This is a genomic window from Deinococcus sp. NW-56, from assembly GCF_002953415.1.
Lineage (GTDB): Bacteria > Deinococcota > Deinococci > Deinococcales > Deinococcaceae > Deinococcus.
In genome coordinates, this window is sequence record NZ_CP026516.1 from 2530675 (window position 1) to 2583626 (window position 52952).

A 52952-nucleotide genomic window follows, 5' to 3' on the forward strand; every position below is an offset into this window, starting at 1 on the left:
TTGGGCAGCGCTGGGGGGTAGGTCAGGCCCCAGCTCACGCCGCCCGGCAGCACCGTCAGCGTGACCCGGTGCCGGGTGGTGTAGCAGGCGAGCGCGAGGGCGGGCCGCCCGCTCGCGGTCATGGCGCCGGGGATGACGTGCACGGCAGCGAGGGACACGGCCCCCGGAATCAGGGCGCGGGGCGAGCGGCGGCCCGGTGTGGCCTGGGCGGTCATGCCTCACCCCCAGCGCTGCCCCAGTAGCCCAGCGCCTCGCGCACCGCGTCCAGCATGGCGGCGGGCACGCGGTAGCCCTCACGGGTGCGCGGTTCGGTGGCCCCGTGAATGCCGGTGAAGTAGAGCACCGCGTCAGCGGCGGGGTCAGCGCCCAGAATGAGCAGGGCGTCCGGGCCGGGGGGCAGGGTCACGGCCTCCCGCACCTCGCCGCCCGGCTCGCGCACGGTGAAAGAGCGGCGGCGGTCCGGCTTGCCGGGCGAGCTGGGGGCCTTCCCTGCGCCGTTGAGCTGTGCCCCGATGATGACCGGCAGCGCTGCCGGATTCACGGTCACGCGGTCGGGCGGGCTGGGGGTGACGGTGGGCGGGCGGTGCGTCCGCAGGGCGCGGGCGAGGGCAGAGCGCAGGCGGGAGCGCCGGTATTCGTGGGCCATGTCTGACCCGGTGAGTTCCTCGACGGTTTCCGAGAGTTCCTGCACACTCACGCCCACCCGCGCCCAGTGGTGCGCCCAGGCCCCCAGGGCAGGCAGGGCGAGGGCCGCGAGGCTGTCCCCCGCCGCGTGCCGCAGAAGATCAGCGCGGGTGCACGTGGGGCAGTGGGGGGCGTACTCGCCGGGGTGGGCGAGGGCGGGCAGCGGGCCGCCGCACCCCCGGCACAGCGCCCAGTGTTCCGGCAGCTCGCGGTCAGGAACCGGGGCGCCCTTCATGCCTCGCCCCCGGTCAGGGCGTGGGCGTCCGACGCGGCAGCGCCCAGGGCGGCGAGGTGCTGGGCGAGGGTGGCCGCGTGCTGGGGGCGGCCCTCGCGGGTGTGGGCAGCCTGGGCGAGCGCGAGCACCGCGTGCGCCGCGTCGAGCATCCGGGCGGCCTCGCGGGTGAGCGCCTGGGCGTCCGGGTCAGGGGTGGGGGTGTGTCCATGCATGGTGTGACCTCTGGGAAGGGTAGGCAGCGCTGGGGGTCAGGCGGTGAGGGCGGCGGGCACAGGGGAGCCCCTGAGCACCTGGGCGCACCGGCTGACGCGCCCGGCGTGCTGGGCGAGCTGCTGAGGGGTCAGGGTGGCGAGGTGGGCGAGCCGGTAGCGCGGCCCCTCTTTGACGGGTGCCCAGGGCAGGGCCTCGCCCAGGGCGGCGCGGGTGATGAGCTGGGCGGCCTCGCCCTCGCTGAGGGGGGCGCCGTGCGCGAGGCGGTAGGCCCTCACGCGCGGCCCCCGGTGCGGCCCAGGCGGGCGAGCAGGGCGGCGAGGGCGAGGAACCCGGCGAGCGGCCCCAGCACGGCGGCGGGGTAGGCGGCAGCGCTGGGGGTGCCCGCGAGGTACAGGCAGCCCAGGTAAGCGAGGGTCAGGGCGAGCGGGGCGGCGTAGCGCATGGGGGCACCTCTGAGGGGGGCGCGGCGGCCCCCCGTGGGCACTCAGGCGGCGAGGGTGCGGGCCTGGGGGTAGAGGCGGCAGAGGTGCGCCCAGACGGTGCGGGCCTCGCACTCGCTGAGCTGGGCGAGGCTGGGCACGGGCGCCCACTCTCCCAGGGCAGCGGCGGCGAGCGCGTAGTGCTGGGCGCTGGGCAGCCCCAGGCGGCCCATGAAGCGGTGAAGGCGAGCGGCGCGGGCTTTCCCGATGGGGGCCGGGGTGCTGGGCAGGTACGCCTCAGCGGTCAGGGTCACGGTATCGGCCCGGTTCAGAATGGCGACGGCCTGGGCGGTGGGGACGTGCTCGCCGTCGAGCTGGGCGGTCAGGTGGCCCGCCGCGTCACGGGTCAGGGTGACGGTGTGGGATTCGGTGCCCCAGTGCTCACCGTAGGCGGTCACGTGGCGCACGGTGGCCCAGGTGCGGGTTTTGGCGCGGGGGCTGCTAGTGTTCATGGTGCTCCTTCACTGCTAGGGGGAGTCAGAGGCGCGGGGGACTGTAGGAGGTATCCCGCGCTTTCTGCTACCTGTATTGTAGCTTATGGTGCTACAATGTCAAGCATGACACGTAACATAACGCCCGGTGCTAAGGTTGTAAGCATGAATGACGCCGTGAGGGCCGCGATAAACGCGCGGCTGAGGGAAAAAAATATGAGCCGGTCAGACCTTGCGCGGGCCGTGGGGAGAGTGCCTCAGGAAGTCACCCGCGCTCTGAACGGCACCAAAGGCGGCGGCACCGTGCCCCCCCTCTGGGCCGCCATGCTCGACGCCCTGGGCCTGACCCTGACGGCGGTGCCCGTCGAGCACTTGGGCGGCGGGCCGGTCACGCTGCCCAGTGACCCCCAGGCCCTAGAGCGGGAAGTCATGCGCCGGGTACAGGCGGCAGTGCGCGAGGCGCTGGGCAGCGGGGGCGAGGCGGGCAGCGCTGGGGGGGAGTAGCGGTGCCCGATATGGCGATGTGCGAGCATCCCGCCTGCCCCTCGCGGGAGCGGTGCTACCGGCACGCGGCGAGCGGGACGCGGCCCGGCGAGCACTGGCAGACCTACGCGGATTTTCAGCCGGTGGGCGAGCGGTGCGCCCGCTTCCTTCGGGCAGACCCTCGCCCCGGCCCCGCGCCCCCTGAACGCCTGGAACCCTGACCCCCTGCCCCCAGCGGCGGGGGTTTTTTGATGCGCCCTGTTACGCCCGGTACTGTTCCAGTGGGGCGGTAGTGCTACCCTAGCGGCACTATGCGAGCCGTTCAATTCACGCTGAAAACCTACCTAGAGGCGCATGGGCTGACCGCGTACCGGCTCGCTGAGCAGGCGCGGGGGCGGGTCAGCCGGGGCACGGTGTACGCCCTGGCGCGGGGCAGCGCTGGGCGGGTTGATCTGGGCACCCTGGGGGCGGTCATGACGGCCCTGGAGGAACTGACCGGGCGCGAGGTGTCCCCGGCTGATCTGCTGACGGCCTACACGGTGCCGGAGCCTGACCGCGAGGCCCAGGAATGGGAAGCGGCAGAGCTGACCCCCGCGCTGGCCCCTTATGACTGGGGCACGGGCGGCGAGCCGGAGGGCGAGCCGGTGCGGTACGTGCCCGGCGTGGGGTTCGTGGCAGGCAGGGCGTGAGCGCGGGGATTCAGATAGGCGACGTGTTGCGCGTACAGTTCCCCGCCCAGCGCCCAGCCGGGCATGAGCAGACCGGCAACCGGCCCGCCGTGGTGGTGGGGATTCCTGACCGGGTGGGGGCGCCCCGCTTCCCCTCGCTGATCGTGGTGCCCTTCACCACCCATGAGGGCGATTACGCGAGCGGCGCCCCGGAGCTGTACCCCGTGTTCCGGGCCGGGACGGGGGGCCTCACGGCGGATAGCGTGGCCCTGGTAGATCACCTGCGCTCGCTGGGCGTCTCGCGCATTCTCGACCGGCTGGGCCGCCTGACCCCGGATGAATACGCCCCCGTCAGGGCCGCCCTCCGGCAAGCATTCGACCTCTGACCCTTTGCCTGGGGCAGCGCTGGGGGGTGAGCAAACTTCACACCCCTGGGGCGCCCCCACCCCGCGCCCTAACCCTGCCTTGGCCCGTGCCCCCTGCCCCAGCGGTAGGGGGTTTTCCGATTTGAAACCGGGAAACTCCCCCAGCGCTGCCCCCTGCCCTCAGCGGGGGTTTATCACTAAGCGCTCACCGGGCGGGGCGGGGGTCTTCGCCGTGCTGGGCGGCTCGCCCGATTTGGCGAGCGTGGCACCCGCACTAGCTACGGGGCCTCTCCGAAAATCCGAAAAACCCCAGGCGGGCCGCGCTGGGGATGACTTCCGTTTCAAACGGAAGTGGCCGGGGGGGCATGTTCGACCCGCCCCGGAAATGGTCGGGAGAGCAGGCGAAAAAATACGAAGGTTTGCGGGGGTGCGCGGGGGTGTTTTGCCGTGCTGGCCGGAGGTTCAAACTTTCACCCCCGGCCCCACCTGGGCGAGCTGGGGCCGCGTCACCGGCTGACGTGGGGGGATGGTACGTGGGCGGCTCGCCCCGGTGCCGTGCGCCGCGTGCTGATCGTCTGGGCTGCCCGCGAGCGGGTTAAGTGTTGCGTCACAGGAAAACCGGCCCCAGTGCGCGTTTAGAACGGCGGGTGTGGGGGCATCTTGGCGCAAAGATGGCCCCCGGCGTGAGGTTGTCGGGAATGCGACAACCTGGGCGGGAAGGAGCGCGGGTGGGCCGTTTCCCCCGTGCTGGGCGGCGTTTCGCTTCCTTTATCCAATCAGCATTAGGTAAAGCAAACCCCGGCAGAGTGCGCCCAGCACGGCGTTTTCCCGGTCCTTTATCCAAGAGGTATTAGGTAAAGCAACCGGGCTGCCCCACTCTCAACCCCCACGCCTGAGCCTGGGCCGCGCTGGGGGAGTAGGCCGGAGGTTTCAGGGGGAAGCGGGCCGGAGTAGCCCAGCACCTAACCTCTACTGTTTTTCGCCGTGCTAGTCGAGTAGCAGAGTAGCGCCGAGGTTCTAGGGGTTTTGGAGCGCCCTAGAGCGTGTATGCCTGCTACTCCTACCGGGTAGAGCCTGGAAACGCCCTCTAGAACGGCGTCTATAAGTAGATAGATAGAGTAAAAAATGCTTTATAGGATTTACCCCCCTACAACCCCCTAGAACTACTCCCCTACTCCTACCCACCCGCCCCCCCAGCGCTGCCCGATACGCGGCGGAAGGCCCAGGGCGGGCGCGTTACGCTGGGGTATGTCACAGGGGGCAGAGGGGAAGCGGGCCAAACGTGCCCAGGGCGAGGGCAGCTATGAGCGGCTCCCAGACGGTCGGGTGAGGTGGCGTACCACGGCCACCACCCCAGCCGGTGAGCGGCGCACCCGGAGCGGCACGGCCAAGAACATGACCGCCGCGCGGGAAGCGGTGCGGGCGGCGCGGGCAGAGATCGAGCGCGAGCACCTCCCGGCCTCGCGGGGGCTGACCCTGGGCGAGCTGGTGAGCGAGTACGTCACCGCGCGGCGGGGCAAGATCAAAGCCGAGAGCACCGCGCGGGACTACACCTACACGGCAGAGAAATACATCCTGCCTAGCCTGGGGCAGCTCAAGGCGGGCAAGGTCAGCGCTCAGCGGCTCCGGGCCTATTACAGCGAGCTGGAAGTGTCCGGGCTGGGGTACCGGACCCGCGAGAAAATACACGGCCTGCTGAGGGCCGCCTACACCTGGGGCAGCGCTGAGGGGCTGGTGACGGTCAACCCCACGGCGCACGCCCGCCCCCAGCGGCCCGCCGTGGAAGGTGCGCCCCGGTTGAAAGCCTTCACCCCAGAGCAGGCGGCCCGGTTCTACCTCGCGGCCCGCGCTGACCGCTGGGGCTGGCCCCTGGCCTTTGCCCTGGCAACCGGACTGCGGCCCGGCGAGGTGCTGGGGCTGCGCTGGGATGACGTGACCTTTACCCCGGAGGGGGCGGCGGTGGTGCGCGTCGAGCGCACGCGCTCAGTCAGCGGGGGCAAGATTTACGAAAGCACGCCGAAAACCGAACGGGGCCGCCGCTCGCTGACCGTCTCCGGGGATGCCGTCGAGCTGCTGAGGCTGAGTCAGGCCCAGGCAGAGAAGGAACGCGGGGCGCGGCTGAGGGACCGGGGCCGCGAGTATCAGCCCACCGGGTACGTGTTCGTCACGCGGGCGGGCACCCCCTACCGGCTCGACAATCTGCGGCGGCCTATGGGCCGGATTTGTCAGGCGGCAGAGGTGCCGGTGCTCACCCCCCACAAACTGCGGCACACCTACGCCTCTGTCATGGCGGCGGGCGGGGTCAGCGTCGAGGTGCTGAGTAAGCGCCTGGGGCACAAAGACCCGAACGTGACGCGCGGCATTTACCGGCACGTGTATGACGGCGAGGGCGAGGGGCTGACCTTTGACCCGCTGACCCCACCGGCCCAGCCGGAACCCCGCGAGCGGCAGCGGGTGAAGGTGCGGGCACGGCTCGCCCAGGGCGAGGGCGGCAGCGCTGGGGAGCCGGAGAGCGGCCCCACGCCTGTGACTCCCAGCGCGGCCAAACGCGCCAAAGCCTGAGCGCTGCCGGTTTGCAAGAGGTTTGCAAAGGGGGCCGCCGTGCCCCTTCAGTAGGTCAGGTCAAAATCAAAAAACCCGCGCTAGGCGGGCTTTCTCTCTGGAGCCAGAGGTCGGATTTGAACCGACGACCTACTGATTACGAATCAGTTGCTCTACCCCTGAGCTACACTGGCGCGGCAAAAATGCTGCACGCACAAGGGTAGAGGATGGTCGGTCCCTTGTCAAACGCCACTTACCCCAGCGCCTTGACCTCGGTCCGGAGGGCCTCCAGCCGTGTCCGCAGTTCGGCGGCGCGGGTGCGGGCGGCCTCCAGCCGGGTCTGCTCTTGCGCGGTGAAGCGGGTGTAGGGGCTGATCGCGTCGCGCAGCCGGGCGTCGGCCCGCTCCTGCTCGCGCTCGTACTCGCGGCGAATGATCTGCCCCAGGGCCTCGCGCAGGCCCTCCACCTTCTGCCGGAGCTGGCGGTGGGCCTGCAGGCGCTTGTTGGGCAGCACGAACAGGCCCAGGCTCCCCAGCGTCAGCCCGGCGAGGATGCCCCCGGTAAAGTCCAGTGCCGACGCCCCCACGAGCGCCCCGATTCCCGCGCCGAGGCCGATGCCCCCCGCGAGCCCGCCCACCGCCCCCTTGAGGGCGTCCTCCGCGTCACGGGAAAGCTGGCGGGCGAGTTCCTGCTCGGTGGTCGTTTCGAGGTGCTGGCGGGCGCTCCCGGCGATGCCCTCCAGCAGCGCTCCCCGGTCGTAGGAAAAGCGGGTGCGGGCCACCTCGCCCTGGGGCTGACGGCGGATCAGGAAGGCCTGCACGTCCTCCCAGAAGTGCAGGTTGGCCTCCACGAAGCGGTCGATCATGGTGCCGAACTGCCGGTCGATGGCCTCGGGGAGGTCGGCCACGGCCTCGCGGCGGAAGCTCTCCTCCAGTTCGCGGCTGTTCACCAGGCCGCGCAGGTTGGAGAATCTCAGCTTGTCGTCAATGAAGCGGTCGGCCCGCACCTCGAACTCGCCCAGCAATCGGCCCAGGCGGTTGAGCTGCCCGTCGAGTTCGCCCAGCATGGTCTCCCGGTGGCGTTCGCGCTGCGCTTCGAGGTCGCGCAGGATCGCGAGGTCCTCGGTGAGGGTCTTGCGGGCGGCCTCGGCGCGGGCCTCCTCGCCGCCGAGAATTTCGGCAGCGGTGCCCAGCGGGCTTTGCAGCTTCAGGCGGGTGCGCTCGGTCTCCGAGAGGCGCGAGCGCAGGGCGTCCCGCAGCGCCCGGAACCCCTCGTCGCCGCCGCGCTGCTCGGCCCGCGCACTGATCAGAAAGACGGGCGGCGTGAGGCCCAGCACCCCCCGCGCCCCCGCTTCCACGAACTGCCGCACCTGTTCGCGCTGCTCGGGCGTTTCCAGCAGGTCCGCCTTGTTCACCACGAGCACCACGCTGCGGCCCCAGCGGGCGGCGAGGCTCAGGAACTGCCGCTCGGACTCGGTGAAGGGCCGGTCGGCGGAGGTCAGGAACAGCACGAGGTCGGCGCGGGGCAGAAAGCCCTCAGTGAGCGCCTGGTGCTGGCGGATGATCGCGTTCGTGCCCGGCGTGTCCACCAGCGCCACCCCCTCCAGGCTGGGCAGCGGGTAGGTCAGGCGGCTCACGAAGGGGTCGCGGGTGGGTTCCATCTCACCGGGGCGGTCGCCGTGGACCAGCACGTAGATGCGGTCGGTGGTGGGCGTGACGCCCTCGGGGAGCACCGCCGCGCCCAGCAGCGCGTTGACGAAGCTGCTCTTGCCCGCGTTGAACTCGCCCACGACGACCAGCAGGAAGCTTTCGTCCAGCGCCCTGGCCGCGCCCCGCGCGTACTCCACGGCCTCCGGGGGGGCACCCTGCGTCTCCAGAAAGGCCTGGAGGTCGGCGAGGAGTGCCCGCTCGCGGGAGAGGAGGTCCTGCACGGCAGCGGTCACGAGCATGGCGTCAGGGTACCCGCCGCCGCCGGGCGCGGGTCTTGCGAAATCCTGTAGGTCATGGCCCCCGCGTGAAGCTCCCTTCACCCCCCTCGGGCGCGGTCCTCCTCTGGGGTGGGCAAACTGGGGACAGTTTCCACAGGAGGTAGCCCCCATGACCGGACCCTACGACCGCCCGCCCATGCCCGCCACCGAACCCACCGACACCCCCGCGCCCCTGCCCGAGCGGATGCCCGGCGGCGACGACACCGGCCCGATCATGGACCCGCCCATGAACCCGGACCTGCCGGGCATGCCCGAGCCGGACCCGACGAGTAACCCGGACACGCCGGGCCTGCCCAGCCCGACACCGATGCCCGCGATGTGAAGCGAACAGCCGGAGCCGCCGACCTGAGCAGGTCGGCGGCGTTCTGCTGCGGTTCAGGAGGGCCACAACGTATGTCCCTGCTCGCGCAACCAGCGCCGCCACCGCGCGTGCTCGGGCATCAGGCGGGCCACATGACCCCAGTAGCGGGGCGAGTGATTGAGTTCCAGCAGATGCCCGGCCTCGTGCAGGACGACGTAGCGGGCGACCTCACGGGGAGCGCGGCTGAGCGCCCAGTGCAGTCGGATATCGCCGCGCGAGGTGCAACTGCCCCAGCGGGTGCGGGCACCGCTCAGGGCTACCCGCCCCAGCCGGTCCCTGGCCCCCAGCGCCTCCGCATATTCCTCAACCCAGGCGCGGAAGAGGGGGAGGGCAGCGGCGCGACTCCACCCTTCCAGGCTCGCGGCGAGGTCCGGGCCGGGCGGGAGGTGCACTTCATTGCCCACCCGCTGCGCCTGACGCACACCGGGCACCAGCCGCAGGGTCAGCGTCTCGCCCAGGAAGGGGTAAGGGGAACCGTCGTACCACTGGGCCGCTGGAGTTTGCCGCGCCGCAAAGGTCCGCAGATGCCGCTCGGCCCACTCGCGGCGGGACTCCACGAAGGCGGCGAGCGTGCCCTCCGGCGTGCGGGTGGGGGCGTGCAGCACGACCTCGCCGGGGCGGACCTGAAGGGCCAGCGTGCGGCGGCGGGGGCTGCGGCGCAGTTGCACCGGAACGCCCCCAACCGTCCACAGGGGGGCAGGTCGGGGGCGCGGCATGGCCTCTGTTATAGCTGGTTGTAGTCCCGGTTGAAGGTGTCGCACTGGTTGGGGTCGCCGCTCTTGAAGCCGGTCATGAACCAGTTCACCCGCTGCTGGCTGCTGCCGTGGGTAAAGGAGTCGGGCACCACGTAGCCCCGGCTCTGGCGTTGCAGGGTGTCGTCGCCGATGGCCGCCGCCGTGTTCACGGCCTCGCGCACGTCCTCCTGGGTCAGGTTGGCGAGGCTGGAGACCTGATTGCCCCAGACCCCGGCGAAGCAGTCGGCCTGGAGTTCCAGGCGCACCCCGTAGCTGTTGGCCTCGGCCTCGGTGCGGGCGCCCTGCTGTGCCCGCGTGACCTGATCGGCGATGCCGAGTTCGTTCTGGACGTGGTGCCCGACCTCGTGGGCGATCACGTAGGAGTACGCGAAGTCGCCGCCGCCGCCAAGCTGACGGTCCATCTGCGCGAAAAAGGCGGTGTCGATGTAGATCTTGTTGTCCAGCGGGCAGTAGAAGGGACCGGTCGCGCTCGTCCCCTGGCCGCAGGCGGTGGGCACCGAGCCCCGGAAGGACACCAGGATGGGCTTGGTATAGGTGCGCCCCGCCTGCTGGAAGATGCCGCTCCAGACCTCGTTGGTGCTGCCCAGGATGCGGTCGAGGAACTCGTATTCCTCGGTTTCGCCCGCCGTGCCTGCCTCGGACGGCGTCTGGGGTTGCGTCTGCGTCTGCGTCGGAACCGTCTGGCCGCCCGTGATGACGCTGGGGTCCACCCCGAAGAACATGGCGATCAGGGCGATGATCAGGCCACCGATGCCGCCGCCCACCGCGAGCCCACCGCCCGGCAGGCCCCCGCCGCCACCCGTTTGTACTCCGCCGCCGCTGCGGGGAAGGTTTCTCCAGTCCATGTCCAGCCTCCTTCGATCGGCCCGCAGCCCCAGCGCGGCCCTGAATGGGGAACGGCTCGGCTCCTGCGTGGCTCAGGGGGCATTGTAGGAGTCCCCCCGTGAGCGGGTCTTGACCAAGCCATAGGAAAAGGGGCGGAGGGCTCCCAGTCCCTCCACCCCCTCCCCTGCCCCGCACTCAGTCGGCGGCGGGCACGGCCCCCAGCCCCACGGGCGTGGGCGGAGCCACCCGGCGACGCTCGAACTGGTAGAAGACGGCGGGCACCACGAAGAAGGTCAGCAGCGTGGACGTGATCACCCCGCCCAGAATCACGATGCCCAGGCCCCGGCGGAACTCGGCGCCGTCGCCCTGCCCCAGCACCAGGGGAATGCTGATCACCAGCACCGTCAGGGTGGTCATGATGATGGGCCGAAAGCGCAACTCGGCGGCTTCGATCAGTGCTTCCCGCAGCGGCAGCGAGCGCATCCGCTCGGTCACGAATTCGAGATACAGGATCGAGTTCTTGGTGGACAGGCCCAGCAGAATCACCATGCCCAGCACCGTGATCACGTCGAGGTCCACCCCGAACAGACTGAGGGTCCACAGCGCTCCCACGATGGCGAGCGGCACGGGCAGCAGCAGGTAAATGGGGTAGCGGAACGAGTTGAACTGCGACCCCAGCACGAGGTAGGTCAGCAGCACGGCAAGGATGAGCACGACCGGGCCGTAGAACACCAGGTCCTCGGTCAGGCCCGCCGTCCCGAAGGAGGACGCGTTGCCCAGCGTCACCCCGTCGGTGAGGATTCCGGCCGCCGCCGCCCGGTCGATCAGCGTCTGCTGGTAGGCGAAGGCGTTGGGACCGCCGGGCACGAGGTCGATGTCGAGGCTGGCCGTGTACGCCTTGTTCAACCGGCTGAGGGTGGCCGGGGCCTGCCGGGTCTGGAAAGTGCCCAAGGCGGCGAGCGGCACGTTGGCCCCCAGCGCGGGCGCGAAGACCGTCTGGTCGAGCAGGCTCTCGCCGCCCTGCACCTGCGCGGGGTCGAGGCGCACCACGATGTCCACACTGCGGTCGCCGTCGCGCAGGCGGCCCGCCACGCTGCCGTCGTTGTAGGTCCGCAGCGCCTGCGCCACGTCCGAGACGGTCAGGCCGGTGCCCGCCAGTCGCGCAGGGTCCGGCACGAAGGTCCGCTCCTGCCGGGTGGCCGAGAGGCTGCTTTCCAGCGAGGCGATGTTGGGGTCGGCCGCGAGCAGCCGCAGGAGGTCGCGGTTGCGCCCGGCCAGCAGCGCCTGATTGGGCGCGGTCAGGGCAAGGCTGAGGTCCGAGCCGCCCCCCGGCACGCCCTGCTGTGAGGCCACCCGCACCTCCGCGCCCGGCACCCCGGCGGCGATGGCCGAGAAGTCGCGGGCGTAGTCGGCGGCGAGGGCCTCGATGCCGGGGCGTTCCTCGCGCGGGGCGAGGGTCACGGTCAGGCTGGCGGTGTTGGCGTTCGTGCCGCCCAGCACGCCGCCCGCGCCCACGCTGGTCTGCACCAGCCGGACCTCGGGGCGGGCCAGCAGGTTTTCCTCCAGCCGGGCGGTCAGCGCGTTCGTGCGCGAGAGTTCGGTGCCGGGGGGCAGCTCCACCTCGGCGGTCAGGATGCCGCTGTCGCTCTGGGGAATAAAGGCGAAGCCGATATTCCGCATCGCCAGCGGCACGCTGAGCAGGAAGGCTCCCGCCAGCAGCATGACCACCCAGGGCCGCCGCAGCACCCCGCTCACGCTGCGGGCATAGGCGCGGGCGGTCGCGGTCACGCCCCGGTTGGTCCAGCCGTGCAGGGTGCCCGTCAGCGCCTCAAGGAGGGCCAGCAGGACCGTCAGCAGGTAGCGGACCAGGGTCAGCAGTACGGGGGCGAGCAGGATGGACAGCGCGGCGACGGCGGGCAGTTCCAGATCGGTCAGGCGGTCGAGGCCCACCCACAGCGCGGCCCCCGCCAGGGCGAGCAGCAGCAGACCGGAGAAGGTCCGCACCCCCGCCAGCGCCTCCCGGAAAAAGCGCGGCAGCCGTCCCAGCACGCCGGGCACCTGCCGCCAGCCGATCGGCTGCGGGTCACGGGTGTAGGCCATGCGGACGGTGAGAAAGAGCAGGCTCTCGAGCCAGCTCAGCGTGATCGCCGCCGCCAGCCCCAGCCCGAACTGGCTGAAGAACTGGCCCAGGATGCCCGGCATAAAGGACAGCGGGATCAGCACCGCGAGCAGCGAGAAGGAGGCCGCCGTGACCGCCGAGAAGACCTCCGAGCCGCCCACCAGCACGCTGCGCAGCAGGCCATAGCCCATATCCCGGTAGCGCTGCACGTTCTCGGCCACCACGATGGAGTCGTCCACCACGATGCCGATGGCGACGATGATCGCCAGCAGCGAGACGATGTTGAAGGAAAACCCGAACAGGCTGTAGAGCAGCGGCGCGGCGCTGATGGAGATCGGGATGGCGAGGATGACCGCGAAGACCGTGTTCAGCCGCCCCAGGAACAGCAGCACGATCACACCCACCGCGCCGATGGCGATCAGGAACTCCTTGAAGGTGTCCTCCACCGTCGCGCGGGTGGCGGTCGTGGTATCGCTGGCGAGGGTGAGCTGATAGCCGTCGGGCAGGGGCTGTTCCGCCAGGGCCTCGGTCACCTCGTCCGCGACGGCCACGCTGTTCGTGCCGCTGGCCTTGCGGACGCTGAGGAGGACGGCGGGCTGCCCGTTGACGCGGGCGTAGCTGGTCGGCCGGGCGGAGGTGTCGCGCACGGTCGCCACGTCCGCGACCCGCAGGCCGGAGGCAGGGTCCACGACGATGCGTTCGACCTCCGCGAGGCTGGTCGGCGTGTTGCGGGTGGAAAAGCCCACCGTGGTGCCGTCCTGGGTCACGCTGCCCGCCGGGAGGTCGAGCGCCGAGGCCTGAATCGCCCCCGCCACCCGCCCCGGCGTGAGGCGGTAGGTCTGGAGCCGGGTGGGGTCCAGCAGCACCTGCACCTGCCGCGCCGGGCCGCCCGACACCGCCACGTCGGCCACGCCGGGCACGCGCTCCAGCCGCGGCACCAGCGTGTCCTCGGCGTAGGCGGCCACGTCGGGGGCGCGGGCCGAGCCGCCCAGCAGGGCCAGGGTCAGGATGGGGGTGGCGTTGGGGTCGAACTTCTGCACGACCGGCGCGTCGGCCCCGCTCGGCAGCGTGCCGCGAATGGCCGCCACCGCCTGCGAGACGCTGTTGGCCGCCGAGTCGATATTCGTGTCGTCGGAAAAGGTAATGACGACCGCCGACTGGTTGCTCACCGAGGTCGTGTTGATGTCCACGACGCCGCCCAGGGTGCTCACGGCGGCCTCGACGCGCTGGCTGACCTCGCGGTCCACCTGATCGGGCGTCGCGCCGGGGTAGGCGGTCGAGACGGCCAGCACCGGCACCTCGAAACTGGGCAGCAGTTCCACCCCCAGCCGGGTCGTCGCCAGCAGCCCGAACAGCACCACCATCACGAAGATGCCGATGGAAAAGACGTAGTTGCGCACGCTGAAGCGCACGGCGGGGTGAACGGGCGGCTCGGGGGTCCCGTCGGGCAGGGTGCCGCGCGGCAGGTCGAACTCGGGGGGATCGTGGGTGCTCATGGGAACTCCGGGAGGGGGAAGTCAGGCCGGGAGACGGAGGAGCGGACGCGGCCAGCTCGCCTCATGACCCTCCTCCGGCCACGCGCACCCGCGCCCCGTCCTGAAGGCTGCCCGGCACCGGGGTGACCACCCTGGCCCCGGCGTCCAGCCCGCGCACGGCGACCCGGCCACGGGATTCGGCGTCCACCCGGACGGGCACGCGCTGCGCGACGCCGTCCTCCACGACGTAAACCGCACTCTCGCCGCCCTCCACGCTCAGGGCCGACGACGGCACGAGGACGCCGCCGCCCACGGTGGCCCGGTAACGCACCTGCGCCGCGCCACCCACTGGCAGGTCGGCCCCGCCTTCCACCCGCGCGGTCACGGGCACGAGGCGGTCGCCCCCCGCCACCCCGCTGACCTCGTTCACGACGGCCACGTAGGTCTGCCCGCCCGCGTCGAGGTTGAGCCGGGTGCCGGGCGAGAGCGCCGCCGCGTCCGCCGGGGTCACGTTGAAGCGGGCGCGGACATTGCCCGCCTCCACGAGTCGGAAGACCGGGCTGCCCTGCCCCACCGCCTCGCCCACCTCGGCCGCGACCGACACCACGACCCCCGCGAAGGGGGCACGGACGACCGTGCGGGCCAGCGCGGTTTCGGCCTGGGTGACCCCGGCGCGGGCGCTCTGGACGCTCAGTTCGAGGGCCTCCGGGCTGCCCGCCCCCGCCCGGCCGTTCTGCGCCAGGGCGTTGCGGGCCTGCGCGAGGGCACTCTCGGCCTGCGCCTGCCCGGCCTGGGCCGCGAGGAGGGCGGACTCGGTGATCTGGTCATCGTCGTAGCGGTCCTGGGCGTCCTGCGCTTCCTGGCGGGCGCGGCGCAGGCCCAGTTCGGCGGCACGGACCCCCGCCTCCAGCGCGGGCCGGGCCGCCTCCACCGCGTCCCGCGCCTGCCGCAAGCTAAGTTCGGCCTGCTGCAGCCCCAGCCGCGCCGAGGTCAGCGCCTGCTGCGCCGCCGTGTCGTCGAGCTGCACCACCCCCTGCCCGCTCGCCACCCGCTCGCCCTCCGAGACCAGCACGCGGACCACCGTGCCGCCCGCCTGCGCCGCCACGTTGCTGTCGCGGCCCGCCTCCAGCGTCGCGGCCACCGTGCGGGGCACCGTCAGCTCGCCTTCCTCGGCCCGCACGGTCCGCACGGCGAGCGCGGTCGTCTTGGGCGGCGGGGTGGAGAGGCGGGTGGCCGTCTCCTCCCCTCCTCCCCCCTCAGGCGAGCAGGCCGTCAGCGCGAGCAGGAGGGTCAGGGGCAACAGGGCGCGGTTCACGCGAACCACCGGGGAAACGAGAGGACGGGGGGCGGGGGATGGGGCATAGGGGAAACCTCCGAAACGGGCATGGGGCGATGAGCATATCAGGGCGCGAGGCCGGGCCACAGCAGGTCGAGCAGCGCGGAGACGAAGCGGTCGGGATCAGTTGGAGCAAGAGGAGAGGAGAAGCAGGGCGAATCGCCCTCCCCCTCTGCCCCGGCGAGCAGCTCGCGGTGGACATGCTGGGTTAACGCCCCCAGCAGCGCGAGGGCAGCGACCTCGGGGTCCTGAGAGCGCACGCGACCCAGGCCCATCTCCGCGCGGAGGTAGGCGGCCAGGGCGCCCAGGTCCCGGCGCAGCGGGTCCCCGATCCGCCGCAGCAGCGGGTTGTGGTCGGGGGCGTGCCCCTGCGAGAGCATCAGCGTGAGGCGGGGCAGCACCCGCGCCGCGTCCTCCAGAACGCGCCGGGCGACGTGTTCCAGATGCCCGCGCACCTCGCCCATGCCCACCCGGCCGGGCAGGTCGTCGCGCCAGGGGGCCACGTCGCGCAGGCCTACCGCCGCCTCGAAAAGGTCGGCCTTCGTCGCGTAGCGGGTAAACAGCGTGCCTTCCGCGACGCCCGCCCGCCGCGCGATCTCGGCGGTGGTCGCCCCCACGCCGCGCTCCAGGAAGACGGCGCGGGCCGCTTCCACGATCTGTTCGTCCGAGACACTCCGGGGCCGGGCCATGTAATTGAGTATGGACTCAGGAATGGCCGGGAGCCGGTACGTTTGCCTACAGTGGGGACGCCGCTCTCCCTGGGGGCTACTGCACTGCCCGCGCCGGACAGGTCACGCGCACGCGGACTTCCTCGCCCTCCGGCCAGACCTCCTGGCCCGACGTGTGGACGAGCAATTCCTGGCCTCCCAGCCGCACCGCGTAGGTCACGTCGTGGCCCTTGTACTCGCGGGCCACGATGGTGACCGGAGTGCCGTCCTCGCCGGGCCGCGCGAAGGCGAGATGCTCCGGGCGCACGCTCACGAGGACCGGCCCCTGCGCGGGTTCTTCCAGCGGCAGGTCGCCCAGGGCGGTGCGGGCGCTCCGGCCGCTCGCCGTGCCCGACAGCAGGTTGCTGCGCCCCAGGAAGTTGGCGACAAACGCGGTGCGCGGGTGGGCATAGACCTCGTGCGGGGGGCCGATCTGCTCGACCTTGCCCGCCCGCATCACGACGAGGCGGTCGGAGAAGGCCAGCGCTTCCTCCTGGTCGTGGGTCACCAGGATCGCGGTGGTCCCGCTCTGGCGCAGGATCGCGCGGACCTCCTGCCGGGTGGAGTGGCGCAGTTGCGCGTCAAGATTGGAAAAAGGCTCGTCCAGCAGCAGCAGCGCGGGCCGGGGCGCCAGCGCACGGGCCAGCGCCACCCGCTGCTGCTGCCCGCCCGAGAGCTGGTGCGGGTAGCGGCCCTCGAAGACGGTCAGGCCCACGAGCGCGAGCGTTTCACGGGCGCGGGCCAGCCGCCCGGCGCGGGGCAACCCGGACAGGCCGAACAGCACATTCCCCAATACGGTGAGGTGCGGAAAGAGGGCGTAGTCCTGAAACACCAGCCCCACGCCGCGCCGCTCCGGGGGCACGGGCGGGGCGGTCATCTCGCGCCCCGCGATGCGGATGCTCCCGCTGTCCGGCGTTTCCAGCCCCGCGATCAGCCGCAGGGTGGTCGTCTTGCCGCAGCCCGACGGCCCCAGCAGCGTGATCAGCTCGCCGGGCGCCACCCGCAGGTCCAGCGCCTCCAGCACGGGGGGCAGCCCCGGCGCGTAGCTCTTGGTCAGGGCCGCGATCTCCAGCAGCGGCGCGGTGGGGTCGGCCAGGGTCGCGGCAGCAGCGGCAGGAGCCGGGGGCGTCAGGGTCGCGCCCGCTCCCCGGCGGGTCAGCAGGGCACGAAAGCCGGAAGGGGCGTGGGTCATGTCCTCTCTCTCCTCAGGATCAACACGGTGAGCAGCGCCCCGCTGAGGGCCAGCACCAGCGCGTAGGGGGCCGCCGCCGCGTACTGCGCTTCTTCGGTGTACGTCCAGACGTTGCGGGCCAGGGTGTCAAAGCCGGTCGGGGCCAGCAGCAGGGTCAGCGGCAGTTCCTTGAGGACGCTCAGGAACACGAAGGCCGCGCTCGCCAGCAATCCGGGCCGCATCAGGGGCAGGGTGACCTGCCAGAGGGTCCGGGCGGGCCGGGCGCCCAGCACCCGCGCGGCCTCCTCCAGCCGGGGCGTCGCCTTCGCCAGCGAGGTACGGATGGGGCCGATCGCCTCCGCGACGAAGTGCAGGGTGTAGGCCAGGATCAGCAGGGCGAAGGTCTGGTACAGCCCCGGCGCCGATCTGAGGACGAAGAAGACGAGCGCGAGCGCAAAGGCCAGCGGCGGCGTCGCGTAACCCAGGTAAGCCACCCGCTCGGTGACGCGGGCTGCCCGCCCCGCGTAACGGTTGCCGATGTAGGCCAGCGGGAAGGCGAGGACCGTGGTGGTGATCGCCGCCACCCCCGCCGCCGTGAGCGCCGAGCGGGTCGCGTCCCACAGCCCGGCGAGCGCGTAGGGGTTCTGCTCCAGCCGCAGCCAGTAGCCCACCGTCCCCAGCGGCACGACGAGCGCGGCCCCCGCCAGCAGCCCCACGAACACCCAGGCGGGCAGCGTCCAGCCGCGCAGGGGCACGCGGGCGGGTTGCCGCGCTCCTCCCGGCGACACCCGCGAGAGAAACACCCCGCGCATCAGCCGTGCTTCGAGCCACAGGGTCAGCCCGGTCACGACGAGCAGCATCAGCGCCAGCCACGCCGAGTACACCCGGTCGTAGGCCGCCGTGTACTGCTGGTAAATGGCCGCGCTGAAGGTGGGGTAGCGCATCAGGCTGGTCACCCCGAAGTCGCCCAGCACGTGCAGGGTGACGAGCAGCCCGCCCGACAGCCACGCCGGGCGCAGGTGCGGCAGCGTGACTTCGCGGAAGGTCTGCCCCGGCGTGCGGCCCAGCAGTCGGGCGGCATCCTCCAGCGCGGGGTCCTGTGCCCGCAGCGCGGCGTGCAGGTTCAGGAACAGGTACGGGAAGGTAAAGAGGGTCAGCACCCCCAGCGCCCCCCAGAACCCGCTCGGCCCCGGCCGGTTCAGGCCCGTCGCCGCCCAGATGGTGCCCCCCGGCCCGCTCGCGGCAATGAGCGCGTACGCCCCCACGTATCCCGGAATCGCCAGCGGCAGCACCCCCAGCAGCGTCAAGGCCCAGCGCGGCCGGAAGGTCGTTCGGGCGGCCAGGTATGCGAGCGGCAGCGCCACCGCCGTTCCCGCCGCCAGCACCCCCAGCGCCAGCCCCAGCGTGTTCCGCAGCAGTTCGAGGTTACGGACCCGGAACACGATCTCGCGCAATTCCTGCGCCTCGGCCCCGAAGGCCCGCAGCACGAGGTACGCGAGCGGCAGCAGCACCCCCAGCGCCGTCAGCAGGGCGGGCAGGGCCAGGGTGGGGGGCAGTCGGCGGCGCAGGGTCATAGAGAAGGCAGGCCGCAGGGGCCAACCGCGCCAATTTATCAGAGTAAGTTGGTCGGGATTGGGGGGCAGGCGTCCCGCCCCGAAAAAGGACACCCCCGGCCCCGGCTGGGGGTTGTGCTATCCACCCTTCACCCCGGCCCTCCGCTCCCGCCGCCCGACCAACTCGGCCGCCGCCAGCGCAGGCAGCAGGCTCAGCAGCACTCCACCGACAAAGCCGGAAAAAGGGGCACTCTCTGCTCAGGCGGCAGCCAGAAGGCGGCATTCACGCTGAGGGTCCCCAGCCAGAGCACCACCACCGCCAGCAATCCCACGCCCCACGAGACCCAGAAGGCCTCGCGCGGCCAGTGCCTGCGCCGGGGCAGGGCACACAGCAGGCCCACCAGCAGGCCCAGGATCAGGAAGATGTTGGAGAAGCCGATGGTGAGCGGGTCAACAGGCTCCGAGGACTCCAGGTTCCACGTCAGCACCGTCCACAGCGCGGTCACCACCCACGCAGGCCAGCCCAGCACCCCCAGCACCCGCGCCGGGGCAGGCCACAGCCGCAGCAGGCCCAGCACCACCCCGCAGGTCAGCAGGGCACCCAGCACGCCTCCCAGCAGGTTCATGTCCGTATCTCACCACAAGCGGAGGAGGCCCCACCCGCAGGCGAGACCTCCCCTCTTGCTGGCGGCGGCTCTTACAGCAGACCCGCCTCCCGCAGCAGCCGCTGCGCCTTCTCGATGTTCTTGGGCAGCACGGCGGGGTCCACGCGCGGGCTGCGCTTGGTCACGTCGCTGAAGCTCAGCATGGTGGTGGGCTGGATGATGTTGCCGATTACCGGGTACTCGAAGTTCACGCTCAGGAAGAAGGTCTGCGCGTCCTTGCCCGTCAGCGTCTGGAGGAAGCGGGTGGCGGCCGCGCGGTTCTTGCTGGTCTTCAGGATGGCCGCGCCCGTCGCGTTGCCCAGGTTGCCGATGTCGCCGTTCTTGAAGAAGTAGGTCTCGACCGGGTAGTTCAGGCGGTTGACCCGCTGGATGTAGTAGTGGTTGGTGAGCGCGACGTCGATCTCGCCCGCCCGCATCGCCTCCAGCATCCCCACGTTGCTGGTCTTGTAGTCCTTGGGGGCAAGCGCCTTCATGCCCGCGATCCACTGCCGGGTGGTCGCCTCGCCGTGCTTGGCGATCATGCCCGCCAGGAAGTCCTGGAAGGAGGGGTAGCTCACCGTCCAGCCGATGCGCCCCTTCAGGGAGGTCATCTTGGGCAGGTCCAGCACGCTGTCGGGGAGCTGCTCCGCCTTGATCTTGTTCGGGTTGTAGGCCAGCACCCGGAAGCGCACGGTGGTCGGCAGCCAGGTCCGGTCGTCGGGCACGTAGTCGGGCGCCACGCCGCGCACCATCGCGGAGGTCAGCTTCAGGAACTTGCCGTCCTCGGCGAGTTCGCCCAGCGCCCCCACCGAGTTGCCCCAGAACACGTCGGCGGGGCTGCGGCTCCCCTCCTCGCGCAGGGCGGCCACGAGCTGGCTGTCGGTGCCGTAGCGGACATTTACCTTGATGCCCGTCGAGCGCTCGAACTGCTGCACGATGGGGTCCACGAAGGTCTTGGCGCGGCCCGAGTACACGGTGATCTGGGACTGGGCCAGCGAGGAACCGGAGAGCAGCAGGGCCGCCGAGGCGAGCAGGAAACGCTTCATGGGGCGAATCCTAAGTAAGTTGCTCGGAATTGTCAACACGGGCAGGTTATGGCCCCGGTGGTCTACCGCCGTTCCAACGCCAGCTCGATCAGCCGGGTCACGAGTTCGCTGTAGCTCAGGCCCGCCGCCTCGAACAGCTTGGGGTACATGGAGGTCGTGGTGAAGCCGGGCATGGTGTTCACCTCATTCAGGAACAGCTCGCCCGTCTCCTCCACGTAGAAGAAGTCGACCCGCGCCAGCCCCGCGCCGTCGAGCGCCCGGAAAGCCGTCAGGGCGAGGCTGCGGACCCGCTCGGCTACCTCGGCAGGCAGCGGCGCGGGAATATGCATCTCGGCGCGCCCCTCGGTGTATTTCGTCTCGTAGTCGTAGAAATCGGCGTCGAAGCGCAGTTCTCCCACCGGGCTGGCAATGGGCGCGTCGTTGCCCAGAATCCCGACCTCCACCTCGCGCGGCTTGTGGGGCGTCATCGCTTCCAGAATCACGCGGCGGTCGAGGGAAAAGGCGAGGTCGAGGGCCGCCTGCAAGTCCTCGGGGCGGCTCACCTTGCTGATGCCCACGCTGGAGCCGAGGTTGGCGGGCTTCACGAAGAGAGGAAAGCCCAGTTCAGCGGCGCGGGCCTCGACCTCTGCCGGGCGGGTCTGCCACTCGCGGCGCACGGCCAGCCGCCAGTCCACCTGCGGAATGTCCACCGACGCGAGCACCTGCTTGGTCATCACCTTGTCCATGCTGACCGCCGACCCCAGCACGCCCGACCCCACGAAGGGAATCCCGGCGAGGGTCAGCAGGCCCTGGATGGTGCCGTCTTCTCCCATCGGGCCGTGCAGCAGGGGAAAGACGGCGTCGTAGCCCTCGGCGCTCGCGGCGCGGTGCAGGACGAGGTCGCCGCCGGGAACCGCCTGTCCGGTTTCCAGGGCGCGGGCGGTGTCGGTCGGCGGCAGCCATCGCCCCTGCGGGCTGATGACCACCGGGGTCACGTCGAACTGGTCGCGCGGCAGGGCCGAGAGGACACTGCGGGCGCTCATCAGGCTGACCTCGTGTTCGCCGGACTGACCGCCCGCCAGCAGCAGGATGCGTTTCTTCATCGCGGGGCAGTATGGCACCCGCATGGCCTGGGCCGGGGGAGGCGCCCCAAGACCCCTTGAAACCTCTCACATGCCCTGCTCAGGCTGCGCTATGATTGGCTCCGTCTGACATCCACAGGTTTCCCGGCCCGGCCACACCGACCGGACTGCGGCACGACAAACCGCTTTGCCCCAGGAGGCACCATGAAGAAAATCGCTCTGCTCAGCTCGCTGCTCTTCGCTGCTGCGGTCGCCAGCACCGCCCAGGCTGCCGTCGCCAAGGACACACTGGTCGTCCAGTGGGCCAACGACGTGCCCACGCTGGACCCCGCCGCGACCTACGACACCGCCTCGGGCTCGATTGTCGAGAACCTCTACGAGACGCTGGTGACCTACAAGGGTGCGAGCATCCGTGAACTCGAGCCCCTGCTGGCGACCAAGTGGGCCATCAGCAACGGCGGCAAGACCTACACCTTCGACCTGCGCAAGAACGTCAAGTTCCACTCCGGCAACACCATGACCTGCGCGGACGCCGAGTACACCTTCGAGCGCAACCTGGTCACCAACGCCGCCGAGTCGGGCAACTGGTTCTTCGCCGAGAGCCTGCTGGGCACCGGCGCCAACGCGGGCGACGACAAGAGCATCACCTGGGCCAGAATCGACCGCGCCGTGGAGTGCAACCGCGCCGGGCAGCTCGTCTTTACCCTGCCCAAGGTGGACCCCGCGTTCCTCTCCAAGATGGCCTACGCGGGCCAGAGCGTCGTGGACCGCCAGCACGCCATCAAGGTGGGCGAGTGGAAGGGCACCGAGGCCGACTGGAAGAACTGGATCGGCAAGGACCTGCAGGGCAGCAACCTGAACAAGCAGCCCAGCGGCACGGGGGCGTACCGCCTGGTGCGCCGTGACGCCAACGCGATTCTCGCGCAGGCTTTTGACGGCTACTGGGGCAAGAAGCCCGCGATCAAGAACGTGATCGTCCAGAAGGTTCCCGAACTCGCCGCCCGTCAGCAGGCCTTCCTGCGCGGCGACGCCGACCTGATCGAGACCGGTGGCCGCGCCAACATCGAAGAGCAGCTCAAGGGCAAGCCCGGCGTGGTCGTGGTGGACAACCTGCCCAACACCGTGGCCTCGGCGTTCTTCATGAACCAGAACATCAAGGACCCCAGCCGCCTGGGCAGCGGCAAGCTCGACGGGCGCGGCATCCCGGCGAACTTCTTCAGCGACGTGAACGTCCGCCGCGCCTTCGCGAACTCGTTCAACTACGCCCAGTACATCCGGGACGTGCAAAACGGCAAGGGCAAGCAGCGCACCATGCTGCTCCCCGACTCCTTCCCCGGCTACGACGCCAAGGTCAAGACCTACAAGTACGACCCCAAGCAGGCCGAGGCGTACTTCAAGCGGGCCTGGGGCGGCAACGTCTGGAAGAACGGCTTCACGCTGAACGCCTCGTACCGCGCGGGCAACGTGGCCTCGCAGACGGCCATGGAGATCCTGAAGAAGAACGTCGAGGCGCTGAACCCCAAGTTCCGCGTGAACATTCAGCCCAAGGAGTGGTCGGCCATGCTGAACGACTCCAAGGCCGGGAAGGAGCCCATGATCATCATCGGCTGGGCGCCCGACTACGCTGACCCCGACAACTTCATGTACACCTTCTACTCCAGCAACGGGTACTACTACCCCCGCGCCAACTGGAAGGACGCGCAGGTCGACAAGTGGCTGGAGCAGGCCCGCAACACCACCAACGCGGCCACCCGCAACCGGCTGTACTCGCTCGTCGGGCAGCGGGCCTATGAGCAGTCGCCCTTCATCCTGATTCCGGCGGGCATCGGGGTGATCGCCCACCGCGACAACCTCGTGGGCGTGAGCGCCCGCGCGTACAACCCCATGACCAGCTTCAGCGACACCGGGACCTTCTGGAAGGACCTCAGCAAGAAGTAAGCGGCAAAAGCCACGCGGGACGGGGAAGGTCTACCAGGGCCTTCCCCGTCCCCCTTTGCCCTGCCCCTTTGTGTGGGGGCGCCGCGCGTGTATGGTGGAGTGCTGACGCTTTTTCCCGCTCACCTGCTTTCATCACACCACCCTGATCAGGGGCGAGAATCAGCGCCGACTCCCGGACCACCGGAGATTCCCACCTTCCTAGAGGTTGTCATGCTCAATTTCATCGTCCGCCGCCTCATTCAGATTCCGCTGGTCATGCTAGCCCTGTCGGTCCTGATCGTGGCCCTCACGATGCTGCTCACGCCCGCGCAGCGCGCGGCGGGGTACATCCGCAGCGACCAGCAGGCCGCGCAGCTCGAGCGCATCATCCGCGACCGGGGACTTGACCAGCCTTTCCCGGTGCAGTACGGCAAGTGGCTGCAAAGCACCCTGCAAGGCGACCTGGGCTTTTCCAAGTCCAGCGGCCAGCCGGTGCTGGACACCATCATCGAGCGGCTGCCCAACACCATCGAGCTGACGCTGGTGACCGCCATTCCCATCATCCTGATCGGGGTGTGGCTGGGCACCCTCAGTGCGCTGAACAAGGACCGCTTTATTGACCAGGTGCTGCGGGTGTTCGCGGTGCTGGGCTACAGCCTCCCGACCTTCGTGCTGGGGATCGTGCTGCTGGCGGTGCTGTACGGCTACCTGGGCTGGCTGCCGGGTGCGGGGCAACTGGAGGTCGTCAACCAGTTCGCCGTCGGGGACATCCGGCGTTACACCGGGATGCTGGGGCTTGACGCCTTGCTCAACGGGCGCTTCGACATCGCCCTCGACGTGCTGCGGCACATGATCATGCCTGCGCTGACGCTGATCATCGTTTCGGGGGCCACCATCCTCAAGGTGATGCGCAACAACATGCTCGAAGCGCTGACGAGCGACTACGTGCGCACCGCCCGCGCCAAGGGTCTGCCCGAACGCACGGTGAACCTCAAGCACGCCCGGCGCAACGCGCTGCTCTCGATCATCACGCTGGGGGGCTTCCTGATCATCGGATTGCTGAGCGGCTCGATCATCACCGAGACGATCTTCGCCTATCCCGGTATCGGGCAGTGGGTCGCGCAGTCGGCACTGCAACTCGATGTGCCCTCGGTGCTGGGGTTCGCCCTGCTGTCAGCCATCATCGTGGTGGTGGTCAGCACCCTGACCGACATCCTGTACGGGGTGGTTGACCCCCGCGTGAGGTTTGACTGATGACGACCGTACCTGCTGCCCCCGCCCCGGCCCAGAAGCGCAGCGCCGTGCGCGACTTCCTGTCGTCGCGCCCCATCATGAAATTGCGGCGCAACAAGCTCGCCATGGTGGGCCTGCTGGTCGCCACCCTCTTCCTGTTGATGGGCTTTTTCGCCCCCATCATCGCCCGGCCCTCCGCCGACTCCAACTGCGTGCGCGACCTGGGGGCCAGCAGCCCGCAGGAGATCGCCAATCCGCTGAGCGGCGTCTTCTGGAAAGCCCACTTCGCCGCGCCCGACACCTGCTACTCCATCGAGCGCGAGAGCTTCTCGCCCACGCCCACCCCGCCCAGCGAGGAAGCCCGCTTCGGGACCAGTCAGGGCTACGACATCTTCTACGGCCTGATCTGGGGCACCCGCACGATGTTCAAGCTGTCCTTCATCATCGTGGGCATCACCCTGATCGTGGGCGTGATCATCGGCGCGATCAGCGGCTTTTACGGCGGCTGGATCGACAACCTGATTCAGCGCTTTATCGACGTGCTGTTCGCCCTGCCGGGGCTGGTGCTCACGATCATCCTGATCACCTTCCTGAAGGCGAGCAATCCCGGCATCGACCCCTCGCTGCCCATCATCCTGGCCTACACCGTGACCGGCTGGGCGAGCTATGCCCGCATCGTGCGCGGCGACGTGCTGCGGACGCGGCAACTGGAGTTCGTGGACGCGGCCCGCAGCCTCGGCGCCCGCGACTGGCGCCTGATCCTGCGGCACATCATTCCCAACAGCCTCGCCAGCGTGCTGACCCTCGCCGTGCTGGACCTGGGCACCATCCCGCTCTCCATCGCCGCGCTCTCGTTCCTGGGCCTGGGCTTCCCGGCCGGGTACGCCGAGTGGGGCCAGCTCGTGGACTTTGCCCGCGCGTGGCTGCAGCCGCAGTACTGGTACGTGATGGTGTACCCGGCGGCCTTCATCATCCTGTTCAGCCTCGCCTTTAACCTCTTCGGCGACGCCCTGCGCGACGCCTACGACCCCAAGACGCGCTGAGCTTCCGCCCCCCTGCCCGCCCCTGGCCTTCCCGCCAGGGGCGGTTTGCTGTTATCTGGCCCGCGCCCAGACGGTCAGGTCACCGTCGTCCTCGTCCCAGGCGGTGCCGACGGGCACGAAGCCCAGCTTCTCCAGCACGCGGGCGCTCGCGGGGTTGGTCACGGCCGTGTGCGCGGTCACCCGCCGGACCTCGGGGCGGGCGAGCAGGGCCGTCACCAGGGCGCCGACGGCCTCGGTCGCGTAGCCCTGGCCCCAGGCGTCGGGGTTGAGGCCGTAACCGATCTCCACGTCGCCCGCCTCATTCGGCACGCCGCCGCCCTTGGCCCCCATCTGGCCGATGGCGGTGCCCGTCGCCCGCTCGACCAGGGTGGCGCTCCAGCGTTCGCGCTCGGGGTCAAAGGCCGCCAGCCGCGCGGGCAGCAGGGGCAACAGGTCGCCGGGCCACGCCGGAGGGTAGGTCACGGTGAGGGGGCCATCCGGGGTGGGCAGGGTCGCCGTGAAGGGAGCCTGCGCGAGCCGCCCCGCGATGACCTCGCGGGTAAGGGGGACGAGGACGAGGCGGGGCGTGCAGGCGTACATGGCCGCAGGGTAGAGCCGGCCTGCCGGGGGCGGCGTCGGCCAGATGGCGGGTCAGGTCCGGCGGGTGCCCGCCGCCTTCACCCAGCCCGGCACCCGGCTCCACGCGGCGGCGTAGCCCAGCCCGGCCAGCGCCCAGAACGCGACGACCGCGAGGGGCTGCGCGAACAGGGTGCAGCCCAGCAGGAAGGGGACGGCGGGGGCACCGCCCGATTGCAGGGCGGCGGTCAGGACGGCGCGGGCGGGCGGCTGACCGGGGTCACGGGCCGCCGAGTGCGCCAGCCGCAGCACCAGCGCGGCGAGGAGTGCCCCCAGCCCGGCGAGCGCGGCGACCCACGGGGGGGGCAGCAGCGTGGGGCCGCTCAGGGCGTACAGCACGCCCAGCGGCAGCCCCGGCACTGCCAGCACCGCGAAGCCTGCCGCCTGCGCCCGCCGCGCGGCCCGCACGAGGTCGGCGGGCTGGCCGCTCCCCACCTCACGGACGAAGGCGTCAAGCATCGGTCGCCTGGGGGGTCAGGGCTTCGACGGTCGCGGGCACCCCGCCCACCTCCACCCGGTCCCCCGGCGCGAGTTCCCGCCTCAGCCGCGCGAGGCTCAGGCCCCCCGCGTGGGCGCCCGATTGCCCGACGACCTTGCCGCCCTGGGTGACCTCCGCCCGCTCGGGGAGGCCCTCGCCGCGCAGCCGCGCCAGGGCGTAACGGGCCTGCCCCCGCGCCTCCAGCCGGGCCATGATCTCCTGCCCCACGTAGCAGCCCTTGCGGTAGCTGATGGCCGGGAGGGGGCCGCCCACGTCCAGCCCAATCTCCGGAATCAGGGTGCCTACGAAGCCGTCGGCGTCCACGTCGGGAATCCCGGCGCGGATTCGGGCGGCGTGCAGCTCGGGGAGGGCGACCTCGGCGCCCGCCAGCGCCCCCAGCACTGCCTCCTCCTGCCGGGCGAGGAAGTGCAGGTCCACCCCCGGCGCCCCGGTGCGGTTCACGCGCCCGCCCAGCACGGCGGCCCCCGCCAGCCCGAATTCCTGCGCGTCGCCGCCCGCCGGGTCCCAGCCGGGCAGCTCGGCCTCGCGCCAGACGTGGACGGTGCGGAGGTCCTCCGAGAGATCGGCCAGCTCCACCTGATCGAAGATGATGTAGCGCCGCAGCCGCGCTTCCAGCGCCGGGGCCTGCCCTGCCCCAAGGTGGAGGTACACGTCGCTGGGGCGCTTGTACACGCGGGCGAAGAACTCGATCTGCCCGCGCACGTTCAGGAAGCAGGCGGCGACCAGGCCGGGGGTGGGTGCCCCCCGCAGGTCGCCCGTCATCTGCCCCTGCGCGAAGTCCACCCGGTCTGACCCGGTCAGGCGCAGGGCGCTGGAGGGAAGGCGGGTCCACATGGGGTCAGGCTACGGGAAAAGGGAACGGGGATGTGGGGTGGGGGGCAGGGTTCGGTCGGAGCGGTCAGTCGCTCGCCACCGCCAGCTCGCGCCCGGCCCGCAGCGCCCGCTGCGCCTCGCGGGTGAGGTTCCAGCGGGTCAGGTCGGAGACGCCCTCGCGGACGATCGCCCCCGCGTGGGGCAGGGCGGCGCGGCGCGACTGCAGGTTGCGGCTCACGATGGCGGTGAGGTCGTCGAGGTTGTAGAGGTGCGCTCCCGCCACCCCGCCGATCTCGGGGTCGAGGATGCGCGGCACGCTGATGTCGATCAGGAACATGGGCCGCTCGGGGCGCCCTTCCAGCGCCGCCGCCACCCCTTCCGGGTGCAGGACGTAGTGGGGCGCGGCGCTCGACGCGATCACCACGTCGGCCAGGGGCAGGGCCTCGTGCAGCAGTTCGGCGGCGCAGGCGCGGCCCCCCACCCGCTCGGCGAGCGCCCGCGCCCGCTCGGCGGTGCGGTTGACCACGATCACGTCCTCCACGCCCGCCGCCCGCAGGTGAGTCAGGGTCAGCTCGGCGGTCTCGCCCGCGCCCAGAATCAGGGCGGTGCGCCCCGCGAGGCCCCCCAGCGCCGACTGCGCGAGTTCGACGGCGGCGCTCGACACGCTGACCACCCGGTCCGCGAGGGCCGTCTCGGTGCGGACCCGCTTGCCCGCCGCGAGGGCGCCCTGCGCGACCTTGTTCAGGACCGTGCCCGCGAAGCCCAGGTCCCGCGACGCCTGCCACGCCCGCTTGACCTGCCCCTGAATCTGCGTTTCGCCGATCACGAGGCTGTCGAGGCCCGCCGCCACCCGGTAGAGGTGCGTGGCCGCCGCCTCGCCCCGGTGGACGTAGAGGTGCTCGCCCAGGTCCCCGCCCCAGGCGTCCCCGAAGACGGCGCGGGGGTCGCCGCGCAGCCCCGCGAGGTAAACCTCGGTGCGGTTGCAGGTTGCGAGCAGCATGACCTCGGCGGCCGAGCGCGAGAGGTGCGCGAGCACGGCGGCCTCGTCCCCGGCGCGGACGGCGGCCCGCTCGCGGACCTCGACCGGGGCGGTTTGGTGGTTCAGGCCCACCACCACGAAGTCGAGCGCGGCGGGCGGCGGCACGTGCGCTCCGGCGAGCAGGGCGCGGCCCGTGGGACAGGCCAGCGTCATGCGCCCACCTGGCCCGGTTCCAGGCCCACGGCGGCGCGGATGTCGGCCCGCAGGGCGGCGAGGGCGGCCTCACGCTCGGTGCCGGGCAGGGTCAGCGCGGCCTCCCGGCGCTCGGCCCAGGCGTCCACCTGCTCGGGAGCCGGGAGCAGGCCAGCGATGCGCTCGGCGAGGGCCTGCGCGAGCAGCGGCAGCTCGCGCCCGGTGGTGAAGGCCACCTCCACCCCGCCCCGGCGGGTCACGGCGGGAAAGCGCAGGGTGCCCCGCGCGGCGTCCCCGGCGTGGTTGACCAGGGCGCCCGTGGCCTGGGCCTCGGCGGTCACGGCGCCGTTGACCTCGGGGCTGCTCGTGGCGGCCACGACCACCCGCGCCCCCGCCACGTCTCCGGGGCGGTAGGGGCGGGGGTCGTGCCCCACGGGAAGCGCGGCGAAGTCGGGGTGCAGCTCGGGGGCCACCACCCGCACCCGCAGTCCGGCGTTCAGCAGGGTGCGGGCGCGGCGCAGCGCCACAGGTCCACCCCCCACCACCACGGCAGACTCACCGCTCAGATTCAGGAAGGCGGCCAGCGTCACGCGCGGCAGCATAGCGTGACCCGGCCGGGGCGGGCGTCCCCGACCGAACGGTCAGAAACCTCGCCGGGAACGGGATTTTTGGCCCGGCGGGGGTCCGGTTAGAGGCAGCCCTGACCGCGCAAGGCTTCCGGCCCGGCGGGGTCCGCGAAGAGGGTCAGGAAGGCCGAGACGACCCCAGGGTCGAACTGCTGGCCCGCCTCGGCGCGGATGAGTGCCAGGGCACCGGGCACGCTCAGGGGCGCCCGGTAGGGCCGCTGGTGGGTGAGGGCGTCAAACACGTCGATCACCGAGAAGAGGCGGGCCAGGCGCGGGATCGCCTCGCCCACCAGCCCATCGGGATACCCGGTGCCATCCCAGCGTTCGTGGTGCGAGCGCACGACCTCCAGCACCTCGCGCGGCATCTCGGGAATGCGGCGCACCAGGGCCTCGCCGGTCAGGACGTGGCGCTGCATCTGGGTGCGTTCCCCGGGGGTTAGAGGCCCCGGCTTGAGCAGAATCTCGTCGGAAACGCTGAGCTTGCCGATGTCATGCAGGTAGGCGCCCTGCCGCAGGTGGCCCTGAGCCGCCTCATCCAGACCCAGCGCCCGGCCCAGCCGCCCGGCCAGCGCGACCGTGCGCCCGGTGTGGCCCTGGGTCTCGTAGTCGCGGGCCTCCAGCGCCAGCCCCAGCGCGAGCAGCGCTCCCTCGCGGGTGGCGGCGGCGCGGGCCGTCTCATAGGTCCGCTGGAGGGCCACGGTGCCCGCATTGGCAAAGGTGACGAGCAACTCCTCGTCGCGGGTGCTGAAGGGCGGGTCCTCGCGGCCCACCGTCAGGACCCCCAGCAGCCGCCCCGAGGCGGACCGCAGCGGCGCGTACAGCAGATGCTGCGGCGGCACCCCCGTGCGGAGCACCGCCCAGGGGGGCAGGTGGTGACGGTGGAGATGCAGCACCGGGTCCTGACTCAGCGCGGCCCGCCACGACGCCCCCTGGCCGCGCGGCAGGGTCCGGCCGAGGTCGTTGGCATGTTGCCCTGCCTGAGCGGTCACCCGCAGCAGGTCCGTCTCGGGCAGGTAGCGCAGGAAGAGCGCGTAGCGGGTGCCCAGCAGCCGCACGCTCTCCCGGGTCAGGATGGTTTCCACCTCGGAGCACGAGTGCGCCACGAGCAGGGCCTGACTCAGGTCCAGCAGGATGCCCAGGGCTGCCCGGTCGTCCACGCTCACGCTGCCCCCCAGGGAGGCCGGGTCGGCGCGGCGCGGTGCATGGGCGTAGGGTGACACATGCTCGCCTCTGCTGCCGCCCCCTGTTCGGGGAGTCTGGACCGGGTTCAAGGGGGTGGCCTCAGCGGCCGCCGAACACTGCGCCCTCCGCCGCGTCCGCAAGCGCCTCCAGCGACGCCTCCCGCGCCACCGTCACGCGGGTAAAACCGGCCTCCCGCGCCGCGTCCGCCGTCTGCGGCCCCATCGCCACCACCCGGAACTCCGTGCCCGCCAGGGCCGCGAGGTGCCGCGCCGCGCTGCCCGAGGCCAGGGTGACCACATCGGCCCCGCGCAGCCGCGCCAATGCCTCCGGCCCCGGCTGGGCGGGTTCGGTGCGGTACAGCTCGGCGCGTTCGTAGCGCACGCCCCGCGCCTCCAGTGCCCGCTGAAGCTCAGCTTCCGCGAGCTGGGAGGTGAGGTGCAGGGCAACCTCGCCGGGTTGGGTTGGCAGTTCGGCCCCCAGGTGCCGCGCTCCGGGCGTGCCCGGCACGAAATCGGCAGGGCGGCCCCGTGCCGCCAGCGAGCGGGCCGTGCTGGGGCCGACCGCCGCCAGCCGCACCCCGGCGAGGTGCCCGGCCTCCAGCCCCAGCCGTTCCAGATGCTCGGAGAGGGCCGTGACCGCCTGGTTGCTGGTCAGGAGCAGCCAGCCCACCCCCGACAGGTCGCGCAGCCGGGCGTGCAGGACGGCCTCGTCCGAGGTCGGCGCGAAGCGGATCAGGGGCACCTCCAGCACGTCGGCTCCCCGTGCCCGCAGCACGTCCGAGAGGCTGCTGGCGCCCTCCCGCGTCCGGGTCACGGCCACGGTGCGCCCGGCGAGGGGGCCGCCGGGAGCGGTCACTGCGCCCCCTCCTCCCCCGCCGCCTGCAAGGTGCGGAAGAGGTCGGACTGCTCGAACCAGCGCAGCGACTCGCGCAGCCGCACGACCTCGCCCACCACGGTCACGGCGGGGGCCTCCAGCCCGGCCTCGCGCACGGCCTGGGCGATGGTCGCCAGCGTGCCCGTCGCCACCCGCTGCCGCCCGGTGGTGCCCCACTGCACGGTGGCGGCGGGGGTACCGGGGTCGCGCCCCGCCGCGATCAGGTCGGCGCTGATTCCACCGAGGTTCCGCACGCCCATCAGCAGCACCAGCGTGTCCACCCCGGAGAGGCGCTCGTAGTGGGCGCCCCCCTCCTGCGTGTTGCCGGTCAGCACGGCGAAGCTCCGGGCCAGCTCGCGGTGGGTGACCGGAATCCCGGCGTAGGCGGGCGCAGCGATGGCACTCGTCACGCCGGGAATTACCTCGAAGGGCACCCCGGCGGCCACGCAGGCCTCGGCCTCCTCGCCGCCGCGCCCGAAGACGAACACGTCGCCGCCCTTGAGCCGGGCGACCCGCTTTCCGCCGCCTTCCTGCGCCTTGGCCACGATCAGTGCGTTGATCTGCTCCTGCGAGATGTACTCGGAAAAGCCCTTCTTGCCCACGTAGATCGTCTCGGCGTCCGGGCAGTGGCGCAGCAGCTCGGGGTTGGCGAGGTAGTCGAACAGCACCACGTCGGCCGCCCGCAAGGCTTCGGCCCCCCGCAGCGTGAGCAGCCCCGGATCGCCCGGCCCGGCCCCGATCAGCGAGACGAAGGCGCGGGAGGTCGGGGCGGCAGAAGCGTCGGTCATGGCAGACAGGCTAGCGGGCCGGGGGCGGGACAGATGGGGTGGGGAGGCTCAGGCGTGGTCGGCGGTGCCCTTGTCCAGCCCCACGGGCGCGTCGGGGAGGTCCTCGGGCGTCGGCACCGTGTACGAGTGCGCGAGGTGGGTCATCTCCAGCGACTCGTGGCCCCGGTTCACGATCTGCCCGCCCGCGTAGGCCGCCACGCTCAGCAGCGTGAGTTCCCAGTTGCGCCGCTGCCCCGCGTGGGCGCCGAAGATGTAGGCGAGGCGGTCGAAGTGCGAGTTGGTCCGCAGCAGCGACTCGATCTGGAGGATGACGTGCCCCGGCTCCTCCTGCGGGTAGACCCGGAAGTCGGAGGTGCCCGCGTCGGGGTGCAGCCGCAGGGTGCGGACGCGGAAGCCCAGGGGGTCGATATGTTCCACGACCACCCGGCCCCGGCGCACCAGCATCATCTGAATCTGGAGGCGGGTCCCCACCTCGACGGGCGGAATGGGGCCGTCCAGCCCCCGGAAATACGCCAGCCACTTGGGGGCGTGGTCGGGCAGGTGCTCACGCCAGTGCCGGGCGATGTCCTCCGGGTCACGGGCCGCGCCCTCCAGTTCCACCCAGTAGCGGCGGCGGGTCAGCGGTCCCCCGCCGTCCTCCGGCCCCGAGGGGCGCAGGGGGTCGGGCGGTCCCTTGAGGGCGTAGGCGGCAGCGACGAGGGCAGGCAGGGCGAGCAGGCGGGTCAATCGGGACCGGGCAACTTTGGACATGGGGAAACCTCCGGGGACAGCCTCCGGCGGGGAGCCGGGGAACGCGGGCAGGGTAGCCGCTGCGCCGCCGCCGGGGGCACGGCCGGAGTTCATGCAGCCAAAAGGGAGGCAGGATGGAGCCATGAAGCCCGATCTCCTACCCCGTCTGGCCCATGCGGAGGCTGCCGCGCATGCCCGCTACGGCGAGTCCGGCGCTGTTGCCCATTTCGGTCCGCTGGTGGCCGTCCACGCCGGGCCGGACCTCCCGGTGAACGCGGCCTGGCACGGCGGCACAGAAGGACTGACGGAGGCTGAGCTGGACGGCTTCGAGGCCTTCTGTGCCCAGCATGGGCAACCCGCCACCCTGCATGTCCTCTCACACGACGCGCCCGCACTCCTGCCGACGTTGCGTGCGCGTGGCTACGCCTTGGACTACGTGCTGCACGCCCACACCCACGACCTGACCGCCCTGCCACCCCCTCCCGCCCTGACCGTCCGCGAGGAACCCGGCGCCGATTTCTGGGCTGACCTCTCCGCACGCGGCTTCGGGCCGGGCACAGGGGCGATCATGCGTCTCGTGGCCCATGCCGCTGGAACCCGGCGGCTGGTGGCCGAGGTGAACGGGCAACCCGCCGGAACCGCCGCCCTGGGCGTGACGCAGGGGGTGGCCGCGTTCTACGGCACCTCCACCCGGCCCGAGTTTCGGGGGCGGGGCGTGCAGACCGCCCTTCTCGCCGCCCGCCTGCACCTCGCTGCCGAAGCTGGAGCGGACTTCTCCAGCGTGTTCGTGACGCCGGGGTCGGGGAGCGAACGCAACGTGCGGCGGGCAGGGTTCCAGGTGGCGGGCGGGCGGCTGACGTTCACGCGGGCGGGGTAAGGCCGTTTGCCACCCGCACCGCGTCGCGCACCGCCGCGCACACCGCCTCCTGCACCAGCGCGACGAGCAAGAGGGGGTCGGCCGGGGGCCGCGTGCCCGCGCTCAGCACGAAGGCGCTGTCCCCGTCCCAGGGGGTGTGGCTGGGGTGAATCACCCGCCCCAGCGCCGTCTGCGCGGCGTCCGCGAGGCGGCGGGCTTCGGGCTTGGTGAGCAGGTGCTCGGTGGCGACCGCGACCAGGGTGGTGCTCTCCACGTCGCCGGGGGCAAAGGCGGTGGCGCCCGGTCCCACCCCCGGCCCGGCCAGCACCCCGCCCCGCTCGTCCAGCACGTCCCCGATGGGGTTCACGACCGCCAGCGCCCCCACCGCGACCCCGTGCCGCTCCAGGTAGGCGCTGCCCAGGCCGCCCGGCACCGCCCCCACCCCGAGGTACTTGCCCGCCGTCGTGCCGGTGCCCGCCCCGACGCGCCCACGCTCGACCGGATCCGCCGACGCCGCCCGCGCCGCGAGTTCGCCCTCGCGCTCGCCGGGCCGCGCCCCAGGGTCCCCCACCCCGAGGTCGTACACCACCGCCGCCGGGACGAGGGGCACCCGCGCCCAGGGCGTCTCGTGGCCCACCCCGCGCTCCTCCAGCACCCGCACCACCCCGGAGGCCGCCGCGAGGCCAAAGGCGCTGCCGCCCGTCAACAGCAGGCCGTGGACGCGCTCCACCTTCTTCTCCGGCGAGAGCAGCACCCCCTCCCGCGTGCCGGGGCTGGGGCCGAGAAAGGACGCCGAGGCGACCGCGCCCGCGTCCGGGCAGAGGAGCACCGTGCAGCCGGTCTGCCCGACCGGGTCGGTCCAGTGGCCCACGCGGAAGCCGGGAATGGCGGTGAGGGTCGTGTTGGGGGCAGTCACGTCCGCATTGCATCACGCGGGAAGGGCAGGCAGGGGAGTACGGTGGGACATGGCTGAAGAACTGACCTTCCACTCGGGGGGCCGCGCCCTCTCTGCCGCCCTCGCCCGGCCCGCCGCGCCGCGTGGGGACGCGCCAGGGGTCCTCGTGCTGCACGAGGTCTACGGTTTGAATGACGACATCCGGCGCGTGGCGGACCGTTTCGCGCGGGCGGGGTACGTGGCGCTGGCGGTGGACCTCTTCTCGGCGGGGAACCGGGCCGTGTGCATGACGCGCCTGCTGGGAGGCCTCTTCCTGAACCCGCTGGAGCATCAGGGGGTGCGCGACCTCCGGCGGGCGCTGACGGTGCTGGGCGAGCTGCCGGGCGTGGACGCCTCGCGGCTGGGGGCCATCGGCTTTTGCATGGGGGGCAGCCTCGCCGTAGCGCTCGCCTGCACCGACACCCGCCTGAAGGCCATCGCCCCGTACTACGGCTTCAACCCCCGTCCGCTGGAGGCGGTGCGCCGGAGTTGCCCGGTCGTGGGCAGCTACCCGGAGCGGGACCCCACGACCCGGCAGGGGGAGGCGCTGCGGGCCGAACTGGACGCGGCGGGCATCCCGAACGACATCAAGGTCTATCCCGGCACCCGCCACTCCTTCGCCAACCGTGGCCCGGCCTTCGACGCGGTGGCGAGCGAGGACGCCTGGAACCGGGTAATGACCTTTTTCGACGAGCACATGGTCGGGTCCACCTGAATGGGCAAAACCCCGCGCCGGGCGGGGTTTCTCGTGTCGGGGGAAGGCTCAGGGCGTTTTCAGCGCGTACCCGATCCCCCGCACCGTCCGGATAATCCCGTACCCGTCGAGGTCGCGCAGTTTGGCCCGCATGTTCGCCATGTGGACATCCACCACGTTGGAGTTGCTGGGCAGCTCGCCGTTCCAGACCTCGCGCTCGATCTCCTGGCGCGAGTAGACGCGCCCCGGCTGCCGGGCCAGGAAGGTCAGGAGGTCGAACTCCTTGGGCGAGAGGCGGACCTCGTGGCCGTTGTAGTGGCACAGCCGCTTCTGGGGGTGAATTTCCAGCGCCCCGATGGAGATCACCTCGCCGTGCTGCTGGTGACGCAGCTGCACCTTGACGCGGGCGACGAGTTCTTCCGGGTGGAAGGGCTTGGTCATGTAGTCGTCCGCGCCCGCTTCGAGCAGGTTCACCTTGCGGTCGACCGCGTCCATCGCCGTCAGGATGATGATGGGCACGCTGCTGGTCTTGCGCAGCCGCCGGGCGATCTCGGCGCCGTCGAAGTCGGGCAGGCCGAGGTCGAGAATCACCAGTTCGGGGCTGTTCTCGCGGGCGCTCGTCAGGCCCGTGACCCCGTCGGGAGCGGTCAGCACCTTGTACCCGGCCTGTTCCAGCTCGTACTGAACGACGCGGGTGATGTCGGGGTTGTCTTCGATCAGGAGGATGCGTTGTTCCATGATGGGTGCCCTTTGTCTCCGGCCTGGGGCCGCGGTGCGGTCGGGGGTGGGAGGAAGGCTGCCCTGCCGGTGTGCATTTTCTGACAGCCGCTGCTTAAGGGCCATCGTAGGGGCGGTCACGGGCCTGCCGGGTGACCGGGGCGGTTTACGGTCCCTTAACGCCGGGTCAGGCGAACGCCGCCTTAGCCATCGCCGGGCACGCGCACCGAGTCGACCTGCACCCCGTAACGCAGCAAGACCGTCTTGAGCCGCTGCATCGCCGCCACCGCGCGGGTGCGCTCGCCCGGCGCGAAGACCAGGGTCAGGCGGGCCTCCTGACCGGGGCGGGGCTCCTGCGCCTGCACCGCCAGCGGCCGGGCAAAGGCAGGGTCCCGCGTCACGTCGCGCAGGATGCGGGCAAAGGTCAGCTCGTCCACCCCGCCCAGCGTGAACGCGATGCCCTGCACCGGGCCATCTTGCCGTGAGCCGCCTTGCGCCGGGCCGGGAGTCGGGGAATCGGTCATGTCCGCCAGGGTAGCCCTCCGCCCCCGCCCGGCGACGGGGCAGGCGGCACAATGCCCAGGCGGGCCGGAGGGCGCCCCACCTACAATGCCCCCATGACCTGGTCAGGCGAGCCTTCTTCGACGCGTCTCAACGGCGCCGACCTGTATTTCGAGGTAACGGGGCCGGAGGACAGCGACCTGCCGCCCCTCGTCTTCCTGCACGGCGGCCCCGGCTACAACAGCTATTCCTTTCAGGACCTCTTCGGGGAGCGGCTGGAGGGGCGGCGGGTGGTGTACCTCGACCAGCGCGGCTCCGGGCGCAGCGGGGCACTGGAAGACACCGAGCAGGGCGCCCAGACCCTCGACCTCGACACGCTGGTGGCCGATGTGGAGGCCCTGCGCGAGCACCTCGGCTTCGAGCGGATCGTGCCGCTGGGGCACGGCTTCGGGGCGCTGCCCGCGCTGGAGTACGCCCGGCGGCACCCTGGCCGCACGGCCCGCGTGGTGGTGGTCAACCCCTGGGTGCATTTTCCCGAACTCGCGCTGACCCTGCTCGCGGAAGCCTCGGCCCGCCGGGGCCAGCCCCTCGACGATCCGGCGGCGGCCCTGCGTGCCCGCACCCCAGAGGGCGAGTACCCGCCCGTCGGCGCGGCCCGCATCGAGGCGGCCTTCTCGCTCGTCAACGCCCGCGACCTGCTCAACGCGCTGCAATTCCGCGACGCCCCCAGCCGGATGCGGCTGGAATTCATCGACGCCGAGGGCCAGCTTGCCGGGGGCGGCGAGGTGCAGCAGGCGCTCGTCAACCAGGGGCTGTGGGAGTTCGAGTACCCGCCTTTCCTTCAGGAGCTGCGCCGCCCGGTGTTCGTGATCGCGGGGGTTCACGACCGCACGAGCTACCCCGAGCAGGTCGAGTGGCTGGCCGACCTCGCCGGGGCCGACGTGACCGTGCTCGACGCCGGACACTACCCCTGGCTGGACGACGAGGACGCCTTCGCCGAGGCGCTGGAGGAGGCGCTGACGCGGTAGGGGGCGCTGAGGGCACGGTCTGTTGTTCCACCTAGAAGAACCAGAGGTGACAATCATGAAACTCGTCCTCCTGGCCGCCCTTCTCGGCATCGCGTCTGGAGCCGTCCACTCACCAAACCACATCAGCCTTGCTGGAAATCTCTGTGACCCCTCCTTTCAGATTGGGGGGAAGTGCATCAACCTCGTGACCGGCTGGGGATGGCCCACAGCGTTCATCACGGACAACGCTGCCGTTTCCGTCCTCGGGAGTGTGGGCACCGACGATTCCTTCCACCTGGGCAACCTGCTGGTCAACAGCCTCTTCTATTACGGCGTGCTCAGCGTGGCTGTCGGCCTGGGCAAGCAGATCAGAAGCCGGTAGGCCCGGACTCGCGCCTCTGTCTCGGAACACGTCCCAGATCCCCCGTCTGGGAGCGCGGCCTCCCCTCCTCCCCGCCTCCTCACAGCAAACCCGCTAGACTGACGGCACCCTGATGAAAGCCGTGATTCTGGCCGCCGGGCGCGGTCGCCGCTTGCTGCCCCTGAGTGCGGGGCGGCCCAAGCCTGCCCTGCCCATCGCGGGGGTGTCCCTGCTGGCCCGTGGGGTGCGGGCGCTGCGGGCGGCGGGGGTCGGCGAGATCGCGGTGGTGACCAGCCCCGCCCACGAGACCGAGCTGCGCGAGGCCACCCGCCAGGAAGGCCCCCTGACCTTCCTGCACCAGCACGAGCCGCGCGGCACCGGACACGCGGCGCTCACCGCCCGCGACTTTTTCGCGGGCGAGGCGGGCGTGGTGTACCTGGGCGACAACCTCTTTGCCGACCCGCTCGGCCCGCTGCTCTCGGCGCTCGACGGGGCCGATGCGGTGCTCGCCGTCAAGCAGGTGCCCGACCCCCGCGCCTACGGGGTGGCGACGGTGCGGGAAGGCTGGCTCACCGGGCTGCACGAGAAGCCCGCCGAACCGCTGAGCGACCTGGCGGCCTGCGGGGTCTTTGCCTTTCAGCCCCACGTGCTGGACGAGGTCGCGCGGCTCCCGGCCAGCGAGCGCGGCGAGATCGAGTTTCCGCAGGCGCTGGCGCGGGTGGTGGCGGGGGGCGGGCGGGTGCGGGCCGTACCGCTGGGGGGCTACTGGGCCGACGCGGGCACGCCCCATGACCTGCTGACGGCGGGGGCGCATGTCCTCGCGGGCCTCTCGCCCCGTGTGGACGGCGAGGTGGAGGGCAGCACCCTCTCGGGCACGGTGGTGGTCGAGGCGGGCGCCGAGGTCCACGGCTCGCACGTCACGGGGCCGGTGTGGATCGGCCCCGGCGCCCGGGTGCGCGGCTGCGTGCTGGGGCCGAACGTCAGCGTGGGGCCGGACGCGGTGCTGGAGGGCGCGACACTGCGCGACTCCCTGATCGACGAGGGGGCGCGGGTGCTGCACCCCTCCCGGCCCCTCGCGCACGCGGTGATCGGGCGCCGGGCCACCGTGACCGCGCCGACCGGGGACGGGGTGCAGCTCGCGCTGGGCGACTACAGCGTGCTGCGGGTGTAGGGCCTCGGGGCTGTCGTACCCTGGGGCATGACCCGCCCCCCTGCCCGGCCGACCGGTTCCGCCCCGCCTGAGCCCCAGGGCGAGGTCGTCATCAGCGGGGTGGACACCGGCCCCGCCGAGGCCGAGCGCGGGAACCTCACCCCCACCGAGGACCACGCCCGCTTCCAGCCCCCGGAAGAACGCGAGCCGGAGGACGAGGACGGCTGATACGGCTGCGGCCTGCTGCCGCTTCCCCACCGGCCAGGCGACGGGCTGAACCGGGTCCAAGCGTGACGGAACGCCCCACGTCCCTGTAAGCTGGACGGGTGCTCTCCCTTCAGAAAGCGGCCAGCATCCTGGGAGCCTTCAGCGCCGAGCAGCCCGAGTGGGGGGTGCGGGCGCTCGCGGCGCACCTCGGCGTGCCGCGGGCCACGGCGCACGCTTACCTCGCCGGGCTGACCGGGGCCGGGTTCCTGCGCCGCACCCCGGCGGGGCGCTACCGTCTCTCCTGGCATATCGCGGAGATGGGGGCGCACCTGACCTCGGCGCTGCCGTGGTTTCCAGATGCCCGGGCGCTGATCACCCGGCTCGCCCTGGAGGTCCGCTCGGTGGCCTTCTTATGCATTCTGGAGGGCGACGAGGTCGTGTGCGCCATCCGCGAGCGCCACCCCGACGCCGACATCGACCTGCCGCTCGACATCTACCTCCCGGCGACCGCCACCGCGAGCGGCAAGATTCTGTATGCCTACGGCGACGTGCAGCCGCGTGAGTTCGCCACCTGCACCGTGAGCAGCATCACCACCCCCGACGAGTGGCGCACCGAACTCGGCCGGGTGCGGCGACGGGGCTACGCCTACTCCATCGAGGAATGGATTCCGGGGCAATGCACCCTGGGCGTGCCCTACCACCACGGCGGGCAGGTCGTCGCCGCCATCGGCGTGCAGATGAGCGCCCAGCGTTACCTGCGCGAGGAGCGGGCCATCCGCGAGCGCGTGCTGGGCATCGTGCGTGAGGCCGAGGGCCTGAACTAACCGTCCCCTCCGCGCATCGCCATCAGCTCCAGTTCCCAGCCAAGTTGCTCCAGCACGGCCGGACTCACGCCGGGCAGCATTCCCGCGAGGGCGGCGGCTTCCTCCAGCGTCTCGGCCCACAGGTCGGGACCGGCGGGAAGGACGCGCACCCGCACCTGCCCGTCCGTCATGAGGTCCACCCGTAGGCCGCGCCCGGCTTGATCGTCCGGGATGTGGAGAAGGGGCCGCCGAACCTCGCTCGTCATGGGCGAAGACTAGCCCAGTCCGCCCGCTCCAGCGCGTACCACACCGTCGGAACCTGCTCGCCCCGGTACTCGTCCGGCCCGCCCTCTCCCACCTCGCGGAAGCCCAGCCGCCGCATCAGCGCGTGCGAGGGCAGGTTGGGGCGGTGGACCTCGGCGGTCACGGTCTGCAAGCCGAGGTCACCGAAGGCGTGCGCGAGCAGGAGCTGACCCGCTCGCGTCCCTACACCTTGACCCCACAGTTCCCGCTCCCCGATGGCAATGCCGAACTCACCCGACGTGTCGCTCAGGTCCGCGAGGTCTACATAGCCGACGAGCCGTCCGCCGTACTCCACGCCCCAGCGCCGGAAGTCCGGTCCCGTTCCCGCGATGATGCCCTGCCAGTGCCGCCGCACCACCCGCCCGGCCAGCCCCACCGTCCAACCCGCCGCCCGGCAGAACTCGGCGTCGGCGGCCCAGCGCACGGCGGCTTCCTCGTCACCGGGGCGCAGAGAGCGCAGGGTGACCGTCATTTCTTGTCTCCGAAGCTCCAGATTTCGAGGTCGTCCACCGACTCGCTAACCTTCTTCAGGCTGGCGAGGTCCTCACGGCTGGCCTGCTGGGGCTGCGCGGCCCCCGCCCCGGTCGGACGCCCCACCGCCCCCGCCATCACCTCGGCGGGAACGGCGGCAAGCATGGAGGCGAGTTGCTTGGGCGTGGCGTCGAGCAGCGCGTCGGAGAGCACCTCGTCGGGCACATCGGCGGAGATGCGGGCGCGGGCGGCGGCGACGGCGGCGGGGTCCACCTCGGGGCGCTCGGCCACCTCCTCGTCGAGGCCCGCCGTGCCGGGAGGCCGGGGCGCCGCCGAGGAGCGGGAGCGCCGGGCCAGCAGCAGGGCGGCCACGGCGACGGCCACGAGCAGGAGCAGCAGAAACGTCATGCCCCTACCCTAGCGGGCAGGCCCCGGTCCGCGCTTCCCCTGACCGGAGGGGAACGGCGCGGCACCGGGGCCACCGAAGCTTCATGGTGTGGGGGGCCAGGCCCCTTTACCGGGAGAGCCTTACGCCTCCGAGTACGTCTTCTCGATGGGCAGGCCCACCGCGTTGCCCCACTCGGTCCACGAGCCGTCGTAGTTGCGGACCTTCGGGTAGCCCAGCAGCTCGCGCAGCACGAACCACGAGTGGCTGGAGCGTTCGGCGATGCGGCAGTAGGCGATCACGTCCTTGTCGGGGGTCACGCCCTCGCCCTCGTACAGGGCCTTGAGTTCCTCGGCGCTCTTGAAGGTGCCGTCCTCGTTCGTGGCGCGTGCCCAGGGGATGTTCGCCGCGCCGGGAATGTGGCCGCCGCGCAGCACCCCTTCCTGCGGGTAGTTGGGCATGTGGGTGACCTTGCCCGAGAACTCGTCGGGGCTGCGGACATCCACCATCGCGCCGTGGCCCGCACGGACGGCCTCGATGTGCGCCTTGACCTCGTCGCGGTAGGCCCGCAGGCTCTCGTCGCGGCGCAGGGCGGGGTACTCGGTCGCCTCGAAGGAGGGCGCGTCGGTGGTCAGTTCGCGGCCTTCCGCGACCCACTTCTGGCGCCCGCCGTTCATCAGCTTGAGGTTCTGGACGCCGTTGTAGCTCAGGAACCAGTAGGCGTAGGCCGCCCACCAGTTGCTCTTGTCGCCGTACAGGACGATCTGGTCATCCGGCTTGATCCCGAGCCGACCCAGCAACGCCGACAGCTCCTCGGCGCTGATGAATTCGCGCTCCTGGGGATGCCAGAAGTCGCCCTGCCAGTCGATCTTCACGGCGCCGGGGATGTGCCCGGTCTCGTACAGCAGGATGTCCTCGTCCACTTCCACGAGGCGAATCCCTTCGCGGTTCAGGTTCTCGGCGACCCACTCGGTGCTCACCAGCACGTCTTTCGCGTAGTCCATAGCTGACCTCCAGGGGTGAGTGTAAGCGACCCAGGCCATAGTTGACCAAAAGGGTCAACTGGGTGACCTTCACCATACCGCGCCGGACCGGGGGGGTACAGTGGCCGCATGACCGACGCGGCCCCCCTCCCCGAAAAGCTCCAGAGAATCGTGAGCCTGTTCAAGTCCGCGCCCAAGCCGCTGCGCCTTCAGGCCCTGCTGGAGTACAGCAAGAAGCTCCCGCCCCTGCCCGAGAAGTACGTCGAGCACCCCGAATTCCTTCAGCCGGTGCCCGAGTGCGCCAGTCCCTTTTTCCTGGTAACGGAGAAAACCGAGGACGGCGGCGTGAACATGTACTTCAAGGTGCCGGAAGAAGCGCCCACCGTGCGCGGCTACGCGGGCATCCTGCATGAGGCGCTTCAGGGCGAGAAGCCTGAGACGATCCTGAACATCCCGGACCAGTTCTACATGGACATGGGCCTGACCGAACTCATCACGCCGATGCGCCTACGCGGCATGGGCGCGATCCTGATGCGGCTGAAGAATGAGGTGCGGGAGGGGGCGTAGAAGACCCCTCACCCCTCGCTGCGCGAGGCCCTCTCCCCCAGGAGAGGGTTTTTTTACTCCTCTACCACGGGGAGACTCGGAGAGCTGCTTGCAGAGGGGCGCTGCGAAGCAGCGGGGTGAGGGGTCTTCTCTCCTACTCTGCTCCCTTCACCTCGCGCGGCGGCGGCCCGTTCCGGTGCGCTTCCCGCAGCGCCGCGAGCGCCCGTCCCCGGTGGCTGATCGCCTGCTTTTCCTCCAGGGTCATCTCGGCCAGGGTGCGGGTCTCGCCGTCGGGCACGAAGAGGGGATCGTAACCGAAGCCGTTCTCGCCGCGTGGGCCTTCCAAGAGGGTCCCAGGCAGCTCGCCCCGGTAGCTCTCGACATGCCCGTCGGGGTAGGCGAGCACGACCACCGAGACGAACTTCGCCCGGCGGGTGGGGGCGCGGCGCAGTTGCTCCAGCAGGTAGAGGTTGCGCTCCAGGTCGCTGCTGCGCCCTCCGAAGCGGGCGGAGTAGACGCCGGGCTGCCCGTTCAGGGCCTCGACCTCCAGCCCCGAGTCGTCGGCCAGGGCGGGGAGGCGGGTGGTCAGCGAGGCGGCGCAGGCTTTCAGGGCCGCGTTTTCCTCGTAGGTCGCGCCCGTCTCCTCGGGGAGCGGCAGCCCGCCGAGGCCCTCCAGGGTCCACCCCAGGGTTGACAGGGCCGCGCCGATCTCGCGCACCTTGCCCGCATTCCCGGTCGCCACGACCACCCGCATGCCCGTCCCGTTCCCACCCGCTTCACTCGTCACCTGCCGAGTGTAGACGACGGGAGGAGGTCGGCGGGCCTCAGTCGCCGCCCAAGGCCACCTCGGCCCGCACCCGCCACCGCTCCTCTCCCTCCCGCTTCTCGAAAAGGGCCACCGAGCGGTAGGCCTGGGTGTGGTGGGCGGCCGTCAGCGTCTCCAGCCGCGCCCGCAGGCCCGCCGGGTCGGCCCCGCCGTAGGGCTGCACCAGCGTGAAGTGCGGCTGCCAGGAGTCCAGTCCACGCGGGGTGTGCAGCAGCGCCATCCGCGCCTGCTCGAAGGCGGGCGAGGCGGGCGTGACCTTGCCCGCGAACGGAGAAGCTGTCACGAAGCGGGCGAGCCGCGCCAGCAAGAGCGTGTGCAGCACCAGCAGGGGCGCGTTCGCCTCCAGCCGATGCACCCACGTTTCCCCGCCGTCCCAGACCTCCACCCGCCCGCCCGTCAGGGTCAGCACCGCGCCGGGCGAAAGGCAGGCCACGCCCACCCGCACCTCGGCCTCTATGTCCGGCCAAAGGGCGGGGTCAGTGAAAAAGCCCTCCACCAGCGTGAGGTGAAAGCCGTAGGGTCCGGCGTCCGCCTGATCTTCCGGGCGCAGGAAGTCCGGCAGGGGCCGCGTCTCCTCCGCCCGCACGTCGTAGCCCAGCAGGTCGCTGCCCGCCTCATACAGCGGGCTGCCCGCCGGGGGACAGAGGTAGACGGCAAAGCGGGTGCCGGAGCGGGGGTCAGTCATAGGAACGTCCGTGTGAGCGTGGATGACTTATGGGCATCGCTGTTGCGTTGGTCACCCTGCTGCTTCTCCTGACCATAGGCGCTGCCCTGTGGGTGTCGTCCGGACGACCAACCAGCCGAGGTGAGCGGGAGATCGGTCAGATCATGGTCACGGTCGGTGTTCTCGGGCTGTCGTCGACGGTGGGTCTCATTTATTTGCTGGGCCGAATCCTGTAACTCCACCGGGCTCCCAGCCTCAGAACACCCGCCAGCGGTAGAACAGGAAGGCCAGCGTCCCGGCGAGCGCCGTGGCGATGCCCAGCACGATCCACAGCGCCTCCGGGTTTTCCTGAAAGGGCAGCGGCACATTCATTCCGAAGATGCTGGTCACCAGGGTGGGAATCGCCACCAGAATGGTCGTCACGGTCAGGACCTTCACGACCTCCTGCACGTTGTTGCTGATGACGGAGGCGAAGGCGCCCGCCATGCTCGTCAGGATGTTGCTGGCGATGGACGCCATCTCGATGGCCTGGAGGTTCTCAATCAGCACGTCGTCGAGCAGCTCGGAATCTTCCTCGTACATCTCGAAGATGCGGTCGCGCTTGACCCGCTCCATCATCGCCTCGTTCGCCTTGAGGCCGGTAATGAAGTACACGAGGCTCTTTTCGAGCTTCAGCAGGTCCATCAGTTCCTTGTTGCGGGTGGCCGTCTCCATGCGGTCCTCAATGGTGTCCACCCGCTTGTTGATCTGGCGCACGTCGATCAGGAAGCGCTGGGCATTCCGCAGGAAGAGTTGCAGGGTCAGGCGATTTTTCTTGGCGGTGCTGACCCGCCGCACCAGCCCATTCACCACGTCGTTGACGACCGGGTTCTCGGTGGCGCACACGGTCACGATGCAGTGGTCGGTGTGCAGGATGCCCAGCGGCACGGTGTCGTAGGGGATGTCGCTGTCCTCGCCGAGGCGGTAGCTCGTCTGCATGATGATCAGGAGCTGGCCGTCCTCGCGTTCGAAACGGCTTCTCTCGTCGGGGTCGAGGGGGTAATTCAGGTAATCGAGGTCCAGGCCCGTCTCGCGGCTCACGCGGGCGAGTTCCTCGGCAGTGGGCGCGACGACGTGAATCCAGCCGCCGTCGACGTAGCCGTCCGCGAGTTGAAGCTTGCCGCCGATGCTGCGGTAGTAGGTCAGCACGGCGGCCCGCCGTGGGGGTCAGGGTAGGGGCAGAACATGGCGCGTCCTCCGGGAGTGGGATGCGTGAGGCCGGAGCGGAAGACCGCCGGGACCGGCCAGCTCAGAACCGGCCCGCTCAGAACTGGGCGGCTCGTGGTCGGTCGGGGAGTCGGGAGTCACGTCATCACCTCCTCTGCGGGAGCGCCGGGGCGCGGGCACCGGGCGCCATGCTAGCAGCGCGGCGCGGCCCACAAAAAGCCCCGGCACAGCGACCGGGGCGGGGCAGGGACGGCCGGGCTCAGAGGCCGAAGAAGACGCGGTTTTTGACGATGAACTCAGTTTCCCCGGCGGGCACGTCTTCTTCGGGGAAGATGGCGCTGACGGGGCAGGCGGGGACGCAGGCACCGCAGTCGATGCACTCGTCGGGGTGAATGAGGAACTGGTCGCCGCCGTCGTAGATGCACTCCACCGGGCAGACCTCGGTGCAGGCCTGGTCCTTGACGCCGATGCAGGGGCTGACAATCACGTGAGGCATGCGGGACAGTATGCATGCGCCTCCGGGGGGCCGCAAGGCGGGAACACCCACAGTTCCCCCTCAGAATTTTCCGAGCTGCACGTCAAAAAACCCGACTGTCCCCGTCAGGATTGTCCCGCCGCCCTGACTACTCTTCAAAACGGATGACAGGCAGCAGAAAGTCGGCTCCTATACGGTGTTTCTGCGATGAAAGCACCCAAGAGCCGACCCCCTCACGATACCTTGCAGACCGTTCTGCGGTCTGCCTTCCCCCTTGATGCCCGCCGCTTGATGGTCTTCACCGCCTTGGTCCTGGCGGTCATTCAGGCTCGCACGGTCGTCCTCTACACCCTCAAGACCCATGTTCCGTTGCCAGGTACGCTCACAGCTCGCTACCAGCGACTCTGTCGCTTCGTCCAATTTCCTTTCCCCGAGGGTTTGTTTCCCAGATTTGCGCTGTCCTTCCTGCCGGACGGTCCCGTCGATCTGATCCTCGACCGGACCAACTGGCGACTCGGCCAGCAGGACGTGAACATCCTGCTGCTTTCTGCTGTGTGGAACGGGTTCAGTCTGCCCCTCATGTGGGCATTGCTCCCACATGGTGGGGCGAGTGATTCCCGTACTCGGGAATCACTCGTGTTGCGCTTCCTGACGTTTTGCCCGGATCGGCAGGTCCGGTGCCTGCTGGCAGACCGAGAATTCATCGGCCAGCACTGGTTTCGTTTCCTCGATCAGCACAGCATCGCTCCCTGTATTCGCTTGCCTGCACGCGCCACCATCGGCCAACACCGTCTGCCCGTGTGGGCTGTGTTCAACAAGCTCCAAGTGGGCGAAGTCAGGGTCTGGCGACGCCAGACCCTGATCTACGGTGTGTCACTCCGGGTGGCCGCGACGAAGAACGCGGCCGGGGAGACGCTGTACCTCGCTTATCGGGGGCACGTGGGACCGAATCTCCGACGGTATGCCCAGCGTTGGCAGGCAGAAAACTTGCACTCCGCGCTCAAAACGAGGGGCTTCAATCTGGAAGACACCGGGCTAACCCGTGCTGAACGGGTCTCCACCCTGCTGACGGTGGTCGGTGTGGCGTTTATCTGGGCCTGTGTAACTGGGGAGCTGCTGGTAACCGAGAAAGGCGTACGGATCAAGAAACACGGACACCGTGCGGTGTCCGTGTTCCGGCTTGGCCTCGACCATCTTCAAGATCTGCTGCTGCATCCCTCTCGGTCGTCTTGGCACACCCTCGCGACTCTCATGCCGCGTTTTGAAGGGTAGTCAGCCCGCCGCCCCCAAGTGCCGCTCCGCCAGCGCGAGGTCGGCGTCCTTGTCCACGTCGGTGCCGATGGCGGCGTGCCCGGTGATGAGCGCACGGGCCTTGACGCCCAGGATGGTGCTGACCTTCCCCTCCAGCGCGGGCACGGTGAGGCGGCGGGTCAGCAGCCGCAGCAGCACGCCGGGGCCGATCAGCGCGGCGAGGCGTAGGGGGGCCTTGCGGGCGCCTAAGACCTCTCGCAGCCGGGGCAGGAACTCGCCCACCAGCCGGGGGTCGAGCAGGAAGACGTTCCCCCCGGTAAAGCTCCCCTCCCGCAGCCGGGCGTAGGTGCGCTGCACGCCGGGGAAGGCCGCCTCGCAATCTTGGCGCCGGACGACCGGGTAGACGAGGGCGGCGTCGCCGGGCGCCGCGTCCAGCACGTCCGCGAGCTGCGCGGGGGTCACCAGCGGAATATCCGCCGTCGCCACGATCACGCGCTCGCCGGGGGCCAGGCCACGGGCGCTCAGGGCCTCCACACCCGCTTCGAGGTTGCTCAGCAGGGTGCCGTGGTCGGTGACGCGCTCGTCAATCAGGAGGTCCATCTCGGGCGTCGTCGGGCCGACGTAGGCCACGCGGCCCACCCGCCCGCTGCCGCGCAGCGCCCGCAGGACATGCAGCGCCATCGGCTCGCCCGCCACCGGAATCAGCCCCTTGACGCTGACCCCGTGCGCCGCCGCAAAGGGGTCGCCGGGGTCGCCGCCGCCCAGCACGACGGCGCTCCACTGCGGGGCGGGGGCAGCCTGCTCATGACTCATGCGCGAGAGCGTACCACCCCGCCCGGCGCACGGGCCGGAAGGTGCAGGGTGGCCGTGAACCCCCCGCCGGGGGCACTCGAGAGCCGCAGCTCGCCCCCATGCACCTCCGCCGCGCGGCGGGCCAGTGCCAGCCCCAGCCCATGCCCTCCGGCCGTGCGGCTGGCGTCGGGGCGGTAGAAGGCCTCGCCCAGCCGCGCCAGGGTCGCCGCGTCCACGCCGGGACCGTCGTCGCGGACCTCGACCTCCGCCCCACCTGCCCCGTCCGGGCGCACGGTGACGGTGACGGCCGCGCCGGGCGCGTGCAGCAGCGCGTTCGCGGTGAGGTTCCACACCGCCTGCCCCAGCAGCACCCGGTCACCGTGCGTGGTCAGGGCCTGCGGCGCGATCAGGTCCACATCGGCCTCGGGCGAGAGCTCGCGGGCGCGGTCCACCGCCTCCGCCGCGAGGTCGCGCAGGGGCACCGCCGCCTGCGAGAGGGCCGCCGGGTCGCGGGCGAGCAGGAGGAGGTGGTTGGTGAGGGTCGAGAGCCGGGTGAGGTCGGTGCCCAGTTCGCGCAGCTCGGCCCGGTAGCGCTCCGGCTCGCGGTCGTGGGCCAGAGTGGCGTCCACCCGCGCGGTCAGGGCGGCCAGCGGCGAGCGCAGGTCGTGGGCGGCGGCCCGCACGAAGTCCTGCTCGCGGTCGCGGGCGTCGGCCACCCGCCCAAAGGCCCCCTCCAGCGTGCGGGCCAGCCGCGCGAGTTCGTCGCCCTCGCCCGCGCCGGGCAGCGGCGAGCGCAGGTCGCCCCCCGCCCCGATGCGCCGCGCGGCCCCCTCCAGCCGCCGCACCGGGGCCAGCAGCCGCCCGGCCACCGCGTAGCCCAGTCCCGCCGCCAGCGCGAGCACCAGCGGCAGCAGCCACGCCAGCGCCCTGGTGAAGGCCCGCCGCGCCTCGGTGAGCACGGGCGCGTCCGAGAGCACCGCCAGCCGCCCCCCACCCCGCAGGGACCGCACCGCGAGCAATCGGCCGTCCAGCGTGTACACATCCGGCGGGAGGGCGGTGTTCAGCTCGGCGGGAAAGCGCGGCGTCTGGACCTGCCCGCCGGGACCGCTCAGCCGAATTTCGAGGAAGCGGGTCTGCGCGTCCGCGTCGGTCAGGCGCTCCAACCCCCTCGCCGACAGCACCTCCACCCCGAACGACCGCGCCGACTCCTCCAGCGCCCGCTCCACCCGCACCTGCACCGCGCTCGCCGCACTCTGGAGGGCCTCCACCTGCGAGACCCACAGCAGGCGGTTCACCGCGAGAAAGAGGCCCACCGCCACCAGCACGGCGGCGAGCGCGGTTGCCAACCCAGCGGTGAGCGCGAGGCGGGCGCGGAGGGTCAGGCGCATGAGGAGGCCCGGAGGACGGAGAGATGAAGACCTCCGCGAGAGGCGTTCCTGGGAGCAGGGGTGAAGGGGCGCTTTCTCGCGCTGGGGTGGCTGCGCCGTCCACCCCCCACCCAGCTTCCCCCACAAGGGGGGAGGAGCAACAACACCGTGCCACACGCCTTGTTCCTGTGACCCGCGTCAATCATCGGCGGACGGCTGAGGGCCGACCGCTCTCCCCTCACCCCGCCACCCGGTAGCCCCGCCCCCGCTCGCTGCTCACGGCCTCCGGCGCGAGCTTGCGCCGCAGATAACGCACGTACACGTCCACGATGCGGGCCTCGCCGCCGAACTCCGGTCCCCACACCCGGTCGAGCAGCTCCTCGCGGGTAAACCAGCGGTCGGGCGCCAGCGCGAGGGCTTCGAGCAGCGCGTATTCCCGCCCGGTTACGGCCACCTCCGCCCCGTCCCAGGTCACCACCCGGCCCACGGTGTCCAGCGCCCCGCGCCCACCCGCAAAGGTCACGCGCGGACTCGGCGCCCCCCGCTCCCGCCGCGACAAGGCCCGCAGCGTGGCAAGCAGCTCCGGCACCGCGAACGGCTTGACGAGGTAGGCGTCTCCCCCCAGGTCCAGCCCCTGCACCCGGTCTTCCAGCTCGCCCCGCGCCGTCAGAAAGAGGATGGCCGCCTCCGACCCCGCCGAGCGCAGCTCCCGCGCGATCTCGAAGCCGTCCAGGCCCGGCAGCATCACGTCCAGCACGACCAGGGGATACTCGCCGACGAGCGCCTCCTCCAGCCCCTCCGGCCCGGTCTGCCGCCACGTCGCCGCGTACCCCGCCTCGCGCAGGGCACCCAGCGTCGGCTCCGCGATGCGGGGGTCGTCCTCCACGAAGAGCAGGCGCATGAGGTCAGTCTAGAGGCGCCGGTGAAATGGGCGTTAACCGCCCAGCGTGCGCAGCAAGGCCCACCCCAACCCCACCACCCCAGCCAGGAACAGCAGCGCCAATGAGGGCAGCAGCCACGGCAGGCGCTGTTGCAGCCCCGCACTCCGCGCCCGCGCGTCGGCGAGCACCGCCGGGGGCAGCCCCCGCGCCGCGAGCGCGAGCACCGTGGGCACCACCACGAGGTCGTCCCCGACGCCCAGCAGCGGCAGGGCCTCGGGCAGCAGGTCCACCGGGCTCAGCGCGTAGACGAGCGCGGCCAGGGCCGCCAGCCGTGCCCGCGCAGGCGTGCGGCGGTCGCGCAGGGCGAGGAGCAGGGTCAGGGCGTCCCGCCAGATGCGGCGAAGTCGGAGAATCACGTTCCCAGTACGGGGCAAGGGGGCTGCGGGTTGCGCTCTGCTATCCTGACCCGCAGGCGCAGGCGGCCCCGCGCCGCCCACCCCGGAGGTTCCCCCAGGCAACCGACTCGGCCCCCGCCGAGCCAGCGTGTACCGCGAGGACACGCGAGAGACACCGTAGCGACCCATCACCGGTAAGACGCTCCCACTGCGGGAGTGGGTGATGACTGGCTCGTTCCGGCGCTCTCCCTGGGGGGACTTCGCCCGGTTCGGGCACTTCTGGCATGTGGCCCCGGCGCGGGCGGTGTGCTAGGATTTTTCACTGGTGACTCGCCCCCCGTCCCCAGGCGGGCCGGGCGAGCGAAGAAGCCGGACACCGGGGCAGCGTTCCCGGCGCGGCAGGAGGAAGGTAAGAGATGTTTGCGATCATTCAAAGCGGCGGCAAGCAGTACCGCGTGCAGGAAGGCGACGTTGTGCGCGTGGAGTCCCTCACGGGCGAAGCCGGGCAGACCCTGACCCTGACCCCCCTCTTCGTGGGCGGCGAGCAGGCCATCTTCGGCGAAGGCGCCGGGCGCTACAGCGTGGAAGCCGAGGTCGTCGAGCACGGCCGTGGCCCCAAGATCTACATCCGCAAGTACAAGAGCGGCATCCAGTACCGCCGCCGCACCGGCCACCGCCAGAACTACACGGCGATCCGGATCACGGGCATCAAGGGTTAATCCCGTTCTCGCCCCCGGTGAGAACCGAGCGGAGCGAGTAGGGACAGATCAGAAACTCGCGGCGTGGAGCGGCCCGAGGTGCACTGTCCGAGGGACGCGGAACAGAGCGAGTTTCGCAGCAGGAGAGGTGAACTGAAATGGCACACAAGAAAGGCGTGGGTTCGTCCAAGAACGGACGCGACAGCAATCCCAAGTACCTGGGCGTGAAGAAGTTCGGCGGCGAAGTGGTCGTCGCGGGGAACATCCTCGTGCGGCAGCGCGGCACCAAGTTCAAGGCGGGCCAGGGCGTCGGCATGGGCCGCGACCACACCCTCTTCGCGCTGGTGGACGGCAAGGTCATCTTCACCAACCGTGGCGAGAAGGGCCGCTTTATCAGCGTCGAGACGGTGCAGGCGCCCGTCGCCGCCGACTGAACACGCCCCCACGGCACGCCCTGCCCGGCGACGTGGCGGGGCGTGTTTTTTTGAGACCTGATAACAGAGGAGGTGCCCCATGGCATTTCGTGACGTGCTGGACATTGAGCTGGCGGCCGGAAATGGCGGCGACGGCAGCATGAGCTTCCACCGGGCCAAGTACATGGAAAAGGGCGGCCCGGACGGAGGGCACGGCGGGCGCGGGGGCAGCATCATCCTCCGGGCCATCGAGGGCGTGGAAAGCCTGGAACGGCTGGTCGGGCGGCGCAAGTTCAAGGCCGAGAACGGGGCCTACGGCGAGGGCCGGTTGCGCCAGGGCTCGGACGGGGCGGACCTCTACATCGACGTCCCGGTGGGCACCACCGCCTTCGACCGCGACTCGGGCAAGGTGATCGCCGACCTCGTGCGGGTGGGGCAGGAGCAAGTCATCGCGCGGGGCGGGCTGGGGGGCCGGGGCAACTCGACCTTTGTCAGCAGCACCCGGCAGGCGCCGCGTTTCGCGGAACTCGGCACGCCGGGGCAGAAGCGGCGGGTGCGGCTGGAACTGCGATTGATCGCCGACGTGGGCCTGGTCGGCTACCCCAACGCGGGCAAGAGCAGCCTGCTGGCGGCCCTGTCGCGGGCCAATCCCGCCATCGCGGACTACCCGTTCACGACCCTCTCCCCCATCCTGGGCGTGGTGGACCGCGCCCAGGGCGACGAGCGTTTCACGATGGCCGACATCCCCGGCATCATCGAGGGCGCGTCGGAGGGCAAGGGGCTGGGGCTGGAGTTCCTGCGCCACATCAGCCGCACCCGGCTGCTGGTGTACGTGCTGGACGTGACCCGCGACCCGGTGGAGGAGCTGCGGGCCTTGCAAGCCGAGCTGCGGGCCTACGACCCCAGCCTGCTGGACAACGCCGCCGCCATCGCGCTGAACAAGACCGAACTCGTGGACGCCGACCTCGTGGCGATGGTGGAAGGCGAGCTGGCCGAGTCCGGCCTCCCGGTGCTGCCCGTCAGCGCGAAGACGGGCGAGGGGCTGCCCGAGCTGCGCGAGGCCCTGTTCCAGCTTCTGCCCGACCGCGAGCTGTGGGCGCAGACCCAGGCGCTGGAGGTCGAACCCGACGAGGTGCGCGAGGCCCCCCTCACCCTGACCTTCCGCGAGGGTGCCCCCGAGCGCGGCCAGACCGACCCCGAGCGCATCTGGGAGGTCACGGGCGGCGGCTTCGAGGCGCGGCTGGACCGCTTTTCCCGGCATATGGAGGACGCCGCCGAGTACCTCTCGAACCTCTTCAAACGCCAGGGCCTCTACCGCGAACTCAAGCGGGCCGGGGCGCGCGAGGGCGATACGGTGGAGATTGGCCCCTTCCGCTTCGAGTACTTCGCGGACGAGGAGTAACCCAGCACAAGGAGGGCCTCACCTGCACGACTCGCA

Annotated in this window: 61 protein-coding genes, 1 tRNA gene and 1 pseudogene (1 of these 63 running past the window's edge); 22 read left to right on the forward strand and 41 right to left on the reverse strand. The window is 71.1% G+C overall.

What is annotated here, in order from left to right; translation table 11 throughout:
• The 6 genes in view from C3K08_RS12700 to C3K08_RS12720 are tightly spaced (at most 42 nt apart) and all read right to left on the reverse strand, a layout consistent with a single transcriptional unit that may run on beyond the window.
• On the reverse strand, window positions 1-215 hold the 5' portion of the coding sequence (locus tag C3K08_RS12700; protein ID WP_104991625.1) for a hypothetical protein. It extends 178 nt beyond the left edge of the window; the window shows 215 of its 393 coding nt (coding positions 1-215); its start codon is at window positions 213-215; the stop codon falls past the left edge of the window.
• The gene (locus tag C3K08_RS12705) at window positions 212-919 is read right to left on the reverse strand and encodes a hypothetical protein (protein WP_104991626.1); all 708 of its coding nucleotides are present in this window, start codon (window positions 917-919) and stop codon (window positions 212-214) included. Before C3K08_RS12705 ends, C3K08_RS12700 begins: the two co-directional genes overlap by 4 nt.
• Complete coding sequence (locus tag C3K08_RS12710) at window positions 916-1131, reverse strand: hypothetical protein (RefSeq protein ID WP_104991627.1); 216 nt, start codon at window positions 1129-1131, stop codon at window positions 916-918. Before C3K08_RS12710 ends, C3K08_RS12705 begins: the two co-directional genes overlap by 4 nt.
• A 36-nt stretch (window positions 1132-1167) precedes the next feature.
• Window positions 1168-1407 carry a hypothetical protein gene (locus C3K08_RS12715; RefSeq protein WP_104991628.1) on the reverse strand — a complete coding sequence of 80 codons (240 nt, stop codon included), beginning with the start codon at window positions 1405-1407 and terminating at the stop codon, window positions 1168-1170.
• Complete coding sequence (locus C3K08_RS17965) at window positions 1404-1574, reverse strand: hypothetical protein (RefSeq protein ID WP_158679928.1); 171 nt, start codon at window positions 1572-1574, stop codon at window positions 1404-1406. Before C3K08_RS17965 ends, C3K08_RS12715 begins: the two co-directional genes overlap by 4 nt.
• A gap of 42 nt (window positions 1575-1616) precedes the next feature.
• Window positions 1617-2063, reverse strand: coding sequence for a hypothetical protein (locus C3K08_RS12720; protein WP_104991629.1), 447 nt, complete (start codon window positions 2061-2063; stop codon window positions 1617-1619).
• Between the two features lie 195 nt (window positions 2064-2258).
• Between C3K08_RS12720 and C3K08_RS12725 the strand changes: the two genes are divergently transcribed.
• From C3K08_RS12725 to C3K08_RS12740, 5 genes are all read left to right on the forward strand, one after another.
• The gene (locus tag C3K08_RS12725) at window positions 2259-2546 is read left to right on the forward strand and encodes a hypothetical protein (RefSeq protein WP_199776938.1); all 288 of its coding nucleotides are present in this window, start codon (window positions 2259-2261) and stop codon (window positions 2544-2546) included.
• Between the two features lie 2 nt (window positions 2547-2548).
• Window positions 2549-2746, forward strand: coding sequence for a hypothetical protein (locus C3K08_RS17970; protein ID WP_158679929.1), 198 nt, complete (start codon window positions 2549-2551; stop codon window positions 2744-2746).
• Window positions 2747-2836: 90 nt separating this feature from the next.
• Window positions 2837-3214 (forward strand): helix-turn-helix transcriptional regulator, encoded by a 378-nt coding sequence (locus tag C3K08_RS12730; protein ID WP_104991631.1) that lies wholly within the window; start codon window positions 2837-2839, stop codon window positions 3212-3214.
• Window positions 3211-3579 carry a type II toxin-antitoxin system PemK/MazF family toxin gene (locus C3K08_RS12735; protein WP_199776939.1) on the forward strand — a complete coding sequence of 123 codons (369 nt, stop codon included), beginning with the start codon at window positions 3211-3213 and terminating at the stop codon, window positions 3577-3579. Before C3K08_RS12730 ends, C3K08_RS12735 begins: the two co-directional genes overlap by 4 nt.
• Before the next feature lie 1227 nt (window positions 3580-4806).
• On the forward strand, window positions 4807-6120 hold the full coding sequence (locus tag C3K08_RS12740) for a site-specific integrase (protein WP_104991632.1): 1314 nt from the start codon (window positions 4807-4809) through the stop codon (window positions 6118-6120).
• Window positions 6121-6218: 98 nt separating this feature from the next.
• Here C3K08_RS12740 and C3K08_RS12745 read toward each other — a convergent pair.
• Window positions 6219-6293: transfer RNA gene (locus C3K08_RS12745), tRNA-Thr, on the reverse strand.
• Window positions 6294-6352: 59 nt separating this feature from the next.
• Complete coding sequence (locus C3K08_RS12750) at window positions 6353-8047, reverse strand: dynamin family protein (RefSeq protein WP_104991633.1); 1695 nt, start codon at window positions 8045-8047, stop codon at window positions 6353-6355.
• A 148-nt stretch (window positions 8048-8195) separates the two neighbouring features.
• Between C3K08_RS12750 and C3K08_RS12755 the strand changes: the two genes are divergently transcribed.
• Window positions 8196-8408 (forward strand): hypothetical protein, encoded by a 213-nt coding sequence (locus C3K08_RS12755; protein ID WP_104991634.1) that lies wholly within the window; start codon window positions 8196-8198, stop codon window positions 8406-8408.
• A 53-nt stretch (window positions 8409-8461) separates the two neighbouring features.
• On the opposite strand, the gene C3K08_RS12760 is transcribed toward C3K08_RS12755, so the two are convergent.
• From C3K08_RS12760 to C3K08_RS12805, 10 genes are all read right to left on the reverse strand, one after another.
• Window positions 8462-9163: a M48 family metallopeptidase gene (locus C3K08_RS12760; RefSeq protein WP_104991635.1), complete on the reverse strand. Its 702-nt coding sequence runs from the start codon at window positions 9161-9163 to the stop codon at window positions 8462-8464.
• 8 nt (window positions 9164-9171) lie between these two features.
• Window positions 9172-10047 (reverse strand): neutral zinc metallopeptidase, encoded by an 876-nt coding sequence (locus tag C3K08_RS12765; protein ID WP_104991636.1) that lies wholly within the window; start codon window positions 10045-10047, stop codon window positions 9172-9174.
• Window positions 10048-10222: 175 nt separating this feature from the next.
• On the reverse strand, window positions 10223-13642 hold the full coding sequence (locus C3K08_RS12770) for an efflux RND transporter permease subunit (protein WP_104991637.1): 3420 nt from the start codon (window positions 13640-13642) through the stop codon (window positions 10223-10225).
• Between the two features lie 61 nt (window positions 13643-13703).
• A complete protein-coding gene (locus C3K08_RS12775; protein WP_104991638.1) occupies window positions 13704-14936 on the reverse strand; it encodes an efflux RND transporter periplasmic adaptor subunit in 1233 nt (410 codons plus the stop codon).
• Between the two features lie 86 nt (window positions 14937-15022).
• Window positions 15023-15646 carry a TetR/AcrR family transcriptional regulator gene (locus C3K08_RS12780; RefSeq protein WP_104991639.1) on the reverse strand — a complete coding sequence of 208 codons (624 nt, stop codon included), beginning with the start codon at window positions 15644-15646 and terminating at the stop codon, window positions 15023-15025.
• A 76-nt stretch (window positions 15647-15722) separates the two neighbouring features.
• Window positions 15723-16856 (reverse strand): ABC transporter ATP-binding protein, encoded by a 1134-nt coding sequence (locus C3K08_RS12785; protein ID WP_104991640.1) that lies wholly within the window; start codon window positions 16854-16856, stop codon window positions 15723-15725.
• On the reverse strand, window positions 16853-18409 hold the full coding sequence (locus C3K08_RS12790; RefSeq protein ID WP_104991641.1) for an iron ABC transporter permease: 1557 nt from the start codon (window positions 18407-18409) through the stop codon (window positions 16853-16855). The genes C3K08_RS12785 and C3K08_RS12790 overlap by 4 nt, the downstream gene beginning before the upstream one ends.
• A 191-nt stretch (window positions 18410-18600) precedes the next feature.
• Complete coding sequence (locus tag C3K08_RS12795) at window positions 18601-19014, reverse strand: hypothetical protein (protein WP_104991642.1); 414 nt, start codon at window positions 19012-19014, stop codon at window positions 18601-18603.
• 71 nt (window positions 19015-19085) lie between these two features.
• A complete protein-coding gene (locus tag C3K08_RS12800; protein ID WP_104991643.1) occupies window positions 19086-20078 on the reverse strand; it encodes an extracellular solute-binding protein in 993 nt (330 codons plus the stop codon).
• Between the two features lie 62 nt (window positions 20079-20140).
• A complete protein-coding gene (locus tag C3K08_RS12805; protein WP_104991644.1) occupies window positions 20141-21160 on the reverse strand; it encodes a D-alanine--D-alanine ligase family protein in 1020 nt (339 codons plus the stop codon).
• A 183-nt stretch (window positions 21161-21343) separates the two neighbouring features.
• On the opposite strand from C3K08_RS12805, the gene C3K08_RS12810 reads away from it, so the two are divergent.
• The 3 genes from C3K08_RS12810 to C3K08_RS12820 all read left to right on the forward strand — a co-directional run bounded on the left by C3K08_RS12810 (window position 21344) and on the right by C3K08_RS12820 (window position 25332).
• Window positions 21344-23077: an ABC transporter substrate-binding protein gene (locus C3K08_RS12810; protein WP_104991645.1), complete on the forward strand. Its 1734-nt coding sequence runs from the start codon at window positions 21344-21346 to the stop codon at window positions 23075-23077.
• Between the two features lie 210 nt (window positions 23078-23287).
• A complete protein-coding gene (locus tag C3K08_RS12815; protein WP_104991646.1) occupies window positions 23288-24310 on the forward strand; it encodes an ABC transporter permease in 1023 nt (340 codons plus the stop codon).
• Entirely contained in the window at window positions 24310-25332 is a 1023-nt protein-coding gene (locus C3K08_RS12820; protein ID WP_104991647.1) for an ABC transporter permease, read from the forward strand. Before C3K08_RS12815 ends, C3K08_RS12820 begins: the two co-directional genes overlap by 1 nt.
• Before the next feature lie 51 nt (window positions 25333-25383).
• On the opposite strand, the gene C3K08_RS12825 is transcribed toward C3K08_RS12820, so the two are convergent.
• The 8 genes and pseudogenes from C3K08_RS12825 to C3K08_RS12860 form a co-directional block, all read right to left on the reverse strand.
• Window positions 25384-25911, reverse strand: a complete 528-nt coding sequence (locus C3K08_RS12825) for a GNAT family N-acetyltransferase (protein ID WP_104991648.1) — start codon at window positions 25909-25911, stop codon at window positions 25384-25386.
• 51 nt (window positions 25912-25962) lie between these two features.
• On the reverse strand, window positions 25963-26406 hold the full coding sequence (locus C3K08_RS12830; protein WP_104991649.1) for a hypothetical protein: 444 nt from the start codon (window positions 26404-26406) through the stop codon (window positions 25963-25965).
• Window positions 26399-27280: a folate-binding protein YgfZ gene (locus C3K08_RS12835; RefSeq protein WP_104991650.1), complete on the reverse strand. Its 882-nt coding sequence runs from the start codon at window positions 27278-27280 to the stop codon at window positions 26399-26401. Before C3K08_RS12835 ends, C3K08_RS12830 begins: the two co-directional genes overlap by 8 nt.
• A gap of 64 nt (window positions 27281-27344) precedes the next feature.
• On the reverse strand, window positions 27345-28451 hold the full coding sequence (hemA, locus tag C3K08_RS12840) for a glutamyl-tRNA reductase (RefSeq protein WP_199776940.1): 1107 nt from the start codon (window positions 28449-28451) through the stop codon (window positions 27345-27347).
• A complete protein-coding gene (locus C3K08_RS12845; RefSeq protein ID WP_234009083.1) occupies window positions 28448-29020 on the reverse strand; it encodes a bifunctional precorrin-2 dehydrogenase/sirohydrochlorin ferrochelatase in 573 nt (190 codons plus the stop codon). The genes hemA and C3K08_RS12845 overlap by 4 nt, the downstream gene beginning before the upstream one ends.
• Before the next feature lie 98 nt (window positions 29021-29118).
• On the reverse strand, window positions 29119-30276 hold the full coding sequence (locus tag C3K08_RS12850; RefSeq protein WP_234009084.1) for an HD domain-containing phosphohydrolase: 1158 nt from the start codon (window positions 30274-30276) through the stop codon (window positions 29119-29121).
• Between the two features lie 61 nt (window positions 30277-30337).
• Window positions 30338-31899 (reverse strand): annotated as a pseudogene (gene cobA / locus C3K08_RS18915) (uroporphyrinogen-III C-methyltransferase).
• A 48-nt stretch (window positions 31900-31947) separates the two neighbouring features.
• Window positions 31948-32649 carry a DUF1990 family protein gene (locus C3K08_RS12860; RefSeq protein WP_104991652.1) on the reverse strand — a complete coding sequence of 234 codons (702 nt, stop codon included), beginning with the start codon at window positions 32647-32649 and terminating at the stop codon, window positions 31948-31950.
• Window positions 32650-32770: 121 nt separating this feature from the next.
• Between C3K08_RS12860 and C3K08_RS12865 the strand changes: the two genes are divergently transcribed.
• Window positions 32771-33505 carry a GNAT family N-acetyltransferase gene (locus tag C3K08_RS12865; RefSeq protein WP_104991653.1) on the forward strand — a complete coding sequence of 245 codons (735 nt, stop codon included), beginning with the start codon at window positions 32771-32773 and terminating at the stop codon, window positions 33503-33505.
• On the opposite strand, the gene C3K08_RS12870 is transcribed toward C3K08_RS12865, so the two are convergent.
• Window positions 33489-34400, reverse strand: coding sequence for a P1 family peptidase (locus C3K08_RS12870; protein WP_104991654.1), 912 nt, complete (start codon window positions 34398-34400; stop codon window positions 33489-33491). The two genes, C3K08_RS12865 and C3K08_RS12870, sit on opposite strands and share 17 nt — an antisense overlap.
• 49 nt (window positions 34401-34449) lie before the next feature.
• On the opposite strand from C3K08_RS12870, the gene C3K08_RS12875 reads away from it, so the two are divergent.
• Window positions 34450-35133, forward strand: coding sequence for a dienelactone hydrolase family protein (locus C3K08_RS12875; RefSeq protein ID WP_104991655.1), 684 nt, complete (start codon window positions 34450-34452; stop codon window positions 35131-35133).
• 48 nt (window positions 35134-35181) lie between these two features.
• Here the strand turns inward: C3K08_RS12875 and C3K08_RS12880 are convergent, their stop codons facing one another.
• Window positions 35182-35850, reverse strand: a complete 669-nt coding sequence (locus C3K08_RS12880; RefSeq protein ID WP_104991656.1) for a response regulator transcription factor — start codon at window positions 35848-35850, stop codon at window positions 35182-35184.
• Between the two features lie 182 nt (window positions 35851-36032).
• Window positions 36033-36353, reverse strand: coding sequence for a hypothetical protein (locus C3K08_RS12885; RefSeq protein WP_104991657.1), 321 nt, complete (start codon window positions 36351-36353; stop codon window positions 36033-36035).
• A 93-nt stretch (window positions 36354-36446) separates the two neighbouring features.
• On the opposite strand from C3K08_RS12885, the gene C3K08_RS12890 reads away from it, so the two are divergent.
• From C3K08_RS12890 to C3K08_RS12910, 5 genes are all read left to right on the forward strand, one after another.
• The gene (locus C3K08_RS12890; RefSeq protein ID WP_104991658.1) at window positions 36447-37358 is read left to right on the forward strand and encodes an alpha/beta fold hydrolase; all 912 of its coding nucleotides are present in this window, start codon (window positions 36447-36449) and stop codon (window positions 37356-37358) included.
• 55 nt (window positions 37359-37413) lie between these two features.
• Window positions 37414-37719: a hypothetical protein gene (locus tag C3K08_RS12895; RefSeq protein ID WP_104991659.1), complete on the forward strand. Its 306-nt coding sequence runs from the start codon at window positions 37414-37416 to the stop codon at window positions 37717-37719.
• 112 nt (window positions 37720-37831) lie between these two features.
• Window positions 37832-38869, forward strand: a complete 1038-nt coding sequence (locus tag C3K08_RS12900; protein ID WP_199776941.1) for a sugar phosphate nucleotidyltransferase — start codon at window positions 37832-37834, stop codon at window positions 38867-38869.
• 27 nt (window positions 38870-38896) lie between these two features.
• Window positions 38897-39076, forward strand: a complete 180-nt coding sequence (locus C3K08_RS12905) for a hypothetical protein (protein ID WP_104991660.1) — start codon at window positions 38897-38899, stop codon at window positions 39074-39076.
• Window positions 39077-39174: 98 nt separating this feature from the next.
• Window positions 39175-39879 carry an IclR family transcriptional regulator gene (locus C3K08_RS12910; protein WP_104991661.1) on the forward strand — a complete coding sequence of 235 codons (705 nt, stop codon included), beginning with the start codon at window positions 39175-39177 and terminating at the stop codon, window positions 39877-39879.
• On the opposite strand, the gene C3K08_RS12915 is transcribed toward C3K08_RS12910, so the two are convergent.
• The 4 genes from C3K08_RS12915 to C3K08_RS12930 form a co-directional block, all read right to left on the reverse strand.
• Window positions 39876-40124, reverse strand: a complete 249-nt coding sequence (locus tag C3K08_RS12915) for a hypothetical protein (RefSeq protein ID WP_158679930.1) — start codon at window positions 40122-40124, stop codon at window positions 39876-39878. The two genes, C3K08_RS12910 and C3K08_RS12915, sit on opposite strands and share 4 nt — an antisense overlap.
• Window positions 40121-40633, reverse strand: coding sequence for a GNAT family N-acetyltransferase (locus C3K08_RS12920; RefSeq protein WP_104991663.1), 513 nt, complete (start codon window positions 40631-40633; stop codon window positions 40121-40123). Before C3K08_RS12920 ends, C3K08_RS12915 begins: the two co-directional genes overlap by 4 nt.
• The gene (locus C3K08_RS12925; protein WP_104991664.1) at window positions 40630-41040 is read right to left on the reverse strand and encodes a hypothetical protein; all 411 of its coding nucleotides are present in this window, start codon (window positions 41038-41040) and stop codon (window positions 40630-40632) included. The genes C3K08_RS12920 and C3K08_RS12925 overlap by 4 nt, the downstream gene beginning before the upstream one ends.
• Window positions 41041-41160: 120 nt before the next feature.
• On the reverse strand, window positions 41161-42021 hold the full coding sequence (locus C3K08_RS12930; protein ID WP_104991665.1) for a sulfurtransferase: 861 nt from the start codon (window positions 42019-42021) through the stop codon (window positions 41161-41163).
• Between the two features lie 108 nt (window positions 42022-42129).
• Between C3K08_RS12930 and C3K08_RS12935 the strand changes: the two genes are divergently transcribed.
• Window positions 42130-42567: a SufE family protein gene (locus C3K08_RS12935; RefSeq protein WP_104991666.1), complete on the forward strand. Its 438-nt coding sequence runs from the start codon at window positions 42130-42132 to the stop codon at window positions 42565-42567.
• 133 nt (window positions 42568-42700) lie between these two features.
• Here C3K08_RS12935 and rdgB read toward each other — a convergent pair whose 3' ends face one another.
• Both rdgB and C3K08_RS12945 read right to left on the reverse strand, forming a co-directional pair.
• A complete protein-coding gene (rdgB, locus tag C3K08_RS12940) occupies window positions 42701-43300 on the reverse strand; it encodes an RdgB/HAM1 family non-canonical purine NTP pyrophosphatase (RefSeq protein ID WP_104992078.1) in 600 nt (199 codons plus the stop codon).
• Between the two features lie 70 nt (window positions 43301-43370).
• On the reverse strand, window positions 43371-44057 hold the full coding sequence (locus tag C3K08_RS12945; RefSeq protein WP_104991667.1) for a hypothetical protein: 687 nt from the start codon (window positions 44055-44057) through the stop codon (window positions 43371-43373).
• A gap of 29 nt (window positions 44058-44086) precedes the next feature.
• On the opposite strand from C3K08_RS12945, the gene C3K08_RS12950 reads away from it, so the two are divergent.
• On the forward strand, window positions 44087-44272 hold the full coding sequence (locus C3K08_RS12950; RefSeq protein ID WP_104991668.1) for a hypothetical protein: 186 nt from the start codon (window positions 44087-44089) through the stop codon (window positions 44270-44272).
• A gap of 19 nt (window positions 44273-44291) precedes the next feature.
• Here the strand turns inward: C3K08_RS12950 and C3K08_RS12955 are convergent, their stop codons facing one another.
• Both C3K08_RS12955 and C3K08_RS12960 read right to left on the reverse strand, forming a co-directional pair.
• Window positions 44292-45224: a magnesium transporter CorA family protein gene (locus tag C3K08_RS12955; protein WP_104991669.1), complete on the reverse strand. Its 933-nt coding sequence runs from the start codon at window positions 45222-45224 to the stop codon at window positions 44292-44294.
• Between the two features lie 277 nt (window positions 45225-45501).
• The gene (locus tag C3K08_RS12960; RefSeq protein ID WP_104991670.1) at window positions 45502-45738 is read right to left on the reverse strand and encodes a ferredoxin; all 237 of its coding nucleotides are present in this window, start codon (window positions 45736-45738) and stop codon (window positions 45502-45504) included.
• Between the two features lie 186 nt (window positions 45739-45924).
• On the opposite strand from C3K08_RS12960, the gene C3K08_RS12965 reads away from it, so the two are divergent.
• Entirely contained in the window at window positions 45925-46989 is a 1065-nt protein-coding gene (locus tag C3K08_RS12965; protein WP_104989793.1) for an IS4 family transposase, read from the forward strand.
• On the opposite strand, the gene C3K08_RS12970 is transcribed toward C3K08_RS12965, so the two are convergent.
• The 4 genes from C3K08_RS12970 to C3K08_RS12985 all read right to left on the reverse strand — a co-directional run bounded on the left by C3K08_RS12970 (window position 46990) and on the right by C3K08_RS12985 (window position 50424).
• Window positions 46990-47781 carry an NTP transferase domain-containing protein gene (locus tag C3K08_RS12970; protein WP_104991671.1) on the reverse strand — a complete coding sequence of 264 codons (792 nt, stop codon included), beginning with the start codon at window positions 47779-47781 and terminating at the stop codon, window positions 46990-46992.
• The gene (locus tag C3K08_RS12975) at window positions 47778-49148 is read right to left on the reverse strand and encodes a HAMP domain-containing sensor histidine kinase (RefSeq protein WP_104991672.1); all 1371 of its coding nucleotides are present in this window, start codon (window positions 49146-49148) and stop codon (window positions 47778-47780) included. The genes C3K08_RS12970 and C3K08_RS12975 overlap by 4 nt, the downstream gene beginning before the upstream one ends.
• Before the next feature lie 217 nt (window positions 49149-49365).
• A complete protein-coding gene (locus tag C3K08_RS12980) occupies window positions 49366-50028 on the reverse strand; it encodes a response regulator transcription factor (protein ID WP_104991673.1) in 663 nt (220 codons plus the stop codon).
• 33 nt (window positions 50029-50061) lie between these two features.
• Window positions 50062-50424, reverse strand: a complete 363-nt coding sequence (locus C3K08_RS12985) for a YkvA family protein (protein WP_104991674.1) — start codon at window positions 50422-50424, stop codon at window positions 50062-50064.
• Window positions 50425-50819: 395 nt separating this feature from the next.
• Here C3K08_RS12985 and rplU point away from each other — a divergent pair, with 395 nt between their 5' ends.
• The 3 genes from rplU (at window position 50820) to obgE (ending at window position 52916) form a co-directional block, all read left to right on the forward strand.
• Window positions 50820-51122 carry a 50S ribosomal protein L21 gene (gene rplU / locus C3K08_RS12990; RefSeq protein ID WP_104991675.1) on the forward strand — a complete coding sequence of 101 codons (303 nt, stop codon included), beginning with the start codon at window positions 50820-50822 and terminating at the stop codon, window positions 51120-51122.
• Between the two features lie 137 nt (window positions 51123-51259).
• A complete protein-coding gene (gene rpmA / locus C3K08_RS12995) occupies window positions 51260-51535 on the forward strand; it encodes a 50S ribosomal protein L27 (protein ID WP_104991676.1) in 276 nt (91 codons plus the stop codon).
• A gap of 79 nt (window positions 51536-51614) precedes the next feature.
• Complete coding sequence (gene obgE, locus C3K08_RS13000; RefSeq protein WP_104991677.1) at window positions 51615-52916, forward strand: GTPase ObgE; 1302 nt, start codon at window positions 51615-51617, stop codon at window positions 52914-52916.
• Window positions 52917-52952 lie beyond the last annotated feature (36 nt).

Coding starts and splice junctions, on each gene's coding strand:
- rpmA (WP_104991676.1), top strand. CDS start 51,260: ATGGCACACAAGAAAGGCGTGGGTTCGTCCAAGAACGGACGCGACAGC.
- C3K08_RS12905 (WP_104991660.1), top strand. CDS start 38,897: ATGACCCGCCCCCCTGCCCGGCCGACCGGTTCCGCCCCGCCTGAGCCC.
- rplU (WP_104991675.1), top strand. CDS start 50,820: ATGTTTGCGATCATTCAAAGCGGCGGCAAGCAGTACCGCGTGCAGGAA.
- C3K08_RS12965 (WP_104989793.1), top strand. CDS start 45,925: ATGAAAGCACCCAAGAGCCGACCCCCTCACGATACCTTGCAGACCGTT.
- C3K08_RS12980 (WP_104991673.1), bottom strand. CDS start 50,028: ATGCGCCTGCTCTTCGTGGAGGACGACCCCCGCATCGCGGAGCCGACG.
- C3K08_RS12880 (WP_104991656.1), bottom strand. CDS start 35,850: ATGGAACAACGCATCCTCCTGATCGAAGACAACCCCGACATCACCCGC.
- C3K08_RS12835 (WP_104991650.1), bottom strand. CDS start 27,280: ATGTGGACCCGCCTTCCCTCCAGCGCCCTGCGCCTGACCGGGTCAGAC.
- C3K08_RS12945 (WP_104991667.1), bottom strand. CDS start 44,057: ATGACTGACCCCCGCTCCGGCACCCGCTTTGCCGTCTACCTCTGTCCC.
- C3K08_RS12925 (WP_104991664.1), bottom strand. CDS start 41,040: ATGACGTTTCTGCTGCTCCTGCTCGTGGCCGTCGCCGTGGCCGCCCTG.
- C3K08_RS12895 (WP_104991659.1), top strand. CDS start 37,414: ATGAAACTCGTCCTCCTGGCCGCCCTTCTCGGCATCGCGTCTGGAGCC.
- C3K08_RS17965 (WP_158679928.1), bottom strand. CDS start 1,574: ATGCGCTACGCCGCCCCGCTCGCCCTGACCCTCGCTTACCTGGGCTGC.
- C3K08_RS12810 (WP_104991645.1), top strand. CDS start 21,344: ATGAAGAAAATCGCTCTGCTCAGCTCGCTGCTCTTCGCTGCTGCGGTC.
- C3K08_RS12935 (WP_104991666.1), top strand. CDS start 42,130: ATGACCGACGCGGCCCCCCTCCCCGAAAAGCTCCAGAGAATCGTGAGC.
- C3K08_RS12795 (WP_104991642.1), bottom strand. CDS start 19,014: ATGAACCTGCTGGGAGGCGTGCTGGGTGCCCTGCTGACCTGCGGGGTG.
- C3K08_RS12960 (WP_104991670.1), bottom strand. CDS start 45,738: ATGCCTCACGTGATTGTCAGCCCCTGCATCGGCGTCAAGGACCAGGCC.
- C3K08_RS12740 (WP_104991632.1), top strand. CDS start 4,807: ATGTCACAGGGGGCAGAGGGGAAGCGGGCCAAACGTGCCCAGGGCGAG.
- C3K08_RS12805 (WP_104991644.1), bottom strand. CDS start 21,160: ATGAAGAAACGCATCCTGCTGCTGGCGGGCGGTCAGTCCGGCGAACAC.
- C3K08_RS12970 (WP_104991671.1), bottom strand. CDS start 47,781: ATGAGTCATGAGCAGGCTGCCCCCGCCCCGCAGTGGAGCGCCGTCGTG.
- C3K08_RS12860 (WP_104991652.1), bottom strand. CDS start 32,649: ATGTCCAAAGTTGCCCGGTCCCGATTGACCCGCCTGCTCGCCCTGCCT.
- C3K08_RS12915 (WP_158679930.1), bottom strand. CDS start 40,124: ATGACGAGCGAGGTTCGGCGGCCCCTTCTCCACATCCCGGACGATCAA.
- C3K08_RS12800 (WP_104991643.1), bottom strand. CDS start 20,078: ATGAAGCGTTTCCTGCTCGCCTCGGCGGCCCTGCTGCTCTCCGGTTCC.
- C3K08_RS12890 (WP_104991658.1), top strand. CDS start 36,447: ATGACCTGGTCAGGCGAGCCTTCTTCGACGCGTCTCAACGGCGCCGAC.
- C3K08_RS12900 (WP_199776941.1), top strand. CDS start 37,832: ATGAAAGCCGTGATTCTGGCCGCCGGGCGCGGTCGCCGCTTGCTGCCC.
- C3K08_RS12865 (WP_104991653.1), top strand. CDS start 32,771: ATGAAGCCCGATCTCCTACCCCGTCTGGCCCATGCGGAGGCTGCCGCG.
- C3K08_RS12930 (WP_104991665.1), bottom strand. CDS start 42,021: ATGGACTACGCGAAAGACGTGCTGGTGAGCACCGAGTGGGTCGCCGAG.
- C3K08_RS12760 (WP_104991635.1), bottom strand. CDS start 9,163: ATGCCGCGCCCCCGACCTGCCCCCCTGTGGACGGTTGGGGGCGTTCCG.
- C3K08_RS12820 (WP_104991647.1), top strand. CDS start 24,310: ATGACGACCGTACCTGCTGCCCCCGCCCCGGCCCAGAAGCGCAGCGCC.
- C3K08_RS12720 (WP_104991629.1), bottom strand. CDS start 2,063: ATGAACACTAGCAGCCCCCGCGCCAAAACCCGCACCTGGGCCACCGTG.
- C3K08_RS12920 (WP_104991663.1), bottom strand. CDS start 40,633: ATGACGGTCACCCTGCGCTCTCTGCGCCCCGGTGACGAGGAAGCCGCC.
- C3K08_RS12750 (WP_104991633.1), bottom strand. CDS start 8,047: ATGCTCGTGACCGCTGCCGTGCAGGACCTCCTCTCCCGCGAGCGGGCA.
- C3K08_RS12885 (WP_104991657.1), bottom strand. CDS start 36,353: ATGACCGATTCCCCGACTCCCGGCCCGGCGCAAGGCGGCTCACGGCAA.
- C3K08_RS12785 (WP_104991640.1), bottom strand. CDS start 16,856: ATGACCCACGCCCCTTCCGGCTTTCGTGCCCTGCTGACCCGCCGGGGA.
- C3K08_RS12875 (WP_104991655.1), top strand. CDS start 34,450: ATGGCTGAAGAACTGACCTTCCACTCGGGGGGCCGCGCCCTCTCTGCC.
- C3K08_RS12755 (WP_104991634.1), top strand. CDS start 8,196: ATGACCGGACCCTACGACCGCCCGCCCATGCCCGCCACCGAACCCACC.
- C3K08_RS12710 (WP_104991627.1), bottom strand. CDS start 1,131: ATGCATGGACACACCCCCACCCCTGACCCGGACGCCCAGGCGCTCACC.
- C3K08_RS12950 (WP_104991668.1), top strand. CDS start 44,087: ATGGGCATCGCTGTTGCGTTGGTCACCCTGCTGCTTCTCCTGACCATA.
- rdgB (WP_104992078.1), bottom strand. CDS start 43,300: ATGCGGGTGGTCGTGGCGACCGGGAATGCGGGCAAGGTGCGCGAGATC.
- C3K08_RS12730 (WP_104991631.1), top strand. CDS start 2,837: ATGCGAGCCGTTCAATTCACGCTGAAAACCTACCTAGAGGCGCATGGG.
- C3K08_RS12790 (WP_104991641.1), bottom strand. CDS start 18,409: ATGACCCTGCGCCGCCGACTGCCCCCCACCCTGGCCCTGCCCGCCCTG.
- C3K08_RS12765 (WP_104991636.1), bottom strand. CDS start 10,047: ATGGACTGGAGAAACCTTCCCCGCAGCGGCGGCGGAGTACAAACGGGT.
- C3K08_RS12725 (WP_199776938.1), top strand. CDS start 2,259: ATGAGCCGGTCAGACCTTGCGCGGGCCGTGGGGAGAGTGCCTCAGGAA.
- C3K08_RS12975 (WP_104991672.1), bottom strand. CDS start 49,148: ATGCGCCTGACCCTCCGCGCCCGCCTCGCGCTCACCGCTGGGTTGGCA.
- C3K08_RS12780 (WP_104991639.1), bottom strand. CDS start 15,646: ATGGCCCGGCCCCGGAGTGTCTCGGACGAACAGATCGTGGAAGCGGCC.
- C3K08_RS12705 (WP_104991626.1), bottom strand. CDS start 919: ATGAAGGGCGCCCCGGTTCCTGACCGCGAGCTGCCGGAACACTGGGCG.
- C3K08_RS12825 (WP_104991648.1), bottom strand. CDS start 25,911: ATGTACGCCTGCACGCCCCGCCTCGTCCTCGTCCCCCTTACCCGCGAG.
- obgE (WP_104991677.1), top strand. CDS start 51,615: ATGGCATTTCGTGACGTGCTGGACATTGAGCTGGCGGCCGGAAATGGC.
- C3K08_RS12830 (WP_104991649.1), bottom strand. CDS start 26,406: ATGCTTGACGCCTTCGTCCGTGAGGTGGGGAGCGGCCAGCCCGCCGAC.
- C3K08_RS12815 (WP_104991646.1), top strand. CDS start 23,288: ATGCTCAATTTCATCGTCCGCCGCCTCATTCAGATTCCGCTGGTCATG.
- hemA (WP_199776940.1), bottom strand. CDS start 28,451: ATGACGCTGGCCTGTCCCACGGGCCGCGCCCTGCTCGCCGGAGCGCAC.
- C3K08_RS12770 (WP_104991637.1), bottom strand. CDS start 13,642: ATGAGCACCCACGATCCCCCCGAGTTCGACCTGCCGCGCGGCACCCTG.